Origin of the sequence: Collinsella aerofaciens (assembly GCF_015546965.1) — a bacterium.
GTDB classification, from domain to species: Bacteria; Actinomycetota; Coriobacteriia; order Coriobacteriales; family Coriobacteriaceae; genus Collinsella; species Collinsella aerofaciens_X.
The window spans coordinates 1-57,671 of the sequence record NZ_JADMUF010000004.1; the positions used below are offsets into that span (position 1 = coordinate 1).

A 57,671-nucleotide genomic window follows, 5' to 3' on the forward strand; every position below is an offset into this window, starting at 1 on the left:
GCGGTGTCCCCTCCCTTTCAAGAAAGAGAAGAGGCGGGGCATGCCCCGCCTCTTACACCACATCTCTGCGCGCTACCGTTCCACTCGTCCGCAGACGACGTTATTTCTCCTCATATGTTCAATAAAAGTAGCTCCTAATGGGAACAAATCTCATCAGGAGCTGCTATTAATAGCAAAATAAATGCAACAATAATGGCAACAGTACTCATATTTGCCCTTTTTTGACCACGACCCTCCAGAATAGTCGCTGAGAACGACACTAAATGACAAAATCCGACACTTGGACGTTCTTATATGAGTAGCCATTGAAGGACACCTAACGACTACTCCCATTCGCGACACACTGTGTCGCGAATTAAGCTGGTCCCATTACCGAAGACCAGTGAGAGTTCCTGCCCAGAATCTCGATAACTTAATAAAGCGCTCCCCTCCGGAAGTTCAATGAGCATCCAAATTCCAAGCTGAAAAGCAAAGGAGTAGCGAAGCCGTCAATGCTCATTTCCTATCGAACAGGCGGGTCAAAACAAGCTAATTAGCCCGATAAACTGCTTGTATTTTTGTCTACAAAATTGTATACAAAAAGAGAATCCGAGAACCGGCGCTCGACATTATGTCGATCGATAGGAGGCGCTATGGACGCTAAGCAGCTCGAAAAGATGATGGGGTTTGCTCCCGGAGAGTTGGAGAAAGCCGCGGAGGCATACGAAAAAGATGAGTGGCCGAAGGGCCGCACCATCAAGCTGGGAAGGCCGTCGATCTCCGATGAGCCAAGCGTTGTTTTATCGGCACGTGTGGGTGAATCGGTTCTTGAAGCGTTTGACGAGAAGGCAAAGCGCCATGGGCAAACACGCACAGAGCGACTCAGGGAGCTCATCACGCTCGATGCAATGATTGCCTAGTCCCCCGCCGACCCAAACATGTACGTCAGCATCCAAAGTCGACATTTTTCGACATCTTTGGATGCTGACGTACAGCTTTTTGTGGCTAGTCATTGGGGACGTTCTTAAATGACTAGTCGTTAAAGAACGTCCCCAACGACCAACTAGCCGTGGAAGCGAGCTATGAGTGCAAGTGGCTGCTCGCGAAAGACGCGATCGACGGCGGCGCGGTATTCGTCGACCTTTTTAGTCTTGCGTACGAGCTTGTGGACGGTAGCGGGGTCGGCGAAAGCGCACTTGGCGTAGAACCACCACTCCTTCATGCGAAAGACCGCGTTGCCGCCAATCTCTTCTGCATAGGCCGCAAACAGCGTGTCGTGGAAGCGCTGCAGCTCAGCAGCCGTTGCAGCAGGGCCGCCCTTGACCATGCGAGCCAGCGCGGGGTTCGCAAGCAAGCCACGCCCCAGCATCACATGGCGTGTACCGGGATAGGCCTCCACCAGCGCGTCCACGTCCTCAAGATCAAAGATGTCGCCGTTGTATGCCACCGGGAACGGCGCGCGCTCCAGCGTCTCGCCGTAAAACGCTTTGCGCGGCGAGCCCGTGTAACGATCCTTTTGCACGCGCGGATGCACGATTAGCTCGGCCAGCGGCATGCGGCAGTAAAGGTCGAGCACGCGCTCGTATTCGCCGTCGTCCTCGAGCCCCAACCTAGTCTTGACCGACACCGGCAGCGGAGAGCGTTCGCACACGTCGCTTAGAAACACCTCGAGCTCATCGAGATTGCGCAGGAAACCCGAGCCCTTGCCCTTAGCGACAACCGTTCCCGAAGGGCAACCCAGGTTGAGATTGACCTCCCGATAGCCCATGTCGGCGAGCACCTGCGCCGCCCACACAAACTCGTCCGCGTTCTTAGACATCAGCTGAGGCACTACGTTGAGCCCCTGGTTATTGGCAGGATCGATCTCCTTAAACGCCTTGCCGCCAAAGCGGTTTCCCACCCGCGGCGGCGGCAAAAACGGCGTGTAATAGCAATCGAGCGCACCGAAGCACTCCGCATGCACGCGACGGAACACATGCCCGGTAATCCCCTCCATAGGGGCAAGCGAAAGAATCATCTACTCTTCTCTCATATCAACGGATGTGACAAAGGAACCGCCCCCTTGTTACATGCATTATGCCTTGTGCTCCAGATGATTCACAAGGCAGAGGCAGCAGCTTGACGATAATCACCCTTCCATCCGGCGCCTCATGCAACGAAGGTGAATGGTTTTCCGCGAAGTGAACGAGTGAAATCGGACCCTCGATGCATCGACACTTTTGGAAGGCCAATTCCTGCGGTTTTATCACTCAAATCCTGCGGTTTTAGCGTCGAAAAATGTGGGTGCTTCAGGGGTCCAAATTAGGTCGTTCACTTCGCGGGAAACCATTCACCTTCGATTTGCTGTTTGTGGGCATCGGCAGCGGCTTCATGCTCCAAAAGACGACGTTCGCGATCAAACGATCACCAACAGCACGCTGTTGACCGCTATGCATGAACAACAGACATCCTCCACTCATCTATACTCAAGAGCGTGTGCACATCGCCCCCGAAAAACGATAAGAGTCGAGGCCCCATGCAGCAGCTCACCGAGCAAGAAAAGAAACGTATCCAGCGGTACTGCACATACCCCAAAATCGCAGCGACCGCACTCGTCATGTCGTTCGTAGCATGCCTGTTGATGTTGCCACTCCAAATGATCAACGATATCGCGTTTCACCAAAAAGAATTCCAACCCGCGGGCATATATACCGCCATCGCACTCACCGTTATCGAACTCGCCATCTTTTGCTATTGCGCTCTTGCGCCGCGCTTTGGAATGCAGGGCAAACAGTGGAAGGAGCTGCAGAGCAGGCTCGCGGTAGCCCAAACCAACAAGGACCGTTCCGCGGAGGTCGCCGGCGTGCTTGCCACGCAAGCTGCCGGCCGCCTGCTCAAGAACAGCGATAACGATCTCGCGCGCAACCTGGGCGGTGCCGCCGAGGTTGCCAGCGCCGTAGGGGCAGTCGCCACGGCGGCAGACGTGCTGGCCGAGACCTCGAGCAATGCCGAGGCCATGGCAAACGCATACGGCGTGACGATTCCAAACGTCAAGAAGCAGATCATAGCTCTCGCAGTGTTGCCCGCCATTGTGCTGCTTGGCGTCTACATCCCGCAGTTTGTCCAGGGAAATAACGAGCTTCAGACAAGAAAGGCTGCAGCCGCCGAGCAGCTCGCCATCGCGCAAGATGCCTTGGAGCCCGTGTGCGAACGCGTCGCGGCAGACGACCCATACGAGTCGTATCACGACTACGGCTATCGCATTATCGGCTATCTGCGCGATAATGACCTCGGCGCTCAAGCAGCCTATGTCTACCTTTCTTTCGATGCAGATGGCATGCTCACGGACGTCGCTTACACCAATCAGATCGACCCCGAGGCAAGCCTTGAAGACAACCTCGCCCGCACCGAGCAGGATATCGCGACGCTCTGCGCCCCGCTCAACGGGTTGGACATTTCCGTTGCCACGCCTGACCTCCTCGCGCCATGTAGCCTGTCGGATGAGTTTAAGCAGGCATTTTTGGCCGGATCCTTATACGAGGAGATCAGCATCAAGACGGAGGACGAATCCATCAAGTCGTACTACGCCTTTGACACCGAGCCCAAGGAAGAGTTCGACGAATACACCCATCCGGAAATTAGGCTCATGCTCTCTACAAAGAAGAGCTAGAAGCTTGCGTTCTGATTTCCGCTCGCAAACGCCGTCTATATCTCGAGGTCTAATACTTTCCCCAGAAGTGAATGGCTGTATTTGGACCCCCGAAGCATCGACATTTTCTGACGCCAAAACCGCAGGATTCAACGATCAAAACCGCAGGAAATTGCATCACAAAAGTGCCGATGCTTCGGGGGTCTATTTTGACTCGTTCACTTCTCGGAAAAGTATTAGACCCCGATTCCACAAGGCTCTCAATGTGACAAAGGGGCTGTCCCTTTGTCACATTATTCGGAGCGCAAGGCCTCCACGGGATCCTTCCTGGACGCGCTGCGGGCGGGCAGCAGGCCGGCAACAACCGTCAGCAGCACCGAAATCGCGATGAGCACCAGCGCATCCTGCACGGGCAGGCTCATCAGGTTGGGGACCTGTTTGGCCGCAAGCGCCCAGGCATTGACCGGAAAACTCACGAGCACCACGACGACAATGGCAAAGACACCGGCGATGAGGCCTTCGATAAAGGTCTCGGCATTGAATACGTTGGCCACGTTGCGCTTCGACGCGCCAATCGCGCGCAGGATGCCGATCTCCTTTTTACGCTCCAGCACGCTGATGTAGGTGATGATGCCGATCATGATGGAGCTCACCACCAGGCTGATGCTCACGAATGCGATGAGCACCAAGCTGATGGTGTTCACGATGTCGGTCACCGAACCCATGATGATGCCCATGTAGTCGGTGTACGAGATTGCCTGCTCGTCGTGGCCGGCGGCTTTGACCTGCTTGTTGTACGCGTCAATGTGATTGAGCACGCGCTCCTTGGCCTCAAAGTCGCGCGGGAAAACCTTAACCGAGATGGGGTCTGCCTCATCCGCATAGCCCAACGTGGTCAGATTGTTGTCGTAGGTGAGCTTCGAAGCCTTGGCATAGCTCATCATGAGCGAACTCAGGTCCTCGGCGTCCATGTTGAAGTGGATGGCATGAGCAAAGGCACTCGCATCCACGCGCATGGCGCTCGCCAGGTTGGCAAAACTCGAAGACATCTGCGTCGCCATCTGGTCCATGAGCCCCGCCGCGGCCGCCTTGAGCTGGGACGATACCGTCGACGCTATCTGCTCGCTGATTGCCTTCATCACCTGATCCATAGCCTGCTGCAGATACGGAGCCAGCTGCTTTTGCACGTAGTCGGTCATCGCCTGCTGTAGCCGCTCAGCCAGCGCATCTCCGCCCAGCGCCTTGAGCTGCGCCAGGCATTGCTGCGCCGTGGCATCATTCCCAAGATACGCCGAGAACGCAGCAGCGAGCTTCGATGCGTCCTTAAGGTCCTCGGGCGACAGCGCCCCAAACTGATCAGACTGCAAAAAGCCCTCAAAAAGTTGGTTGGCAAGCGTTCCCACCTGCTGCATTTGCTCGGGCGTGAGTTCCAGACCGTCAAAGATGCCCGAGAAATCTGGAGCCGGTGCTTTTGCCATGATGTCGCTGAAGTCGATGTCCTTGCCAACGTCCGAGAGGTCAATGTCCAACCCGGATAAGTCGATACCAGAAAGGTCCATACCGCCGGCCGCACCCGAGAGTGCAGACGCATCAAACGAGAACGCACTCTTGAGCGCCGCCTCGTCCACGCTGAACATGCTGCCCAGATCCACGCCTTGCTTGGCCTCGCCCTGCAGTTCATCGAAAGACTTGCCCGTAAAGACATCCGTCTCGGGATGGGCAAGTTGCTCCTTCACAATCTGCGAATCGGCAGCGCGCTCCATAAGCTGGCGAGTCAGCGCATGCATATAGGCAATGCCCGGGGACAACGCGCTCGCGTTGGCCGTCTCGTTGGGTCGCACCACGCCCACAATGTGCACGTCGATACCGTCGGCAACCTTGGCTGCCATAAAGTCGGCGTCGCCAGACATGTCAGTCCACATGCCGGTCTCTTCGTTTTTGCGATAGGCATCGGCCGGCGACAACACCTTAAACGTCGTGGACAAAGCATCATCGTAGGTAAAGTCGGTGCCGGTCTCGGGCGTTTCGACCCCACCGTCAGCCGTCATAGCACTGTTAACCAGGTCGTTGAGCTCATCGATATCCAGCGCGCCGATGCTATAGAGCGTGTAGTCGCCCACCGTACCGCGGCTCGAAAGCACCATCACGGCTTCGTTTGCGGACGTGGGCCAATGACCGGCGACGACATCGTACTGGCTGTCGAGCAGGCCCTGGTCGTCAATCATCTCGTTAAAGACCGAGGTTCCCATGGATTCCATGCTCACCGTTGCCGCCGAGCTCGCGCCGCCGCTCATGGCCTCGGTCATGGCGTTGGGCACCAGCCGGACAGGCTTCTCATCGCCCTTGCCGGCGCGATAGACAACCGGCGATACACCGTAGCCGTACTGAATGGCGTTGACCTCTTTATCGATGCCATCGCCACCGGCATCGAGCCATGCCTTGAAGCTCGTCATGTCGTTGGACTTAACGCTCGCAAACATATCCTTTACGGCCGTGACCACAGGAATCTTATCGGTTCCCTTAGCCTTGCCGCCGGCACTGTCGTCGGACGAATCCACGTTTTCAGGCGAGTCATCATCCGCAGCCCCCTGCCCGCCCATCATGGACGACAGGTCGTAATCCTGCTTGGAAATGGTGAGCGGGTAGCTCGAGAGCGTATCCTCCTCGACCTTTTTGATGTAGCCGTTTACGCCGTTGGAGAGCGCCAGAATCGCCGCGATACCGATAATGCCAATCGAGCCCGCAAAGGCCGTCATGGCCGTACGGCCCTTTTTGGTCATAAGGTTTCGGGCAGAAAGCCCCAGCGCTGTCACAAAGCTCATCGAGGTTTTGCGCGTAGGCTTAGCCTCGCGACGCGCGGCCTTGGCAACATCAAAGGGGTCGGAATCGTCGGTGATCTTGCCGTCCGCCAGATTGACGATACGCGTGGCGTACTGGTACGCCAGCTCGGGATTGTGCGTGACCATGATGACCAGACGGTCGCGCGCAACGTCTTTGAGCAAATCCATGACCTGCACGGATGTCGTTGAGTCCAGGGCGCCGGTCGGCTCGTCTGCCAGCACGATTTCGGGATCGTTGATCAGGGCGCGGGCGATGGCCACGCGCTGCATCTGTCCGCCCGAAAGCTGGCTCGGACGCTTGTTAACGTGCTCGCCCAGGCCAACTTTCTCCAACGCCTCGCGCGCACGTTGACGGCACTCGGCATGCCCCACGCCCGTGAGCGTGAGCGCCAGCTCCACGTTTTCCAAAATGGTCTGATGCGGAATGAGGTTATAGCTTTGGAACACAAAGCCGATGCGGTTGTTGCGGTAGGCATCCCAATCGCGATCGTGAAAGTCCTTGGTCGAAATACCGTCGATCAGCAGGTCGCCCGAGTCAAAGTGGTCGAGTCCGCCGATAACGTTGAGCATCGTGGTTTTGCCCGAGCCCGAGGGACCCAGAATGGCCACGAACTCGTTATCGCGAAAAGACAGGCTTACGTTGTCGAGCGCCACCTGCGTAAACGACTGCGTAACGTACCTTTTGCAAATACCTTTGAGCTCCAGCATGGACGGCAACCTCTCCTGCGCAGGCACCCTGCCCGCTCTCCTCCGCCGTTCGTATTCGACGCGTTTGTCCTACTCTATCCCCATTTTTTGCCGGCGCCAGTGAGGAATGTAACGAACCGCGCCAAAAAACGAACGGGATGACGCCTAAAAGAAGAGGTCCCGAGCGGGACCTCTGTATGGTGGAGATTATCTTGAAAGGCAGCGGACTACTCCGCACAGCGGCGCACGATCCTCGCCATGCTTTACGCGTTTTCTACTGCTCGCTATTCGCAATCGCCTGGTCGATAAGCTTGTCGAGTGCTGCGCGCTGCTCGGCGGAGCTGATGGCTCCCACGATTGGATCCCCTACGATGTTGCCATTCTGATCGATGACATACGTTGTCGGGAACGAGAACAAATTTGACGTAAACTTACCGGCCTCGCTATCCGACTTGAACCAGATGTTCTTGTATGTCACGCCCTTCTTGCTCAGCACGTCCTTGGCATCTGCAATCTCGCCCTTGTTGCCATCGAGCGTAAAGGAATTGACGCCCACGACCTGGCCGCCCTTCTCGGCAAGCCCCTGATTCAGCTTCTCAAGATCGCCCAGCTCGCCCACGCACGGCTTGCAAGTGGTGAACCAGAAGTTCATGACGGTGACTTTGTTCTTAGAGAACAGCTCGTCGCTGCTCACGTCGTTGCCATCCAGGTCTTTGCCCGTAAAGCTGGGGAACTTCGTCGCCTCGCTCGAAGCATTGGCACCAGCTGTCATGCCAGCGGCCGAAGCGTCGACGCTCTCGCCTGCGCTCGGCGTGCTTCCACAGCCGGGGAACTCCTTCTCCAAGCTCTCGAGCTTGTCCTCGATCTCCTTGATCTGCTGTGCACCGGTCTTGAGCGTCTTGAGCTCATCTGCTGTAAACTCATCCTTGGCACCGTCGATGGTCTTGAGTAGGAAGTCGCCGTAATTGCTGCCGTCCTCAATCATTGTCGACTCTTTATTTGCTGCGTTGAATACCTTTTCCCACAGCGCATTATCGCTCGAAAGGATATCGTTCTCCTTCTGCATGAGCTTCGCATACAGCTCGGCGGCCTCGTCGGCGTTGGCTGGATCTTGCGCAATGAGCTCCGCGATCTTAGGATCGGAGCCCGTAGATTCGCTCGCGTTGCCACCGGGCGCCGAACACGCCACAAGACACAAGGCCAATACCGGCACCATAAACAGGGCCGCAATCTTAGAAAGCTTCATGGTCATTCCTCCGTTTTGTCGAAGCTTGTTTTACTTTTTTTCGGCGGTCAGGGGGAGCTTTTCTGCCGACACATCCAGGCCATAGCGATAGCTGATGGCATCGACGGGACAGGCCCCGATGCACTTTCCGCACCGGATACATTCGGCATGATTGGGTGCGCGGACCACATCAACGTCCATCTGACAAACCTTTGAACACTTGCCGCACGAGACGCATTTGCATGTATCGACCCGAATCCCCAGTAAGGACACCTTATTCATGAGCGCACAGAATGCGCCGAGCGGACAAATCCATTTGCAGAAGGGGCGATAGAACAAAACGCTCAGCACTACCACGGCAATGAGAACGACGAGTTTCCAGGTAAAGAGCTGCCCCAGCGCAGATCGAATGCCGGCGTTGGCAATGGCCAGCGGAATGGCACCCTCGAGCACGCCCTGCGGACAGACGTATTTGCAAAAGAACGGATCGCCCATCCCCACATCGTTGACCACCAGCACAGGCAGCAATACCACAGCAAACAGCAGCACAACGTATTTGATATACGTAAGCGCCTTGAGCCTTTTTGTCGAAAGCTTTTTGCCGGGAATCTTGTGAAGCAGCTCCTGTAGCCAGCCAAACGGGCACAGAAAGCCGCATACAAATCGTCCCAGCAGCACGCCGAGCAGAATGAGCGTACCGGTGACGTAGTAAGAAAAGTTAAACTTGGATGAACCCACCACCGATTGGAACGACCCAATGGGGCATGCACCCGATGCCGCGGGGCACGAATAGCAGTTAAGCCCAGGAACGCAGACTGTTTTTCCCGCACCCTGATAGATACTGCCTTTGGCAAAGTTTGGCAGGTGAATGTTGGTGACGAGCGTCGCCGCCGCCTGAATGAATCCGCGAAATCGGGCCAAAACATGCGACGCAGTGTTTTCTCTTTTATCCAATTCCGATACACTCCAAGCACAGCCTAATCGCTTTGGCCAGCACGGCATCCGCCTCGCCACGCATAACGCCAAAGCACACCATGGCAATTCCGACGATCAACAAAGCGACCTGTACCACGGGTTTTACCGCTTTGAACAACCTGACCACTCCTTTCGTTACGCGACCATTGGACCATATCGACCATAAAATCCGTGTTAAGCGCGATTTGGAATGTGCAAGGAGACTGTTATGCGTATTTTGATCGTCGAAGACGAGCGAGCACTGTGCGACACCATCGCACGCAGCTTGCGAAACCTGGCATACAGCGTCGACTGCTGTCACGATGGACGGGAGGCGCTCGAGCTGCTGGGCGTCGAAGTCTTTGACCTCGTGGTGCTCGACCTCAATCTTCCCCGTATCGACGGCATGACCGTGCTCAGAGAACTTAGGAAAACCGATTGCGAGACCAAGGTACTGATTCTGTCCGCGCGTGGCGAAGTATCCGATAAAGTCGACGGGCTCGATGCCGGCGCCAACGATTACCTCACCAAGCCGTTTCATCTGGACGAACTTGCGGCAAGGATCCGCAGCCTTACCCTCAGGCGCTTCGCACAAAGCGACATAGTATTAACCTGCGGAAAGCTCAGCTTTGACACCAAGGCGCGCATCGCTTCCGTGGACAGCGAGGCTTTATCTCTTACGCGCAAGGAAACGGGAATCTTGGAATACCTGATGCTTAATCAGGGGCGTCCAGTAAGTCAAGAGGAGCTTATAGAGCACGTTTGGGATAGCACCGTGAACAGCTTTAGCAACGCAACCCGCGTCCATATCTCGTCACTCCGCAAAAAGCTACGCAGTACTTTGGGATACGACCCGATTCGCAATCGGATTGGAGAGGGCTACGTTATGGAGGATGGAGAATGAAAGGGCTTTCGCTGCAATGGCGCATAACGATTATGACGGCACTGCTCACGTGTGCGGCATGCGTGCTGACGAACTGCCTGGTCGGCTATACGGGCATGCGCTACATGGATGCCATCGGCAGTAACATCTCGGCCTTTAACGCTGCCGGTGTGGATTCGCCCCAGGCGTTTGACCCAACAAAAACAGCCCTCGATGACGAGGTCACGATCGTTGTAAACGACGCACAGGAATCTTTTGGCGCGACAGCCTGGTGCATCACGGCTGGAATCACACTCCTTGGCGGCGTGCTGGCATACTTTGTGAGCGGCCGCGCGCTCAAGCCGCTACGGGCTTTTGCCGCCCAGGTTGAGCGTGTGCAGCCTGACAACCTAAGCGAAATCAGACTCAGTGAAGATGTGCCCACCGAGCTACAACGATGCAGTGCCTCTTTCAACGACATGATCGCCCGTCTTGGCGAAGGGTTCTCTGCACAGCGTCAGTTTACCGGCAACGCCGCACACGAGCTGCGCACCCCGCTCGCCCTTATGCAAGCACAGATTGAACTATTCATTTCCGAGCGCTCCGGTTTGCAACCCGAAACGGCCGAGCTGCTCGGCCTGCTACAAGAACAAACTGAGCGAATGTCGCGGATGACCAAGGTGTTGCTCGAGATGAGTGAGCTCCGCAGCGTTCCTTGCGAGGACGATGTGGAACTTGGTCCCTTGTCCGAAGAGGTCCTCACCGACCTTGCGCCACTTGCCGAGAACAAGGGCATAGCCCTCAATTGTGCTGGAGACGCTTTAGTAATCGGGAACGATGCGCTCCTCTATCGGCTGGTGTTTAACTTGACCGAAAACGCCATCCGTTACAGCCGCCCCGGCTCGACTGTCAACGTCTCCATTAGCGACAGCGACAACCACGTGCTCCTGCGAGTCAAAGATGAGGGCCCGGGAATACCCAAGCAGTACCGAGAGAGCATCTTCCAGCCGTTCTTTCGCCTGGATAAATCCCGCAGCAGGACATACGGCGGCGCAGGACTCGGGCTAGCGCTTGTCTGGGAGATTGCAGCGCTTCACGGTGGCACGGTTGAGGTCGAAACAAGTTCCGAGAACGGAACCACCATGCTCGTAAGCCTTCCAAAACGATCCGCAGCGTTAACCGAACAGTAAAACGAAAGGGGTCCCGAGCAACAGGAGTACAATTGCTGCATTGTTGCCACCTGATGGGAGATGGAAGATGGACTGCAATGGCCACCCACGCGTTCCCATGCCGTTAATGTGCACCGCCTTTGCGCCGGGACATCTGGACACTGCGGTCGCCGGCATCGCCGACACCGATTCGCGCGCTATTGCCACGGCAGAAGCGCTGTACTTTCGCGGACAGGCTGCCCTCGCCGCCGAGACGGCACGCCCCTATCTTGACGTCACCGATCCCGCACTGCGCTATTCCGCATGTTTCATCTACGGATATGCCAGTCTGTCGCTCAACCATATCGCCGATGCTCGCCGGTGCCTTGCGGGCATTCTCGATGCGCCGGCCGAAGGGGAATCCCCCGCCACCCGCGCCGTCCACATATTGTTCGCCTCGGCGGCAAGCGTCCTACTTCACCTGCCGTCCCCCTATTCTGCCAATGAGTTCTATCCGTTCGCAGCGCATCTGCCCGAAGGTCTGCGCCTGTTCGCCAGCTACGTGATGGCGCACGCCCTGTATCTGCGCGGCGAATATGGCCGCAGCCTCGGCATGGCAGAAAACGCCTTGGTCATGAAGCAGGGAAGCTATCCCATATCGGAGCTGTTCCTGCACCTGTCGGCTTCTATGGCATGCATGAGCCTCAAGGACATCGACGCCGCAAAGGCGCATTTTGGAGCCGCTTGGGACATAGCGCGTCCCGACGGCCTTATTGAACTCATCGGCGAGCACCACGGCCTCTTGCAGGGGCTCATCGAATCATGCCTGAAAGCGCAATATCCCGATGATTTTGCGCGCATCATCGAGATCACCTATCGCTTCAGCTACGGCTGGCGACGTATTCACAACCCCGATTCGGGTGAGGACGTGGCCGACGACCTCACCACCACGGAGTTCACCATGGCCATGCTCGCCTGCCGCGGATGGACTAACGCCGAAATCGCACGCCATATGGGCGTATCGCCGGGCACCGTTAAAAACCGCCTGTCCGGCGTGTATGCAAAGCTTGGCATCGGAACTCGCGCCGAGCTGGTCGCGCATATGTTGCGCTAGCGACCAAACTGTCAAACGCATCAAACGTGCTCCGGCGTCCCCTCACATTCGCATGCTCAAATTGGACATTTTGCTCCTCGAACGGCACTACCGCGACAGGGCACCTTCTCGCATAATTTGATTATTTCCACCGATGTTCTCGGAATGGGAGCCAAAGATGCTTGATCGCCGTTCGTTACTTGTTGCCGGAGCGTCCTCGCTGGTGAGCATTATGTTGCCGCGCGTGCCGGGTACCTCAAACGCCTTCATACTGCCGTTCACGCCCACCGAAGCGTTTGCCGACGAAGAAGACCCCTTCAAGGTGCTCGTGCTCTCGCGCACCATGTTCGGCGTGGTGGTGGTCGATGTCGCCAACAAGATGAACCCCATCGCAGGCGCCCAGGTCACGCTGACGTCGCGCTATGCCGCGGGCAAACAGCTCACCGCCACCACCGATGACGAAGGTACGGCGATCTTTGAGATTGCCCCGCTTTCGGAAGGCTACGTGGACGAGGCGACGCTCCTTGACGCGTACGACTTCAACGGCGGCATCTCCATCAGCATGCCGGGCTACCGCGATGTCGAGATCCCCCTCGCGCGCATCCAGGGCGGCACCGCCATTACCGCGCCCACGCGTCCGCTCTCCGACGGGGAGCCGTACTTTCGCCAGCTTACGTTCGACGAGTGGGGCATCCAGTACGCCGACGCCACGTTCATGGCGATGCCCAAAGACGATGCAGCAAATGCGCAGCCCGATACGCATACCTTTGCCGTACAGGCCCACCTGCCGCAGGGCGGGCAGGCAACGCTGCACATCAATAAGGTAATGCCCGCCGTGGGCAGCTCACCCGAAACCGTCACGCAGATTGGCCAGGTCAAGGCCAGCGCAACGGGTGCGGATAATCTGGCGACGTTCACGCTCGAAGACAAGTTCCTCGATGCGGCGTCGGGCATTCTGGAAGAAGGATGCAAACTGCACTTTGTGCTCGACTATCAGGGCAAAACCTACACGCTCTCCTCCCCCATGGCCGTTGCCACCGCACCGGCTTCCAAGGCTGAATCGGGCTCGACCACCATCATCCCCACCACCATGGATCAAGAGATCACTCCGTTCGATTTCCCCGCGGCGTTTCCCGGCATCGGCGGTAACAAGTTCACCTGCTGGATGCCCACGTTTCCGATCCTCTTCGATTTCTCGTTTGCCGGGTACGTGTTGTTTGGCGGAGGATACAAACCGGCCAGCTACATAAACGATTCGGGCAACCCTGATCCGGAGTACTGGAAGAAGTCGCCGCGCGAATCGGGCGCCAAGCAGGCAAACCGCTACCTCGACGAGATGGAGGGGAAGTGGAACCAATACAAGAGCATGAGCGCCGGCTCGGGCACCGATCCAAGAAACACCAAGCTCCTTCGTCACCATTGCACGCCGCTGTTCACGATGGATATCGCAACACAGGTGTACGGATCGCTTGCCTACGACTGGGTAGGCAAAACTTGGGGCGATAACAACGATCCGGCGTTCGGCAATATTAAGGCCCTCTTCCAAGTAAAAACCGACCTCAACTGGACCGAGCAGTTCACCTTGGGCCCGGTGCCGTTTTTCCTAAACGTCAACCCTTGGGTGCTGGCGAAGCTGGCGCTCGCCGTAGGCGCCCACACGCACGGCAGCGGTGCGGCGTTCTTCAAAAACATTTCGCTCGACTATTCCAATACGTCGGGATCGTTCACCATCCAGATCGGGCTTGCCGTCACCTTTGGAGCCGGCGTTGCAGGCGTCGCTTCGTCCGCCGTGCGCGGTGCCGCATCCCTCACACTGTTCATTGGGTACGAGAAGGCGGACGGCCACCAGCTTCCGCGGCTGCGCGTGGGTGCAGACGTCGATGTCGACGTGATACTCCAGTTCATCATGTTCAAGTGGACCACCAAGGCCTGGTCGGGATCGTGGCCCACACTCGCCGATTCGTGGAATATGTCGGTGAACAACGGCGACCAGTATGTACTCCAGCGCTCTGAGCTGGCACTGGGAGGAGACACGCCCTATACGCTGAATGCCTGCTTTGGTGCAGCCGGCAATGCCGAGTCGGGCGGCGTAGCGCAATTTATCGCGTCGGCCACCATCGTCACCAATGCCGAGCTGCTCGCATGCGCCGAGGTTGCAGCCACCCCCGTAAACGTCGCGCCGGTCGTGCGCGATTGGGAGCAAACGGTCACGCATATTGAGCTCGACGCAGATGCAGAGAGCGATGACACGGGACAGGTTGAGCATTTCGTCCACGCTCTAATGGAGAATGTCGAAAACGCCGCGCTGATGTATGAGTACACCCACATCAGGCAGGTGACGAATGCCGTTGCGGACCCGAACGCCAATTCTGCCGGCGTGTCGGAGGACGAGAGGGGCGGCATAAAGCCCTCGAGCGACAGCGTACTCTTCACCGGCGTGCTCAGCGAAGCCCACATGAAGTTTGCGGAGATAGCCGGCGTGGAATGCCTGTTCCGCATCGCTTCGGTGCGCTACGGCGAGGATGGCCGCTCGCGCCTGGTAGTGCACACAAAGGCAAACGGCGCGTGGTCCGCGCCCATGCCGGTCGACTTCCCCCTGGGCTTTGGCGAGGGCGACGTGGAGCGTGGCGGCACGTTCGATTACGACTTCGACGTGGTGGAATATACGGACGGGAGAGGAAGCCAAGACGCCTACGTATTGCTGGTCTCGGGAGAGCGCCCCGAAGGCGATGCAACCCGGTTCGATACAGCAAGCACGGCCGGTATACTGTCCGTTTTGCGCCTACGCATAAGCAATAGCGAGGTTCGCGTGGTATCACACACGTCGTGGCGCAGCATCTCGCGCGGCCGCCTGCAGGAGGACGGCTACCATTGCCTGCAGTGTCCGCGCATCATGGTGGGTAAGACGCTTGTCGACGGACGTCTGTCGGGTGCCTATCTCCACCGTCGCGGAGCCACCGCAGAGAAGGCGCTGGGCAGCGAGGCAGAGGTCGCGCTCGAGTGCTTTACCCTGTGGTCGGATGTGTCGGGCGACAGCCTCACGTTCCGTCAGGTTCTCCGCTTTCCGCAAGCACCGTCGAGCATCGAGTTGGGCGCACCCGAGAACGTCAACGGCAAAATGGTGGTACCCGTTGCACACGAAACCGCAGAGGGCTGCGGTTGCGCATCATACGCCGTCATCGGTCAGTCTATTGCGGGCTGGGGCGTCATGTCGCCGGACGCCACGGTGCCGCGCGTGGTACCGTGGCCGCAGCATACGGGCTTTTTGGCCACCGTCAACGAGCAGCTGCAGCATGTTACGTGGACGCGAGGCGCATCGGCGTTTGCAACGACGCCCGTGGGCGCAGCTGGCTGCGGTCCGGCATCGTTTAGCATGAGCAACAACGGCAGGTGCGTGCTATACGTCGAGAACACCGACGGCAAAGTGGGGCAAACCTACGACGAAGAAGGCGAGCCGGTGGCGGTAATGGGCAAGCATTTCCGCATCTTCGCCAGCACCCTGATCGACGACCTGTTCACGGAGCCATTCGTGCTCTGCGAGTTGGAGCATCCCATCGATCAGATAACGACGTTTTTGACCTCGGACGGCATGCTCTCAGCGCTTGCCACGCACATCGTGAGCGCCGAGCAGAGCAAGGCAGAACTGCACGGTATCGAGGTGCCCCTGGTGGCATGCGCCACGCCGCTGGGCGCGATAGCAAACCTGGGTGCCGTGGTACCCGGGGCGGCAAGCGAGTCGTTTACGGTAACGGTGCGAAACGACGGCAACACCTTGCTGACCGCCGGTACGATTGATCTGTACCGAGAGGGCTCTAACCAGCCGTTCTCCAGCGCATCCATTGGGTTCGGAGCGAACGCACGCATGGCTTCAATCTACGACCCAGAGCTTGCCGAGGACGCATCGGAAAACGACATGGCTCACGTGAAGTACGCACTCGAAGCACTGGGCCAGCGCTTTGCCGCGCACCCGTTGGTTGCCGACAATGGCAACGCCGTGTTGGCACCGGGTTGCACGGCACAGTTCCGCATGAGCTTTGCCATCCCGGAAAGTTGGGGCGACGAGGTGGGCAAACGCGTCACGCTGTATGCGAAGGCGCGTGACCTGGTGGCACTCGATCCCGTAACGCTCGAGGAAATCCGACCGGGCGCAAACTCCGCGCTGGGCGCCGTATTGCACGAGCTCCACATCCCCGACGCGGCATGCGAACGCGCGGAGGTACTGGTGGGCGTATGCGGCAACGCGGATACGACGGGACTCCACGACGCACCGATGACCGTAGATGGCGATGGCGGCTCGAGCGGCGGCGGGTCCGGCACGGGAGGCAGCTCCGGCGTAAGCGGCTCTGGCAGCGGCAAGGACCGCAGCAACGGCAAGCGTTCTGGAAAAGCAGGCGCGCTTGCTGGAACGGGCGACAGCAACATCCCCCTGACGGCAGCCGCAGCAGCACTCGCCGCAGCCGGAGCCGGCCTCGTCGCCTACAGCGCCCGCCGCACGGCGCTCGAAACCGACACCGCCAATGAGGCCAATTCGGATGAGCCTCGCTAGCTCCTAGTTACTTTTGTGAGAGACGCCGACTCGGCTCATCGAGCACCAAAAAGGGCTGGCCCCGATAACTCGGAGCCAGCCCTGAGTCGCCTGACGTGGGGATCGCAGTCCGCTACTTGAGCTTTAGCGCCTCCATCATGGGCACGGCAGCGTCCCAATCGATCTTCCAGCCAATCGACACGCGGACGGTCTCGCCCGTCGCGGGAGCCGTCGCAAACAGCGTATAGCCGTTGTCGGGACCGGTAAAGCGCAACCACGTTATGCCGTTGTACTCGACCTGGTCGGTTGTTGTCTCCTTGCCTTCGTAGACCTGCTCCAGGCTTGCAACCTCTTCCTCCGGCGAACGCGGGAAGATGCTGATGTTCAGGCGTCCTCCAGTCTCATCGTGGAAGAAGTCTGCCTTTTCGCGCTCTTCGTTGGACGAATCCAGCGTGTACCCATCGGCGGCCTCGATACTGTACGATGCGCAATCGATGCCTGTTAAATCTGCCATCTCGCCAGAATCGGCCACGCCGCCGGCCGCCTTAAACTCCTTGGTCTCGCATCCCGTGGTGTCGAAGTGCATGGCCTCATGATTCTTGGCGGGGGCGTAAGCGTCTACGAACTCGACAGTGATGGGCCCGTAGTACGCCGTCTTGGGCGCCCAGAAATACACGTACTCAACGGTCTCGCCCGGACCGATATCTGGCCTCTCGGAAAGGTCGATGCCCTCGTGCAGCTCATCGGGAGCCTCGCTTGCAACGTAGTCGAGCACAGCCGCCTTACCGGAAGTAAACAACGGGTCGCCTGCCTCAAGATCGCCCTGGGCAGCATGCACGTTAAAGGAGCTAAACGTCCTGTTCTTTGCATTGTTGTTTGTGATCTTGACGTGCAGGTAAAAACCGTCCTGCAACTTAGCGTCGCCGCGATAGAACGTACCATGGGCTACCGACTCATAGGTTATGCCAGCCACCTCGACCGTCTGCGACTCATAGGCCTTGGCCTTCTTCTCTACGGGAGCACTGCCACCCGAACCGCCAGTCGAACCGCTCGGAGCGCTACCGCCGCAGCCGGCCACCGTACACGCCAGCACGGCCGAAAGCGTCACGGTGGGAATTCCTAACAGCAGCTTCTTCGTCATGGGCCTCATCATCCTCACCGCTCCTTTCGGCTTGTAGCTCATCCGTTGCCCGAGCACCAAGTCGTCCCCGTGGCATCGGCTTCCACTATGAGCGTATGACGGAACGCGGCACCAGCGAAGTGACCCGTGGCCCAAATAACGACCTGCCAGCATCCCCTATGGGCCAAAACGACACGCACACGCACGCCCGCGGCCCATAAAACGAGACGCCTGTCCCAATGTTCGATTCGATCCATCCGCAAACAAGATAGGGCGTCTTCAACCGCCTTCAAACTTACTCGGACAGAACCGAGTCGGTTTTGCCCGAGTAAGCGCCGTTCCACCAAATTCCGAACGATTGTTCGATGGATTTCGTGTTGGGTGGAATCGCCCACGGGCTGGGCTATGCTACCTTGACTATTTATACGACTTAAATGCACAAGAGGAAGCACCGAGAGAGCGAGTATGGCAAAAAACACCGCAAACTATGGTAACGACAGTATTCGTCAGCTCAAGGACGAGGAGCGCGTACGCCTGCGCCCCGCCGTCATCTTTGGCTCGGACGGGCTCGACGGCTGCGCGCATGCCGCCTTCGAGATCCTGTCCAACGCCGTTGACGAGGCGCGCCAGGGCTACGGCAAGCTCATCACCCTTACCGCCTTTCGCGATGGCTCCATTCAGGTAGAGGACAACGGCCGCGGCTGCCCGCTCGACTGGAACCCTTCCGAGAAGCGCTTTAACTGGGAGCTCGTCTTTTGCGAGCTCTACGCCGGCGGCAAGTACAACAACAACCAGGGCGGCGACTACGACTTCTCGCTCGGTACCAACGGCCTGGGCTCCTGCGCGACCCAGTACGCCTCCGAATACATGGACGTCACGGTTTGGCGTGACGGCAACAAGTACTCCCTGCACTTTAAGAAGGGCAAGGTCGTCGGCGCCAAAAAGAAGGCACTCGAGATTGAGCCCAGCGACGAGGACCGTACCGGCACCACCATCAAATGGCGCCCCGATCTTGAGGTCTTTACCTCCATCAGCATCCCCCACGATTGGTATCGCGAGACCATGCGCCGCCAGGCCGTGGTCAACGCCAACGTGACCTTCCGCCTGCGCATCGAAGGCGACGACGGCGAGTTCTCCGAAGAGGACTTCTGCTATCCCAAGGGCATCGAGGACTATGTGCTCGAGAAGGTCGGTACCGACTACCTTACCGAGCCCTTCTTTATCGAGGCCGACCGTCGTGGTCGCGACCGCGAGGACCTGCCCGACTACAACGTAAAAATCACCGCTTGCATGTGCTTCTCGCGCACTTTCATGATGCAGGAGTACTACCACAACTCATCGTGGCTCGAGAACGGCGGCTCACCCGAGAAGGCCGCCCGTAGCGCTCTGACCAGCGCCATCGATGCCTACATCAAGCAACAGGGCAAGTACAACAAAAACGAGAGCGGCATCAAATGGCAGGACGTCCAGGACTGCCTGGTGCTGGTGACCAACTGCTTCTCCACTCAGACGTCCTACGAGAACCAGACCAAGAAGGCCATCAATAACCGCTTTATCCAGCAGGCCATGACGGCATTCTTTAAGGAGCGCCTCTCGACCTACCTGATCGAGAACAAGGACGCCGCCAACAAGATCATGGAGCAGGTGCTCATCAATAAGCGCTCGCGCGAGAATGCCGAGAAGACGCGCCAGAGTATCAAGACCAACCTGCAGCAGAAGACCGACATGGCCAACCGCGTGCAGAAATTCATCGACTGCCGCTCCAAGGACAAGAGCCGCCGCGAGATCTACATCGTAGAGGGCGACTCGGCAGCAGGCGCCATTCGCACCTCGCGCGATGCCGAGTTCCAGGGCGTCATGCCCGTCCGCGGTAAGATCCTCAACTGCCTGAAGGAGGACTATCCGCGCATCTTTAAGTCAGACATCATCATGGACCTCATGCGCGTGCTGGGCTGCGGCGTGGAAATCAAGGACAAGCGCATCAAGAACCTTGGCGCCTTTGACCTGGACAACCTCAACTGGAACAAGGTCATCATCTGTACGGACGCCGACGTCGACGGTTATCACATCCGCACGCTCGTGCTCACCATGCTCTACCGCTTGGTGCCCACGCTTATCGACGAGGGCTACGTGTATATCGCTGAGTCGCCGCTCTACGAGATCAACTGCAAAGAAAAGACCTACTTTGCCTACACCGAGCTCGAGAAGAACGGCATCCTCAAAGAGATCGGCGACCAGAAGTGCTCCATCAACCGCTCCAAGGGTCTTGGTGAGAACGATCCGGACATGATGTGGCTCACCACCATGAACCCCGAGACGCGTCGCCTGATTAAGGTGGAGCCCGAGGACGTCACCAAGATGGAGACCATGTTCAACCTGTTGCTGGGCAACGACGAGGCAGGCCGCAAGCGCCATATCTCGGAGCACGGCAAAGAATACCTGGACCAGTTGGACCTGCAGTAGCAGCAAATCGATAACGACGGCCCATAAGAAGTTCAAGAGGAAATCGTGGCAAAGAAGAAGACGAAGAACCAGCCTAAGAAAAAGCAGGTCAACGCCGAGAACGTCATCGGCCTGCACTCCGAGGTCACCGACCAGCCGATCACGCAGACGCTCGAGGTCAACTACATGCCCTACGCCATGAGCGTCAACGTCTCGCGTGCGTTCCCCGAAATCGACGGCTTTAAGCCCTCGCACCGCAAGTTGCTCTACACCATGTACAAGATGGGCCTGCTCAAGGGTGAGCGTCAGAAGAGCGCCAACATCGTGGGCCAGACCATGAAGCTCAACCCGCACGGCGATGCCGCGATCTACGAGACAATGGTGCGCCTGGCCACCGGCAACGAGGCGCTGCTCGCCCCCTTCGTGGAGTCGAAGGGCAACTTTGGCAAGTACTATTCGGGCGACCTGAGCTACGCCGCCTCGCGTTATACCGAGGCCAAGCTCTCCCCCATCAGCGCCGAAATCTTTAAGGACATCGACAAGGACCCGGTGGACTTCGTTGACAGCTACGACGGCGCCATGAAGGAGCCGCGCCTGCTGCCCACCACGTTCCCCAACATCCTCGTCTCGGCCAACAAGGGCATCGGCGTCGCCATGGCATCCGACATCTGCGGTTTTAACCTCAACGAGGTCTGCACCGCCACCATGCACTACCTGCAGGATCCCGACTGCGACCTGCTCGAGTACATGCCCATGCCCGACTTCTCGACCGGCGGCGAGATTATCTATCGCCGCGAGGAGATGGAGAAAATCGTCGAGACCGGCCTGGGCAGCTTCCAGATCCGCTCCCGCTGGCGCTGGATCCCCGAGGAGCGCATCATCGAGGTCTACGAGATCCCCTACACCACCAAGACCGATGTCATCATCGAGCGCATCGTCAAGCTCTCCAAAGAGGGCAAGGTCAAGGAGATTGCTGACATCCGCGACGAAACCGACCTCTCGGGCTTGCGCATCGCCATCGACCTTAAGCGCGGCGTCGACCCCGACAAGCTCATGGCCAAGCTCTATCGCTCGACCACGCTGCAGGATTCGTTCTCGTGCAACTTTAACGTGCTCGTCGACGGCTACCCCCGCGTTATGGGCGTGCGCCAGATCCTGCACGAGTGGGTCAAGTGGCGTATTGAGTCCACGCGTCGCCGCATTAACTTTGACCTGGGCAAAAAGTCCGAGCGCCTGCACCTGCTGCACGGCCTCGAGGCGATCTTGCTCGATATCGACAAGGCCATCGCCATCATCCGCGGCACCAAGCTCGAAGCCGAGGTCGTGCCCAACCTTATGAAGGGTTTCGACATCGACGAGACCCAGGCCGAGTTTGTTGCCGAGCTTAAGCTCCGCAACATCAACGAGGAGTACATCCTCAACCGCACCAAGGACATTGCCAAGCTTGAGGGCGAGATTGCCGAGCTTGAGGAGATACTCTCCAGCGAGGAGAACATCAAGAAGGTCATCAGCGACGAGCTGGCCGCGGTCAACAAGAAGTACGTGATGCCGCGCCGCACGGGCAGGATCGAGCCCCATGAGGTTATCGAGGTAAGCTTGGAGCCCGAGGTTGAGGAGTACCCGGTCACCATCATGCTTTCGCGCGACGGCTACCTTAAGAAGATGACGGACCGTGTGCTGAAGAAGGCGACCACGCTCAAGTACAAGGACGGCGACAAACCCTTTATCGAGTTCCCGTCCTCAAACACCCACGAGCTGCTGGTCTTTACCAACAAGAGCCAGGTGTACAAGTGCAAGGTTGCGGCGTTTGAGGACACCAAGTCGGCCCAGCTGGGCTCGTACCTGCCGACCGATCTTGAGATGGAACCCGACGAGAGCGTCATCTGGGTCATCGACCCCGAGGACTACAAGGCCGACGTGCTGTTTGTCTTTGAGAACGGCCGCGTGGTGCGTGTCGCACTTGCCGGATACGTCACCAAGACCAACCGCAAGCGCCTTAAGAACGCCATCTACGGCGGCAGCAGGCTGCTGTATGCGCAGGTGCTCAAGGAAGACCGCGACATCGCACTGGTCTCGAGCGACTACCGCCTGATGAACTTCAACACGTCGCTGCTCAAGACCAAGACGACCACCAACACGCAGGGCGTCCAGGCCTTTACCGCCAAGAAGGGACGCTCGGTCACCACCGTCGGCACGACCGAAGAGATTCTTGGCGCCGGCGTCTCGGCCGAGAAGTTCACCGCGCAGAGCCTGCCCTCCGCCGGTGCCCTCATGAAAGAAAACGACATGCCGAGTTTGTTTGACTAGGACGACAGCAGAACCGCCATAAGCTCTCAAAACGGTGGGGCCCGGAGCGCAGTAAATGCTGCGCTCCGGGCCCCATGCATTTCAGCAGCATCATCCCTATAGACAAAATGCCGCATAAAGTGGAACAGACATAAGCCCATCATTCATTCCAAAGGGCTTAGTCGATAGCCTGATAAGGCGCACGCCCGGATGGGTCTTTTTAAGTGAGGACAGACTTCGAGATCTTGTGTTCTCCCCCGCCTTGACTTCAATCGCAGACAAGCATCCCTGTTTCTCTACTACAAAGTCGATTTCCGCACGATTGTCTCGCGCCCAATAATGCAGCGGATAGCCCATGGCTGAAAGCTGTTGGGCAACGTAGTTTTCGGTAAGTGCGCCCATGAATGTGCCACCGATGCCGGCAAGAATATCGGCGCGTTGAGCACCGGCCTTGGAGACGAGCAGCCCTGTATCCGCCTGATAGATTTTAAAAGCAGAAGGGTTAACGAAGGCCTCTAAAGGGCTTTCGATCTGCCCGACTAGGCTGCAGCGCGCCACCGTACCCGACAATACAAGCCAGTCGAGAGCATCCCCAAAGAGAGACGCATTGCCCCCCGCTCGCACTACCTTGTATTGAAATTTACGATTCTCTTTGGCAAGCTGCTGTGGAATGGAATCGAAGCACGCACGCGTCTTTGCGCTCAAGCGTTCATCAGCATATTTATTGGTGTCGGCGGAATATCCGTCGAGAATAATCCGATGCTTTTCGGCCACATCAATGATTGACTGATCATCGATGTACGTTTGGACCGCCTCGGGCATTCCGCCAACAACAAGATACTGTCGATAGAGCCCAAGCGCCTTTTCATGAAGGCTTGGCGCAAGAGGAGCCATTAACTCGAATGATGAGCGTATCTCGTCGACCAGCTGATCGTGCCCCATCGCCCAGAGAAACTCCTCGAAATCGAGTGGAGTCATCTCAATCAAGTCGGTCTTTCCAACGGGGAACGAATACGACTGATGGTTAATGGCAACCCCAAGAAGCGACCCAGCAGCCGCAACATAATACTCGGGAGCATCTTCGCAAAAGTATTTAAGGGAAGTGAGCGCTTCCTCGCATGCCTGGATCTCGTCAATGAACAGTAAAGTTTTGCCAGGCACGATACGCTGTCCCGTACGAGCCTCGATCGCGCGTACGATCGAATGAGGGTCAAGACCGCCCGAAAAATCCGCTCGCGCCGACCGGTCGTTCTCAAGATTAACGTAGACAACCGATTCGAAAAGATCTTGAGCGTACGTTCTGAGCAGATAGGTCTTGCCACACTGGCGCACGCCTTTGACCAGCAAAGGTTTTCTATCGGCCCTGTCTCGCCATTCCCTAAGGAGCTCGTCTGCCTTGCGACGCATACGCAACCTTCCCTCATGAACTTCTGTTTGACAATATTTTAACGCGGATTAATTTGTTTTCAGTTATTTTTCTGCGTTAAAAAATTGTTCTATACGGCACTTAAGGGAATTGCCCCTATCTCTCGGTAAGGACAGCAAGCATTTCCGCCAACGCTTATTGCCATGCGTTCTCCTTGCCCTTAGGCCAGCTTGCGAGCGAGCTCTCGCACCTCTTCCAACTTGGGCGAGGAGGCCATGCTGTCGCGCTCGGTCATGCCGCTAATGGTGACAATGCCCTGGTCCTCCCACTTGCAGTAGGCGCAGGCTGACTTGTACATAGCGATCGCCGCATCATAGACGCCCTCACTGTGGCTATCGAGCAAAAGGGCCGTCTTGGTGAACGGGAAGCCCGTAGCACCAAAGGCGTACAGGCGGTCGATAGCGGCCTTCTCCTGCGCGGTGATATCAAACCAGTAGATAGGCGAAGCGAAGACAACCATGTCGGCGTCTTTCAGCGACTCGATCACGTCGGCCATGTCGTCCTTCTGCACGCAGGTGCCCTCATGGGTAAAGCAGTACTGGCATCCCAAGCAGCCGGCGATCTTTTTGCCTGCAACGCGGATGACCTCGACCGTATGGCCGACCTCGCGCGCGGTCTCGGCAAACGCCTCGACCATAGTGTCGGTATTGGCGCCCTTACGCGGGCTGCCGCTCAATACAACGATATTCATAGGAATCTCCCTTCTTCATGCCGCAGGCGCGCGGCATATTAGTTTGTTTTAACCTAAACGTATGGAGTTATTCAATCGCCTCGTTTCAGCTACTCCCACTCTTTAGAAGAATCATTGCTGGAGACTTGGCATTAAATCAAGGCACGCCTTATTTCAAATACTCCTCGAAGAACGCTTTCAGCTTTTCAAACGGAATGACGTCCATCTGATCGTAGAGGTCGGTATGGCTGGCACCAGGGATAATGAGTAATTCTTTGTTGTCCCCCGTCAGCTTGCCGTACGCGGTTTCGCTGAAATAGCGGGAGTGCGCCTTCTCGCCGTGCACCAGCAGCACGGCAGAGCGGATCTCGCCGGCGTATTGCAGGATCGGCATATTCAAAAACGACAGCGAAGACGTCACATTCCAGCCGCCGTTGGAGTTCAGGCTGCGGGGATGATAGCCTCGCGGAGTTTTGTAGTAGGCGTAATAGTCCGCCACAAACTGCGGCGCGTCCTCCGGCAGCGGATCGACCACGCCGCCCGCCAGCGCATAGCTGTCGTTTTTATAGTCCTCGGTGCGCTGCACGTTCAACGCTTTCCGCTTTTCAAAGCGCGCCTGCTCGGAATCCTCGGCATCAAAATAGCCGTTTGCGGTCACGCGGGTCATATCGTACATGGTCATAGCCGCGGTAGCTTTGATACGGGTGTCGATAGCCGCCGCATTGATTGCCATGCCGCCCCAACCGCAGATGCCGATGATGCCGATGCGCTCCGGATCGACGTTTTCCTGTACCGAGAGGAAGTCCACCGCTGCGCAGAAGTCCTCGGTGTTGATGTCCGGCGATGCCACATAGCGGGGCGTACCGCCGCTCTCGCCGGTATAGGACGGGTCAAAGGCTATTGCGAAAAAGCCCAGCTCCGCCATTTTCTGCGCGTACAAACCGGAGGACTGCTCCTTCACCGCGCCAAACGGGCCGCTGACGGCGATGGCGGGCAGCTTGCCTTCCGCGTTCTTCGGCACGTACACGTCGGCCGCCAGCGTGATGCCGTATCGGTTGCGGAAGGTCGCCTTGCTGTGCTCAACCTTCTCGTTTTTGGGGAACACCTTGTCCCATTCCTGCGTCAGCTTCAACTGCTCCATGCCTAAGCCTTCTTGTCAGTCGCTTTAAGGTATTGCTCGTCGACCACGGGCTCCAACCACTCGTTGGAGGCCTCCTCGCCCGGAACCTCCACCGCGAGATGGGAGAACCAGCTGTCTGGCGCCGCACCGTGCCAGTGCTTTACGCCCGCGGGAATATTTACCACGTCGCCAGGGCACAGCTCCTGTGCCGGTTTTCCCCATTCCTGGTAAAGCCCTCGACCAGCCACGCAAACAAGGATCTGTCCCCCACCGCTTTTGGCGTGATGGATGTGCCAGTTGTTGCGGCAGCCGGACTCGAACGTAACGTTGTAGACGCCAACCTGCTCGGTAGAAAGGGGCGCGAGGTAGCTTTGCCCGATAAAGTACTTCGCAAATGCGTCGTTGGGGGCGCCAATGGGAAAGACCATCTCGTTTTGGTGGTCGACCCTCGCATCGGCGCCGTCACCCTCGTCCGCCCAGACTTCCTTCGCCATGCGGAAGGCCGCCCACGCCTTGGGCCATCCCGCATAAAACGCAGCATGTGTCAGGATTTCCGCTATCTCCGTCCTGGTCACGCCGTTGTTCTTTGCGGACATCAGATGATATTGGAACGAAGAGTCCGTCAGCCCCTGTGCCATCAAGGCAACCACCGTCACCACGCTGCGGTCTCGAAGGGAAAGCCTGTCTTCTCGGCTCCACACCTCGCCGAACAGCACATCGTCATTGAGCTGTGCAAATTTGGGGGCAAAGTCCCCCAGGGCATCCCTGCCCGCTGTCTGCTTAATCGTCATGTTTGATTCCTCCTGTCGATGGTTTTGAGTACAAACTGCTTTCGCGCAGCTAAGACGCGCCTAGATTTCCATGCCCATTCGTTGCGCCTGCTCCAGAGCAGGATGCCCGGCGATTTCGCCCACGCCGTTCATGCCGCCGGCGAAAACCGTTCCGACAAGCGTGCGCCTTTGGCGAAAATCCCTTGCGCTCCCGATTTGTATTGACGAGAATGAAGGTAATACCTAAACCTAACTTTAGGTCAAGAAGTAAATCCTAGATTTGTCCGGAGGGACCATGTACACAATCGGACAGGTGGCGGATATGTTCGGTCTGCCCGTTTCCACGCTGCGCTATTACGACAAGCAGGGATTGTTCCCGGGGCTGGAGCGGACGTCCGGCATTCGCCGATTCGGCGATACGGAACTCGAGGCGCTTCGGGTCATCGAATGCTTAAAGAAGGCCGGAATGGAGATCAAGGACATCCGGCTGTTCATGGAATGGTGCGCGGAGGGCCCATCGACATATCCCAAGCGCAAGGCCATGTTCGAGGAGCGAAAGGCCCACATGGAGTCGGAGATTGCGAAGATGAACCGCGCGCTGGACATGTTGAAGTTCAAATGCTGGTACTACGAGCAGGCGATTCAGGATGGCAACGAGGATAGACTGAAGGCGCTGATTCCCGACAATTTGCCGGAAGAAATCAAAGATATCTACGATAACGCCCACACTCAATAATGCCACCCAATCTCAAGGGGCTTTGGCGAGGAGTCCATTTCAGACAAGAATACAAAAGAAAGCCTCCGAGCCAAAAGGTCCGGAGGCTGTTATTTCCGCTATTCCCACTCGATGGCTTCAGTTCTGCCGTCACGTCATTCCAGTCGCACCCAGTTTTCGGCACCGTCTCAAGCCGAGTGCCGCCAAGTAACACCGTGTCGTATTTCGTCGGCCTCGGGGACAAAAGTCGGGACAACTTCAAAAACTTTTTCAAACTCAAGGCTTTGAGTTTTTGTTTTTGTCCCAAAGCGCGCGGCGGACCGCCTTTGGAAGCTCGATAGCGCCGAAAACGCCCGTTTTGAAACTCGACCGCCCTTTAGTCTGCAAGCCGCCAGCTGCAATCGCAAGTGAATCAACACAGATGGCTTGCAGGCGTTTCGCAAACCGCGGGTCACTGACACTCGCTATCAGTGAACAAAGTGAGTAGTCTCGGGTTGCTTCCTCATGAGTTGACTGGCGGCAAGCGGCATACGAAAAATAGCGACCGCGGCAAACGAGCAAACATCACACGAAGGACCTCAATGGATCGTGCTATTGGGGTCTCTATCAGGATTGTTGTAGCTTAGCATGTCTGGAGGACGTTCTTCTAATCGCCCAGGGTGATCCTGCAAGAACTTATTTAGCACGCGAGAAGGATCAAACCCCCAGTAATAATCACTATCCTTCTGAAGCGATTCATTTCTTGCAAGCCGATAAAGCTCCCTTAAACACATGGCAATCTTGTCATCATCATCGTCGGGAAGGAGCTCTCTTCGTGCTTTTGGGTTACCTCCTAGGATTTGTAAGGCAACATTAGAGATACGCTTTTCGGAATAGAAGCAACAGGCGGGATATGCGAGACCAGTGCCCACGCCGGCAACAAATACGCATAAGCAGTAAAGGAAATCAAAGGAGCATAGGAGGTCGAGGTATCTCTCATGCGCCGAAGTGTCGCTGCTCATTTTTAGTCCGCAATCCGGTGCCACAATTGGATGATTCGTGGCGTTGTCTAAGGCAACTGTAATCATCATCCCCGAGCCGGCTTCGTTGAAAAGCCCGGCGTTCACGGCCCTAACCTGGCAGTCTCGTATCCAGGATGCATATATGAAGTGCGAGGGAGATGGAGATTGACGGTTGACGAAGGGGGCAATTAGGTCCCATCTTTTCATGCGAACCAGCTGTGCACCCAATTCGTAACAAGCAACCGCCACAGCTAGGCTCTTCGAAGCGGAACCCGCTTTACTGTCATCAATTGCAGCGTAGCAGTCGTAGAGAGCATCTGCTGCCTTCTCAAATAACGCGTCGTTGCAATAGCTAAGGGCATAGGCTCCAACGCCCGCAAGGCTGTTGATTGCATCCGCATCATCTTGAAACTCTGCGGCGACCTGAAAAATGAAGCGAGAAAGCTTCTCATTCTCCTTTTGCTCGAAGCAAGCTTCGAGCGAGCGTACAAGCGCTTCTTCATCCATGCCGTAAACGAGAGGAGGCGTTTTACCCTTCTCTCCAAGAACGGCGATTATATTGTCCACGAGAGTATCCATTCGTTTACTCTCGTCTTTCCTTACGCAAGCATCGTGCTGCTTCAATATTTCTGCCCACTGTGAATACTCAATGGGCCGATTCTGAGCTCCGTCGCGCCTAGCTATTTCGCCCTCGCGAAACACGACAATTTGACGGCCTTTGCCATCTACTGTTTGTCCGAGCTTTGAAAAAGGAACGAGAAGCCCGTCTTCGAGGCTTAACAGGCAAACCAAACAGTATGTGTGTCCATCAACCTCATGCAATTGGGAAATGGCGGTCAAAGGCGCCTGAACATATTTTCTTATCTTGTCCGTTAAGACCGCGCCGTCAAACTGCGCCCAGTTGGTATCCTCGCTTCTAGCCGATGGATTTCCGTCATCGTCCACCCCAATGACGATGTAACCACCGGGATAACGGTTGCACATCGAAACAGCGTCTTTTACAAAATCGAGCTCATCGATCTTCTTGGAAAAATCTAGCGTCTCCTTAAAATCGAGCTCGTTGCATTCACCGCCAGATTTCAATAGCTCGAAAAGTTTTTCTCTATCGGTTCGTCCGTCTACTACGATCATCTATGCGCCAACCTGTCGATTCCCTATGCCCGACAAACAATCTTTCATTTCGTTCATGCGGGTGGCACCAATCGACTGATACGTAGAGAACGCTTTCATCAACGCATCAGCCAAAAGACGTCCTCCCATCTAAATTAATACCGGACATTATCCCATCGTTTTGGCTACTGAGAGAACCGTCGCTATGCTATCCGGTCAAATTAAGTAATAATCATTACCACTTTCATTTGGTTGCTATGGTGAACACAAGCAAACTATCAGCTCAAACAACGAAAACCAGCTGTAGCGTTGCGAAAGAAAACACACTGATTGACAAACCGATGCCCGCTCGTCCGTTCTAGTTTGCCCAGACGCCCCTCCTGCGCTGCCCATGTCTCAACGGATGGGTACCATTTATCCGGGTGCACCTGGAGCAACGGGCCGTCAGGCCCGCGCAAGGTCGCTCGCAGAACACGCAACATCAAACACGACAGAAGAGGCGAACGACAGATGCCGGACCCCGAACGACAGCACCGCGGAAAACGAGCATTCCGACCACAACCGAACAAACCTTGTTCCTAGGCAGGCGCCCGCATGGGCGCCTTTTACTTTTCGGGGACTTAGCTGCCAGCTAAGGCACGCGGCTCATGGCCGTTTCGTGAAGGCTCGACCAGCTCGACCCAGCTCGACCCGTCTCCGCTCCCGTCGTGCGCGCCAACCGCAATCAGGCGGTTCAATCGTCGTGCAGACGAAAACGCACGCGGGACCGCGCAGGCGCATCGCGCGGAAAGATTGGAGGAACCATAGCGCACACTACGAAATGCGCGGCATCCGAGAGCAACCGGGACCGCGACGAGTGGATGACGGCGATCGAGATGCAGGAGTACATGGGGGTGAGCCGGAGCAAGACGTACGACCTCGTCTGGTCGGGAGAAATCGACTCGTACAGACTCGGAAGGAAGCTCCTGGTTTCGAGGGCGGCAGTGGACGCCTACATCGAGTCGAGGAGCGGGAGGCGGGCGGTGACATCGACTGGGACGCCCTTCCCGCCTCCGTCGTCGCATGGGTGCGCGTGCCGGGCACGACCGTCGATTACCTGATCGTCCAGGGCTGGCCAGAATCGCCCGACTTCTACCTCACGCACGACGCCGGTGGCGAAAGATCCGCGTGGGGAGCACCCTGCATCGACGCCGGGTGCGCGCAGGGCGTCGATAGCCCGCTCGTCATCGTCTACGGGCGCCACATGTCCGACGGCACCATGTTCGCACCGCTCGCGCAGTACTCTTCGCGTGCCTTCGCCGAGGCGCACCACACCATCTGTGCCTACACCCGCGACAAGGAAATCGAGCTCGAGGTCTTCGCGGTAGACGTGGTGGACGCGAGCTCGGAGGACAAGCGAACCGACTTCGCAGACATGGCGGCGCTCGGCTCCTACCTCGGGGACAAATTGTCCCGATGCGAGATCATCCTGGAAGAACCGAAAGACGTCGCCCAAGCCTGGGCCTTCGTCACCTGCAGCTACCAGACGAGCAACTCGCGCACCGTGGTCTACGCGAAGGAGGTGAAGGGATGGGATTCGCGTCCTTCGGAATAGGGCTCCTCATGGGGTTCCTCACGCTCACGGCCTACGCCTGCTGCGCAGCCGGCGACGATGAACGAGATTAGGAGTTGCTGATCGAAACTACAACCGAATATGGCCCTTCGACCCCTTGCCGGTATATCTCGGCAAGGGGTCTTGCATGTGGTGAGATAATTTACGCACTTGATAGAAACAAGGCGCTGCCGGCTGCTTCTCGATAAGCTTCCGGTTGTCCATGAACAGAGGTGCGCAATTGGGAAAGATAAAGCTGCAAGACGTCAAAAAGGTTATCGACATCGGAAAGGACGTCCTGCCCTTCGTTGAACCCGCCGTGGACAAATACGGGCCTGCTCTGATTGACTGGGGACAGCAGAGGGGAAAGCAGGCAGCGAATAGCCTCGGAGAAGCCAGGGACTCATTCCTTTCAAAAGGCCAGGCAATCAAAGATAAGAAGGAGCAGCAAAAGTCACTCGAGGAAGCCCGCAAGAAGGCCGTGGCAAGCTCGCTTCCGCCGATCTCCGCAAAAGAGTTCTTCGAGAACTTTGAGAGCAACGTCTCCAGCGAAGCCGACCTCAGCGATGGGTACATGGCAATCGCCGGCTGCTACGCTGTCGTCACGATGAAATCGGCACGAGAGAAAGATCCTTCCGCCTACGAGGACGTCTATGTCGGTTGCGGCAAATCCATGGGCTTCAGCATATACACCCAGCTTTGCGGTTTCGGCAACGTCGACGTCTACGCCGACTTCAAGTTCAAAAGACCCATGATGATCCTGCTCTTTCCGTGTGAGGAGAAAGACCTCGAGAGCCGCTATGAGGCCCTCGTCAGGGATCTTCAGGCCGAGAACTCGTACAACAAATGGGACGTCCTGGCACGCTCCGATGAGGCGAGATAGGCACTAAGAGCATGAGCGATAAAGAACTTGCGCCGATTAGCGTCGAAGTTGTTGCGATCGATGACCTCGACAGTATCAAGGTCATCGCGAACACCAATGCGAGCAAAGAGAACAACGGCGGTGTCGGAGAGCGGGCGGACACCTTTCTCGGCCTCGCCTCGGACGTCATAGACCTCGTCGAGGGAAAGCAACTCTACAAAGTCGAGGTCCCCGAAGGCTACAGCCTCAAGGACCTCGTCGCCTCGAAAAAGGATCCGGAAGCGGTGAGAGCCCTCGTCCGAGACCCAAAGGGTCGTCTGAGCAGCGACGTCTCTCTCAAAGCCACCGGGGTCAGCCCTGCGCAGATCGCCAGCGTCGGCCTTGCCGCAGCGGCGATGGTTGTCGGCCAGGCGTACATGACCGAAATCAGCGACAGCCTCCAGCGCATCGACGCCAAGCTGGAATCGATCGTCTCCATGATCGCCGGCGATCAGAAGGCGAAGGTCAAAAACGCCCTGGACATCGCCAGAACCTACGCAGCCTTACACGACGATTACCTCCAAAAGCCCGCCGAGGCGCGCCAGGCGGCAAGAAACGAGATCGAGAGCAGGTACAACGATGTCGGTCAGGTAATCGATTGGATTACCGAGCAGCTCGCCGGCGTCGAAGACGAGGTCAGGGGCACCGCCGAACGCGAGAAGAACCTCGAACCGTTGCTTAAAGAGATCCAATCCTACGAGGCCCAGTTCGGCATGTGCCTCCAGGCCCTGTCGGCGCTCGCAATGACGCGCATGTACTACGACGGCAGCATGGACGACCACAGCGCCCTCATCGAAGAGCAGCGGATACTCGACAAATCTCAGGGATTCCTGAAAAAGAGGCAGACCCTCGCGGCTCTCATGGAGATGAAGATCGGGGGCATGAAAGGGGCGCCCATCGCGCTTCCTCGCGGCGCCCGGGGGAACGTCCTCAAAAGGCTGGTCTCCCAGACGCCAAGAGCCGCCGCAAAGGAGCAGATCCTCGAGGCCAAGGTCGAGATGTGCGCGAGCCTACGCTCGGGAGAGTCGAAACTGAGGTCCGAAGCCGAAGATCGAAAAGGCGAGATCGAACGCATCGCAGCGGCATCCCGTACAGCCAGGACGCTGCTCACGGACGGAACCGACTGCTGGCTCATCGACGATCAGGAAGATTAGAAACCAAGAAAAAGAGGCGGGCAATTGCCCGTCTCTTACCACATCACCCACTTGAACACGGCGTGGAACAGCCAGACGAATAAGCCCAGCGTGACCTTCAGCACCGCCTTGAGGAACCTGCCAAGCCTCCTCATCGACGTCACCCCAATCTTCCTTGACCTTGCGGTCGCTGTCTTCGGTGCCCTCTTCCTTCTCTTCCGCGAGCAGCCTCGTCAGCTCCTCCGGCACGCCCGGAACCTCCGCGCGGCCGGAATGCCGTCCGCGGGCGCGTCGGCGCGCCAGCCATCGCACACCTGGCGCCAGTTCGCCGTGAGCCAGAGCCGCTCCTCGGGCTCTTCGCGCATCTCAAGCTCAAACTCCGTGAGGCAGATATCCCACCCGCCACGTGCGCGAATGCTGTCACTTGCCATCTCGAAGCCCTCGCGCAACTGTACCTCGTCGATGAAGAGACGGCTCTGGGCGCCCTCGAGCGCCCAGAGCCGCTCCATGTACGTAGCGCGGTCCACCCATGTCATCATCCGCCCCCTCTCGGTTTCGAAACTCGAGTATTTCTAAAGTTTCGAAACCGAGGAGGCAATATGTGCAAGGATGCATCGAGGAGCGAATCCCAGTCGCGCCATGTCGGCAGCGATGAAGGGCGCGTCCGCACGTGCTACAATCCAACCACCAGAGATGAAAACACAGTCCCCGTCGGGTAGTCGTGGGCGTGCGGGAGTCCGCATCAGTAACCTGCCTCCTTGGTTGTCCCTTCTCTGCATGGTCAACTACATAAAGGAGGAACCAACCATGCAGATCAGTGTGTCGTCCACCCTGACCGTATATCACGACGGCCAATTCTGGGTCGGGCTGGCGGAGCACGTCGAGGGCGGAAGGTATGGCATCGCCCGCATCGTCTTCGGCGCGGAGCCGTCCGATGAGGAGATTCTGCAATTCGTTGTCGGCAAATGGGAGAAGCTCTCGTTCTTCGGTAGCAAACCGGCTGAGGCAAGCAAGCCCGCAAAGAGCCCCAAGCGACGCGCTCGCGAGGCGGCGAAAACCCTTAAGCGGCCCGCTGTGAGCACCAAGGCACAACAGGCGCTCGCGGCACAGCGGGAAGCGATGAAGCGGGAGTCGGCTCAAGCAAGAAGTCAGCGTCGCGCGGATGAGGCGGAGGCGCGCTTCGAGCAGCGGAAGTTGAAGCGCAAGCAGAAGCATCGTGGGCATTGATCGCCATTTGCAGCAAGGCAAACCATATACAGCAGCGGCGCCAGTTCCACTTGAAGCCGACGCCGCGTAGACGCTGATGGTGACGGCTATGCACGGGCACGGGCGCACCACTGCACTTCACAGCTTGTTTCTCAAGTATTTGGGACGTACATGCGGCGTTCAATAATGCGGAGCGACTCCGCATGGCTCGGGATTGAGCTGAGGCGCCCTACTTCTCGCCCTCCAGCAGGCCCACGATGCGGTCGATGTCGACGGCGAAGCGGGGCCTTCCCTCGCGCTCGTAGCGGTCGAGGTATGCCTGGCACTCGGAGACAATGCGCTTGGTGTTGCCGTCGATGATGCGCTGGAGCGTCTCGTAGTAGGCCGAGCCCTCGGTCCTGAAGCGGCGCTGGTAGGCCTTGGTTATGGGGAACATCTTGATGTAGTGGATGCCGTGGCGGCAGCCGGGGCGCGTCGTGGGGCGGGGTGGTAACGCAAAGTACTGGTCTTTGGGCACGTTAGGGGCGATGTTGGAACGCAGCGGCACGGCGAAGTCCCTGCGCTTCCCGCGGAAACGCAGCCTCACCACCACGATGCAGGGGCGATTGTGCTTAAGCATGAGCTCGCGGTCGCCCTCGACGAGGTCGAAGAAGTCCTGGGAGATGGATACGATCTTCATCGGTTACGCCCCCTTCATACGAAGCGGGGCCCGCATCGCTGCAGGCCCCTACAGGTGGGCGATATTCTACGCCTTGCGGCACCCCGTCGCCCACGGAGGTTAAACGTACACGTAAGCCGTACTCTGAAAGCCGCGGCTTCCGGCAAGTAGTTTATACCACGAAAGGTCACTTTCAATGCGCATAGCTCGCAAAATAACACTAGCTGGGCCGTCACCCCTGGCAGTTACCCTCCAATCTTCATTGGAGTCAGCAGGTCAATTCATATAGTTATGGGGGTGTATCCTAAAGGGAATCAAATTTATACCCCCATAACTAAGGAATTTTCTATTCCCACTCAATGACTAGAGCCCTGGTGTAATTGGCTGGATCACCGTTCCGGGAACCGGTATCGACCTACCTGCCCGCCAAGCTCCTTCTTCAGCTCCAGCCTAGTATCTGACTCGCGCTGTTATAAGCGAAAACCGAAGAGATGCATCTTAGCCAAGAAAAAAGGTTAGCCTTAACTTACTGTATGATTCGTGTGCTATAGTTAGATGGCTCTAACTGTTTGGGGGCGATGGCCATGCACGAACGCAAGGGCTTCTGGGACAAGAATGCCAGTCGGTACGACCGTTTCATGCGAAAGGACCGGGCGGCGTATGAGAAGATGTATGAGCTGATCAGGCCGGTGGTGAAAGCAAAAACCGTGCTGGAGGTTGCCACCGGCACGGGGCTTATCGCAAAGAGCATCGTGAATGCGGCGGCGCACATCGAGGCTACGGACGCTTCTGCAAAGATGATCCTTGAAGCAAAACGGGACAATCAATCCGCAAAGTTACACTTTTCCGTACAAGATATGTTCTGCCTGCCCTATGCACAGAAGTCCTTCGAAGTGGTGATCGCGTCCAACGCACTTCACATAGTGCCGCATCCGGAAAAGGCCCTGCAAGAAATCAGGCGGGTGCTGAAGGACGACGGCGTGCTCATCGCGCCAACCTTCACTCACGCGGGGAGCTCGGTTTCCGGCAAGGCAAAAGCCTTTTTCATGAGTATGGCGGGATTCCCCCTCCACAGCAGATGGACAAGCGAGGAATATCTACGTTTCCTGCGTCAAAACGGCTGGGCGGTGCAGAAAAGCGCGGTGCTGAAGGCCTCGTTCCCGTTGACCTATGCGGAATGCACGAAATCGGAGGGGCCAGATGTCGTTCTTTGAAAACACCCGCAAGCCCGTGGGCCTCGGCGGAAAACTTATGGTTGCCATGATGAATCTGGGCCACAGCCCTGTGGCGCGGTGGGGACTTCGATTTCTACGACTTGCGCCAAATGCCGAGGTGCTGGATTGCGGCTGCGGCGGCGGGGCGAACATAAAACGGCTGCTGAAAAATGCCCGCATGGCGTCGCCAAGGGCATCGACTATTCGCCCGTCAGCGTGGAAAAGGCCAGAAAGCTCAACCGAATTGCAATTCAGGAGGGGCGTTGCGCCGTTCTGCAAGGCAGCGTGGCGGATATGACGTTTGAGAACGCCAAGCGGGCATTTTTGCATCCATCCTGCACATGGCGATAGGCATGACGGTCATAGCGGCTGTGCTGGCGGCAATTATGACAGTTCTTATTCACTGAGGAAGAAACCTATGAAATATAAAATTGAGAAAAACACCGTGCAGGAGACGCTGATCCTCCCGCTGTATTCCCGGAAGCTGTGTACGGAGCTGTACCCGAACCTTTACAGGGATGAAACAGCGGTTCGCCTGCTCGACCAGATCGACTACGACTTTTCAGAGGCAGAGAAAAACTCCCGCAGCCTGATGCAGCGCTTTGGTGCGCTGGAGGTGGCCATGCGGCAGAGTGATCTTGCTTTCGAGGTGCGGGATTACCTGAAAGGCCACCCCAATGCGGCGGTGGTCAATCTGGGCTGTGGGCTGGACAACACCGGCAGAACCTGCGACAACGGTAAATGCAAGATCTACAATCTGGACTTCCCGGATGTGATTGCCTTGCGGCAGCAGCTACTGCCCGCCGGGGATCGAGAACAAAATATCCCCTGCGATCTGAAAGATACCGCATGGTTTGGCAAAATCGATGCCTCCGGCGGGGCGGTGCTCTTTGCCTCCGGGGTGTTCTATTACTTTCTAACCCAGCAGGTCCGGGAACTGGTCCAGGGGATGGCGGACGCTTTCCCCGGCGGTGTGCTGGTCTTTGATGCTGCCAATCGAACGGCAGTAAAGATGATCGCAAAAACATGGCTTAAGACTGCAAAAATCAAGGATGTGGGGGCATATTTTGCGGTTTCGGATGCCGCCAAGGAAATCGGCACGTGGAACAGCCGTCTGCAGGTCACAAGTCGCGGCTATATGCTGGGTTACAACGATTTGAGAGACCCTTCTGTCAGCGGCTTTTTCCGGTTTCTCGCAAGGGTCGGTGACAACGGGATGAAAATGCAAATCGTGAAAATAAGATTTTGAGAGGCAAAAATGCAAAAGACGAGCGCTTCTTGCCGCCCAATTGGCAAGAAGCGCTCGTCTTTCCTTAACGCGTTGTATGGCGGAGAGAGCGCAAGTTACGCGAGCGCCCTTCTTGCCAGCTCGGCCGCGCCGAGGATTCCTTGGTCGCCGCCGCAGCCCGGGGCGCAGATGTAGCTCTCCATGTCCTTAAGCTCGGCGGTCTGGATGTAGCCACCCAGATATTCGAGGGTCTTCTTGCGGACGATGCCGTAGAGCTGCTCCTGGTGCATCACGCCGCCGCCGAGGACGATGCGGCGAGGCGAGTACATGAGCACGAGGTTCGCGCACATCTGCCCCAGATAATCCCCCTCGAGCATCCACACCTCATCGTTGTCCGCGAGCTCGGCCGCGGGCTTTCCCCAGCGCGCGGCGATGGCGGGGCCGGAGGCGAGGCCCTCGAGGCAGCTCGCGTGGCTCGGGCAGACGCAGCGTCCTTCCTCGGTGGGACGGGTCCTTACCAGCATGTGGCCGGCCTCGGGGTGCAGCATGCCGTGAAGGAGCCTGCCCGCGCACATGACGCCCGCGCCCACGCCGGTGCCGATGGTCACGTAGACGGCGTCCTTGAGCCCCTTGCAGCAGCCGAAGACCGCTTCGCCGAGGCAGGCAACGTTCACGTCCGTATCGTAGGCCACCGGAATCCCGAGGGCGTCGGCGAACGCGGCGCGAAGACCATAGCCTCGCCACGCGAGCTTGGGCGTTTGGAGGATGGAGCCGTAGCGCTCGTCGGCGGGGTCGACGCAGGTCGGGCCGAAGGCGCCGATGCCCAACGCGTCCACATCGCGAGCGGCGAACCACTCGATCATCTGCGGGACGGTCTCGGCGGGCGCAAGCGTCGGGGTCTCCATACGGTCGAGGACCTCGCCGTCGCCGGACACCACGGCACAGACCATCTTGGTCCCGCCGGCCTCGAGGGCGCCGAGCCTCATTTGCTTTTCGCTCATGTGATCCTCCTTGCAAAGGGACGCCCGCAGTCATGGTCAACCGCGGGCGCCCATAACGTTGGCTTGTTTCGAGGCGACCCTACCTGGGCACGCGGTCCTGCCTTGCGGCAAACGGGGCGAGCACGGCGTGCGGCTCGCTTTGGTACCAGTAGGCGACGGTGGAGATGTCGTCCTCGCGCTCGTAGAGCTTGATGTCGTCGTTGCCGAGGTCCTGGAACGTCACGCGCAGGTCCTCCTTGAACGAGATCGGATCGGGAAGGTGCCACCTGTAGAGGCCGTGCCTGGGAAGCGCGTCGTCGTTGGTCGCGAGCATCGGGTTCGGGTTCGGCTTGCCCGCGCTGAAGCGGTCGCGCGTGGCGTCGCGCGTCGAGCGGTACGGGTAGCCGGCGAACAGCGTGTTGAAGCACTGCGCCTCGGGCAGCGCGTGGGGCGGCCTGTCGAGGAAGGCCCAGGCACCGCCGAAGTAGTCCTCGGCTCCCGTCGAGGTGACCGTGGGGAACTCCTCGTCGCCGTCGAGGAAGAACTTCATCTCGCCCTCGCCCCACCAATAGCGCTCCAGGGCGCACAGGGCCATGTAGGTGCCGACGTAGTAGCCCTTGCCACGCACGCCGTCGAGCACGGTGTAGTCAACGCCCCTGCGAGTGCTGCGCTCGCGGTTAAAGCGGGCGTGGAAGTACATGGCGTCGTCCGGCACGTCGGTGAGCGCGTAGTTGAACGTGTAGAAGATGTACTTAATGAACCCGGGGTGCTCGCTCGTAAGCGTGACCTTGGCGTGCTTCCTGAAGGGCATCTCGAAGTAGCAGTTCATGCCGCCCGTCGGGTTCACGCAGATGGGCATCGAGTTGACGATGGCGCGCTCACCGAAGCCGTTGCAGAAGAAGTCGCCGACAGGGCACTCGACCGAGGGGGTCTCCTCGTCGTCCCAGTAGAAGCGCAGCACGAGGTCGCGCATGACGAAGCTGCCGGCGGCGGTCTTGTCGGGGACGGTCATCCAGATGTGGCGGATGATGCCGGGGCCCTCGATGTCCGCGAGCGTGATGGTCTCGCCGGACTCAAGGGGCACGCAGCACGAGCCCTTGCGGCCGACGCCGAGGTGGCTGGCCGACATGGCGGCACGGCCCTTCTCGCCCGTGATGTTCTCGGGGGTGATGGCGCGGCTTTCCTCACCGCCGTGCATCCACACGTCCTTAAGGAACTCTCTCATCGTCGACCTCCTCTATTCGTCGTCTTCGCACTCGGCGGAACTGGCACCGTTCACGTAGACGATCTGCTGGCGCGCCTCGTCGACGAGGGCGTCGAAGTCGAGTTTCTCGTCGGGGCGCGCGAGCGCGACCGTCATGGCGAGCGGGAGGTTGACACCCGCGATCACGTGGATTCGGTCGGAGGCGAAGCGGGAGAAGCGCTGGTTCACGCTGCCGCCGAGCGCGTCGGTGAGGACGACGACCTCGTCAGTGCCCGAAAGAGCCGCCTCGACCGCCGCGTCGAGCCCCTCGCCGTTGTCGTTCACGTAGGCGCACACGGCGTTGACGGCGTCGCTCTTACCCGTAAGGAACTCGAGGGTGTCCTTGAAGCCCTGGGCGAGAAGGGAATGGCTCGCCACAACTATCTTTCTCATTGATTCACCAATCTCTTGGGTCGAAGCTAGGCGAGGATGCCAGCGGCGGAGGCGACCATCGCGAGGACGATCACCACGAGGATGAGGACCGTCATGCTCGCGTTCTTCTTGGTAAGAAGGTAATACGCGCTTCCCGTGATGGCGGCGGGGATCATGGCAGGCAGGATCTTGTCGAGCAGCGGCTGAATCTCCATCGAGACGTCGCCGAAGCTGAAGCTAATCGGGCAGGTGACGCCGATGACCGAGGCGATGAGGCAGCCGACCACGGTGAGGCCGAGCACGGAGGCGGCGGCAGTGAGGTTGGGAAGCTTCTCGCTGAAGTCGGTGACGAGCTTCACGCCCTGCTTGTAGCCGAACTCGAGGGCGTGCATGCGGACCCAGAAGATGGCCAGGATGAGCGCGAACCAGATGCCGGCTCCCACGGGGTTGCCCTCGATGGCCATGTAGGCGGCGATGGAGCCCATGATGGTCGGGATCATGGTCATGAGCAGGGAGTCGCCGACGCCGGCGAGCGGTCCCATGGTGCCGATCTTCAGGTCTTGGACGGCGTCCGCCGCCGCTAGGCCGTCGCGTTCCTCCATGGCCACGCAGGCGCCAAGGATGATGGCGGCGAGCCAAGGCTGGGTATTGTAGTAGCGGAAGTGGTTGTTGAGCGCTTGCTTATAGTCCTCGTCGTTCGTGTAGATCTTCCTCAGGACCGGCGAGAGGGCGTAGGCGACTGAGGCGCCCTGCTGGGTCTGGTAGTTGAAGGTACACACGCTCATGAGCCAGCGCCAGTTCGCGTTGCGCAGATCCTTCTTGGTGACCTTGTAGCCGGAGGGCTTGCCCTCGGCGACGGCGGTGATGTTCTCGTTTTCCATGGTTACTCATCCTCTCCGATGAAGGCGTCTGCGGAAGCGTGGGCGGCGAGCTCGGTGTCCCTCTCGGCACGCTGGTAGAACGCGATCGCGAGGGCAACGCCGACGATGGCGGCGCCGATGATGGGCACGTTCAGGAAGGCCGAGAGGAAGAAGCCGGCGAGCAGGTACTGGAAGTACTTGCCAGTGGGCATGTAACGCAGCAGCATCGCGATGCCGACGGCCGGGAGCATCTTGCCGGCGAGGGTGAGGCCGGAGAGGAACCACTGGGGCATAACCTCGAGGAGCCAGTTGACGGCGGGCTGGCCGAGGGTCACGGAGACAAAGACGGGCAGGGCGGCGCACAGGCCGAAGAGCACGGGGCAGACCCACAGGATGGCGTTCATCTGCTTGAACTTGCCCTCGTCGCAGAACTTCTGGGACTTCTCGACGACGAAGCCGTTGAGGATCTTGACGATGACGTCGAGCTGGATGCCGAGCATGCCGACCGGCAGGCCGATGGCGAGGCCCGTGTCCGCGCCCAGGGTCACGCCGTAGGCGGTGGCGATGATGGCCATCGTGCCGTAGTCGGGAATCGACGAGCCGCCGAAGCCCGCGACGCCGAGCTGCATGAGCTGGATGGTGCCGCCGATGACGAGGCCGGTCTGCCAGTCGCCCATGACGACGCCGGTGATAAGGCCCCAGAAGACGGCATAGTTGACGAAGATCATCGGGATGCCGTAGTAGTCCACGTGCTTGATGAAGGCCAGCAGGGTCAAAAGGACGACCTGCAAGATAGTGAAGTTGACCATGATCCCTCCTTAGATGAGGTCGGCGACGGAGACGGGCTTGTCGGCGGGCACGAACTGTGCCGTCACCTTGACGCCGCGGGCGATGAGCGCCTTGTAGCTCTGGACGTTCTCGGCGGAGGCATAGGCGCGCTGGGTGAGCTGGACGCCGCCCTCCTTGACGAGCGAGCCGCCGACGATCAGCGACGGGAGCTCGATGCCCGACTCGACCAGGTGAAGGATCGTCTCGGGCTCCTTGGCGATGACAAAGACCTTCTCGCGGTCGTACTTGCCCGCCGCGAAGTTCTTGAGCGCGGTCTCCTCGGAGATGATCGAGACGGCCATGCCCGCGGGGCGCGCCATCCTCATAGTGGACTTCAGGACCTCATCGCCGGCGACCTTGTCGTCGATGACCATGACTCGGGTCGCGCCCGACACCGGGGCCCACTGCGTCACGATGATGCCGTGAAGCAGGCGATTGTCGATTCGTGCCATAACAACACTCATGTTTGCTCCTATCAAATGAAGTTTTACGTTCGGTACTGCCTCGGCGCTATCCGGATTCGCGCCGGGCAAGGGGTTATCGGATTATTGAGGACGCGCAGTCAGCTTGCGGCGGCGCGGGGAAGGTCACTCGTCGAGCAGGAGGTCCGAGGAGCCGAGGCGCTCTTCTCGCGCCGGGGCGGCGCTCACGCTTATGTAGTCGAAGACATATGCGATCTCGCTTACGGGAACCTCTACGCGATAGCGCGTCGAGATGCTCGAGAAGCTCTGCCTGAAGGACTCGATGAAATCGGCACGCTCCTCCTCGAAGCGGTCCTGGCCAACGTAGGTCTCAATGGGGTTTCTGGTAACAAGGCGCTCGACGAGACAGCAGAGGTGGACGTAGAGCCCAATGATGGCGTTGCTGCCGATCTTCTCGCCTGTCCTGCGCTGAAGCTCGTGCACGGCACTCTCGATCTCGTGGAATAGCCGCTCCGGGTCGAGGATGGTGATGGAGCGGATGACGTTCTGCAGCGTCATGTTCGAGAGCAGCTTCTCGTGGAAAGAAGAGAGCTCGGAAGCGTCAAGCCACCTGCCGAACACGGCATCGACCTTAGAGGCAGACGCCGTCGACATGATGTCCTCGAGGGCGACGAAGGGGATGGAGGCGACCCCGGGGTCTCCCGTGCCGATGACGGCGCAGACGCGGTGCTCGGAGAAAACGGCGTCGTTCGACCCGTTCGCGACGAGCTGCTTGAAGGGCCTCGTGAGCAGGCGCGCGCCTATGGTGCGCGGGAGGCTCTGCGAGACGAGCTGGCGTATCCTCTCCGCGGCGTCGACCCCGGACTCGGAGCAGAAGACGATGGCGTCCTCACGGTTGATGCGCTCGATCACCTTGCAGTGCGTCACGCACGCGGCGGTCGCATCGCCAAGAACCTCGGCGATGGACTTGCCGCCGAGCAGCCCGACCCCGATCTCGAGCGCAAGACCGGTAGAGACGTTGTTCACCACGCCGATAGTGGAGTCGGTAACGTTCTCGAGGGCCTTATAGGCCTCCTCCAAGGAGCCCATGTCGACGAGGAACACGACCCCGGTGCAGTAGGAATGGCGGTCGACGAGGCGCTGGAGCGGACCGACGATGTCCTTCAGCTGCTGGTCGTAGGGCATGTCGACCGCCTCGTACACATGCATGCCGAGCATACGGTTCGCCGCGTCGGCGATGCTCGTCGCCGTTGAGTAGCCGTGGGACAAGATGACGCAGAGCGTCCGAAGGGCCTTCGCGTCGCGAGACTCCGATGCGACGCACAGCGTCAGAAGCGTCTTCGTGAAGTGATCGAGCGAGATTCCCAGCGTCCCTTCCACGTCTGCGGCGACCTGATCGGAGACGCTCGAGGCAAACGGTAATTCGGAGGTCGCGGCACCGAGGAGATGGGAGATTTGCTCCGCACAGGCAGACTTTCGCTTAGCCAGGCCGATGCCCGGCCACAACTGCAGGCAAATCTCCTGGGCCAGCAGAAAAGCGACCTTCCTCGAAAGCTCGATGCCATAAGAAGAGCCTGCGTCGGCAAGGACCGCGCCCACGATGCGCTCGAAGGCGCGCGACCTCGAGGAGGTAACGCCGCGGCCGAAGATCAAGTGATCCTCAACGCCGCGCACAGCGGAGACAGCTTGCGAGACGAGCTCGGAGACAGAGAGCTCCCCGGCGCAGAATCGCTCATCGAGAGAGCACAGGGCATCGAGCGCCTGCTCGACCGGCCCTGTGCTCTCGGCGGCATCCAGGGACGCGTCGATCAGAACGCCATCGTCGGGCTGTTGATCGATCTGCGCGGAGGAGAGGAGCCCGCTGGGAAGAAGATACGGGCGAACGACGACGTAGTCGCCCTCGCGATTGAGGAACGCTTTGGCGCAGCAGTTCGTCACGCAGGCGCGCAAGCCGGCGATGTTATCGGAAAAGTCCGCGTTCACGAGGCAACGGTATGCGCCGCGGCTGATCTTCACATCAGAACCGATTCGGCACCCCTCGCTGCGCAGGAAGCTCAAGATGAGATCCTCGCGCTCCTCGGGGGTCCGCTCCTTGAGTGAGGGGACACGGGCACAGATGGGCATTTTGCTGTAGGCCGAGGAAACCTTCAGATCATCGGCGGAAAGCGTCGTCGAAAGAACGAGGCGAGCGCGCGGCGCATCCTGGGAGGCATCGAGCCCGAGGGCCGTCGCAAGGCAGTGCTCCATCGCAGAGGGAGAGAGTGCCTCGATGCCGTTGACAAAAACCACACCCCCGCGCGATTTCGCGATCGACTCGTCAAGAAGCCCGTTGAACGAGGCGGCGTCCGGAACCCCGGCGCAGTCGATGCGCACATAGGAGGAGTCGCGGGACAGCAAGCCCTGGTTCTTGCCGTACTCGTACACAAGACGAGAAAGGAAAGACTTGCCGACACCCACGCCGCCGCTCAAGAGGATGGGCAGGCCGAACGGAGGGTACTGAACCGCAGCCTTGCACTGCTCGACAACGGAACTGAGGCTCAGGTCAAAGCCCACGGCACGCGCGAAGTCACGGTGATCGGCGATTCCCGTCGCCTGGATGAGGTCGGCGAGCGAGGCGTACTCGCTTGCAGAGAGCTTTACCTGAAAACGCTTCTGGAACGCGCGGCGATGAAAATAACGGACAGGCCTGCCCGCCACCTTAACCACAAGGCCGGCGCGAACAAGGTCGTTGAGGTACTGGCTCGCCAGACTCCTGGAGATGATGAGCGTCTCGGCGATGTCGGAGGTGGACAGACGGGCAAGGTCGTCGAGCGAGACGGCAGAGGTGAGGGCCTCGAGATGCTCGAGAATCCTGTCCCTCATGTCGACGGGCTTCTTTGCCAAGCTGTCCTGTGCGGTCTTGTCCATGACTTCTTACCTCCTTGTACAAGGAGTATAAGGGGAACACAGAGAACGGAAGGGGGCGCGTGGGGGAATCAACAGCCCCGAGGAGAAGTTCACCACTTGAGGGGCAGAAAACAACGGCCATTGAACATTCAGGGCCGACGCTCAACACTTCGGCTCGACACTTCGCTTTGGAAAGGGCCCTGCGCGATGGTGCAGCCCTCCATCTCGCAGCACAGGTCGCCGAAGGTCGCGAGGATGCGCTCCTTCTATTCCGTGGGCGAGACGGCTCGGTGGGCAAGGTCCTCTCAAAAGGGGTCGTCCGACGCCGCAAGACCTCGATGACCGACTACCGCCTCGAGCAAGTGGCGGATTACCTCTGCACCATCGAACTTGCCTTGGTCAAGTGCGAGGCAAAGGAGAACGGTGAGACGTACAACAAGTTCTTCGGAGGTATAGGCTCTTTCAAGAGGAACTGGCTCAAGCAAGCCCGCAGCAAGCGGATATAGCTGGTCTCGCGGTTTCGCAAGGAACGGTCAGTTCTCCTCTGGCGAGGAATCCCGGGCGACGTGCTTCGAGCAGCGGAAGCTGAAGCGCAAGCAGAAGCAGCGCGGGCATTGATCGGTGCCGACATGGGCCCAGACGTGAACAGTGCTACGTCCCCTGTTCACGGGGCGCGAAACCGCAAAGGTTGCACAGAGGTTGCAAAATAAGAAGCCCCCGACCTGTTTTCGCAGGTCAGAGGCTTGAAATCAACGAATATCGTTTATTCCCACTCGATGGTCGCGGGCGGCTTAGATGTAATGTCGTAGCACACGCGGTTGGCGCCGGGAACCTCGGCAACGATGCGGCCAGAGATGCGGGCCAGCACGTCGTAGGGCAGCTTGGCCCAGTCGGCGGTCATGGCATCACTGGACTCGACGGCACGCAGGATGATCGGGCGCTGGTAGGTGCGCTCGTCACCCATAACGCCGACGGACTTGATGTCGGGCAGGACCGCAAAGTACTGCCAGCAGCTGTGCTCGGAGTTGCGCTCACCGGTCTGCTCAAACAGGCGCTGGTTGTAGGCGTCGAGCTCCTCGCGCACGATAGCGTCGGCGTTCTTGAGGATCTCGAGCTTCTCCTTGTCGACCGCGCCGATGATGCGGATGGCCAGACCCGGACCCGGGAAAGGCTGGCGGAACACGATGTGACCCGGCAGGCCCAGCGCCAGACCAAGCGCGCGGACCTCGTCCTTAAAGAAGTGGTCGAGCGGTTCAATGAGGTCGAAGTGCACGCCCTCGGGGAACGGAATCAGGTTGTGATGGCTCTTGATGGTGGCCGTCTTGCCACCCGTCTTGCGAGCGCCGGACTCGATGATGTCGGGGTAGATGGTGCCCTGAGCCAGGTACTTGACCGGCTTGCCATCGGTCTCGAGCTGCTGCGCCACGGCAAAGAACTCTTTCCAGAACTGCGTACCGATGATGCGGCGCTTCTCCTCGGGCTCGGTCACGCCGGCCAGAAGCTCGGCATAACGGTCCTCGGCGTGGACGTGGATAAAGTCGACGTCAAACTGCTTGGTGAAGACCTCCTCCACCTGCTCGGGCTCACCCTTGCGCAGCAGACCGTGGTTGATGAACACGCAGGTCATCTGCTTGCCCACGGCGCGGGCACCCAGCGCAGCCACGACGGAGGAGTCGACGCCGCCGGACAGGGCCAGAATCACGCGGTCGTCACCGACCTTCTCGCGGAACTCGGCCGTCATGGTCTCGACCAGGTTGTCCATGCTCCAGTTGGGCTCCAGGCCGCAGATCTCAAACAGGAAGTTGCTCAGCAGCTGCTGGCCATACTCGGAGTGCTTGACCTCGGGGTGGAACTGCGTGGTGAAAATCTTGCGCTCAACGCACTCCATGGCGGCAACCGGGCATACGTCGGTGCTGGCGGTAACGGTAAAGCCCTCGGGCACCTCGGACACGGCGTCGCGGTGGCTCATCCACACGGTCTGCTCCATGGGCGTGGAGTTAAAGAGTTTGGCGCCGGCCGTACGCGTGATGGTGGCGCGGCCGTACTCGCCTACCTCTGAGTGGCCGACCTTGCCGCCGAGCGTCACGGCCGTGATCTGATGGCCGTAGCAAAAGCCCAGGACGGGAAGGCCCAGGTCAAAGATGGCAGGATCGATGGACGGAGCGTCCTCGGCGTACACGGAGGCCGGGCCGCCGGAAAGGATGAGCGCAGAGGCGTTCATCTCGCGAATCTCGTCGGCCGAGATGTCGCAGGGGACGATCTCGGAATACACGTTGAGGTCGCGGACGCGACGGGCAATGAGCTGACCGTACTGCGCACCAAAGTCGAGTACGAGGACCTTTGCGGAAGCCTTTTGATCCATGGTTCCCCCTCTTGTTGGCGGGGAGCCGGTGCCCACCCGCGTGAATGAACGAAAATAACCTCCATAGTGTACACGTAAGCAGCGGTTCTGCGCCCGTCATAGCCATCAGCGCACGGCAAACGCACGACCTGCACCCCTTTTGGTGGCGATTGAAGTGTTTCCAAACGTTACAGATGATGTAATACGTTTGAACATTCGACGCCCTGTGCCACAATACTGTCGAACGATTCCGCCCTCGCGGCGACAAAATTGATAGGAATACCAGCATGAAGCGCATCCTTCTCATCGCCACGGGTGGCACCATCGCATCGACCGAGGACGGCAACGGCCTCTCCCCCGCCCTGACCGGTAAGGAGCTCGCCCAGAGCGTTCCCGAGATCTTGGGGCTTTGTGAACTCGACGTCGTGCAGCCCATGAACATCGATAGCACCAACATGCGCCCCAGCGACTGGATGCGCATCCGCGATGTCATCGTCGAGGGCTACGCCGACCACGACGGCTTCGTGGTCCTGCATGGCACCGACACCATGAGCTATACCGCCGCGGCGCTTTCCTATCTGATTCAGGACAGTCCCAAGCCCATCGTGCTCACCGGTTCGCAAAAGCCCATGGGCAACCCCTTTACCGACGCCAAGCTCAACCTGTATCAGAGCCTGCTCTATGCGCTCGATGAGCATTCGCACGATGTCTCAATCGTGTTTGGCGGCGTGGCCATTGCCGGCACCCGCGCCCGCAAGCAGCGCACCATGAGCTTTAACGCATTTATTAGCGTCAACTATCCGCCCATCGCCTATATCCGCAACGACCGTATTGTGCGCAACGGACTCCACGGCACGCATCAGGGTGAAAACCCGGTGCATTTCTACGACAGCATCGATCCGCGCGTGTTCGTACTTAAGCTCACGCCCGGCGTAAACCCGGGCATTCTGGACGCTCTGGCCGACAGCTACGACGCCGTGATTCTGGAGACCTTTGGCATTGGCGGCATCCCGGAGTTTGGCGAGTCGGGTGAGTCGTTCCAGGAGGCAATTTTCCGCTGGGTCGATTCGGGCCGCACCGTTGTTATGACCACGCAGGTACCCGAAGAGGGTCTGGACTTGGGCGTCTACGAGGTCGGCCGCGCTTACGCCGATCATCCGGGCATTTTACGCGGCGACGACATGACCACCGAGACGCTCGTGGCCAAAACCATGTGGGCACTCGGCCAGTCGCGCGACGCCGCCGAGATCCAGCGCCTGTTCTACAGCCAAGTCAACCACGACCGCATCCCGATGGCGTAACCCCAAGGGCAGGCCTACGTATCGCAGCCCTAAACGGCAGGTGGTCCCCCTCGGGCCGTGCAAAAAACGGAGTATTCTGCAATTTCCCCGCCGGAAACACCATATTGGCTGTCTTTCAGACGGGCTTTTAGCGTGAAAAGGCCGTGCTATAAATATTTATTCCTCATTATTATTTAATCTGTGGATTAAATATTGCCAAAAACACGAAGTAAGCTGTTCGAACTGCCATCTGGCGACGGACAGGTGCTGAATACTCGCGATTTTGCACATCGCAGCCAGGGGGACCTGCCCAAAGGGCGCCAAATAGCATCGAAAACGTCCTATTCGATGCCTTCGAGAAGCTCTGACACCGTCATGCCGAGGGCGGGCGCGATCTTAAATAGAACCTTGAGTGTGAAGTTTGCCGTTCCGCCCTCGATCTGATCGAGATAGGGACGGCTAATTCCTGCCGCCACGCAAAAATCGACCTTGGAGATACCAAGGCCTTCACGCTTTTGCTCGACTCGCTCGCCAAGAATCTGTTTCACACGTTCATCCATGCAAACGAGTTTGAAATGGCGCAAAACAAAAACGTAAACTATAGTTTACGTTTTGCCGAATACACAGGAGTTTTCTATGTCGGGTTCTTCGATTTACGTACGGCGTGCAGATTGTCGTCGGCGCAACACACCGATTGCTCTTGTCGTTATCGAAGCCGACCAGCTTACGCCCGACGAACGCACCGCCTTCACGCTGCTATTAAGTCGCGTCCACGCGGCGCTACTTCCCAACCCAAAGCAGGGCGAACTTGCGGCCCTCTGTCAACAGCACGGCTGCGCATTCGACCAGACCGCCGTTATCGCCACCACGCAGCGCGGCCTTCCCTTGTTGCTGGAAGCTGCCGTCGCCCTCACGCTGCGCGACGCGGGATACGAAAACGAGGCCGCCGCCGATGTGGTCTTTCAACCGCGATCGAGCGGCGGCCTCGCAGCAGCCATCGAATATGCTTGTAGGCTCGTTGCCTAAAGGAACAAGCTAGAATCCCAGTCCAAAGCCCGTGCCAGTAATTGCCGAATACATAAAGTAGACGTTAATCACATTGAGGAACACGCCCGTGACGCAGCCGTTGCGCAAATAACGCTCGCATGTAAGACGGGCCATCACGGCGGAGTCTTCGTTGTTCTTCGCCTGGCGCCCTGCCGTAAAGTACGTCACCACACTCAGCAGCAGGTTGAGCACCGGCAGCGCCAGCAGCTCGTAGCTCTTGCCCCAGCGCGTTGCCTCGCCGGCGGCATTGAACTTTGTTGCCACCTCGGGCCCAATGTTGGGAAGGACACACACCGCAACCACGAGCGGAAGCACCGCGAGCACCAGCAGCGCGATGCTCATGTAGCCGGCTTTTTTACCATATTTGAACATGCACGTCGTCCTTACACGTTAAAGCGGAAGTGCACGACGTCGCCGTCGGCCATGACGTACTCTTTGCCCTCGATGCGCAGCTTGCCGGCAGCCTTGGCGCCCTGCTCGCCGCCGAGCTCGATGTAGTCGTCGTAGCCAATGACCTCGGCCTTAATAAAGCCGCGCTCAAAGTCGGTGTGGATGACACCGGCTGCCTGCGGGGCAGTTGCGCCCTGGCGCACCGTCCAGGCCTTGACCTCCATCTCGCCGGCCGTAAAGAACGACTGCAGACCGAGCAGTTTGTAGGCAGCCTGGGCGAGCACGTCCAGGCCGGGCTGCTCCAGGCCCAGGCTCTCCAGGTAGTCGGCGGCGTCCTCGGGATCGAGCTCGGAAAGCTCGGCCTCGATCTTGGCGCAGATGGGCAGCGGCTTGACGCCGTCGATGGGCGCCAGGTCGTCGTTGAGCATATCCTCGTCCACGTTGGCCACATACAGAATGGGCTTCATGGTAAGCAGGAACAGGCCCTTGGCGGCGGCACGTTCCTCATCAGTCATCTCCATGGACGCGGCTCGCTTGCCCTCGTTGAGCCAGGCAAGCAGACGCTTGGCAACCTCAAACTTGGGCATGAGCTCCTTGTCGCGCTTGGCCTCCTTCTCGAGCTTGGGCAGCTGCTTCTCGAGCGTACCCATGTCGGCCAGGATGAGCTCGGTCATGATGGTGTCGGCGTCGCCAGCGGGGTCGACGAACTCGCCCGTACGGCCCACCTCGCGCATGACGTTGGGGTCCTTAAAGTAGCGCACGACCTCGCAGATGGCGTCGGTCTCGCGGATGTTGGCCAAGAACTGGTTGCCCAGGCCCTCGCCCTCGTTGGCGCCCTTCACCAGGCCTGCGATGTCGACGAACTCGACCGTTGCCGGCACAATGCGGCCCGGGTTGACGATGTCGGCGAGCTTTTGCAGGCGGCTATCAGGCACGTCGACGATACCCACGTTGGGGTCGATCGTGGCAAACGGGTAGTTGGCGGCAAGGCCGGTCTTTTTGGTAAGCGCGGTGAACAGCGTCGACTTACCCACGTTGGGCAGGCCCACGATACCGATGGAAAGGGACACGACAGCTCCTTTTGGTACAAGTATTTCAAACTGCATAAGTATAGCGCCGCCGCAGCATCCGGGCTAATCCGGACACCACGGCGGCGCAAATGAAGCAGAGATTAGGGTCGCTGGCTAGTCCGCGAGCTTCTCCACTTGGTCGAGCATCTTGTCGAGCTTGGCCTTTGCCTCGGCCTTGACCTTCTGGGCTTCTTCGTGGGCCTTGGCCTTCTGGGCGGCCTTTTCCTCGGCCTCGGGATCGACGACGACCAGGTTGGACGCATCGTGCTCAACGAGCTTGAGCGCATGCTCGGGGCACACCTTGACGCAGGCGCCGCAGCCCAGGCAATACGTTGACTCCAACGCAAAGCGGCCGCTTCCCACCAGATCGCAGGCAAACGTTGGGCACACGTTGACGCACTCGCCGCACGACGTGCACTTGTCAAAATCGCACTCCGGCGTGCTCACCTGCATATTCTGGGCAAGTTCGGGGTGATTCTGCAGCGTCGAGAGCACCAGCTGACGGCCATGCGTCAGCGTGCGGCGGCGCTTGGTCGTCGTGGTGCCGCACATGGTGTTGAGCGTGCGCTCGAGCTGCGTGATCTGGTGACGGTGGGCCTTCAGCTTCTGCGTCACCGAGGCAAGTGCCGCCGTCGCCGGATTGAGCTTGGTCACGGTTAGGCCCGTGGTGCGGGCAATCTTATCCATGTACTCCTTGCGCTCGTACTCGCGGCGCTTATGGCATTTGAGGCTCTTGGGGTCGACCTCCAGGCCCATGCCCGTACCGGCCCACTCCTCGGCAGTAGCAATAGCCTCGCCCAGGATATCCTCGCCACCGGTGTTGCGGCACTTATCGCACACGCCCAGCGGCAGGTAGACGCTCACGTTGGGATAGTCTGCCAGCACCGAGAACCAGGTCTCGGCCGTAATGTCACCCACGCAGGCGACGACGACCTCGTTTTCGCGCGGCATGCGCTTCAACGCACGTGTGCAGGTAACGTAGGCAGTCTCGTGGCTCGTAGCCGCCGAGACAATATCGTCGTAGAGGTTTTTGGGCGCCAGGCGCGGCGAGATAATCGCCTCAGTCGGGCAGGCAGTAGCGCACAGGCCGCACTTGCGACAGGTATCGAGAATCTCGATGGCGTCCTCTTCGACCTCGATGGCGTTGACCGGGCACACATCCATGCACGCGGTGCAGCCACTCTTCTCGTTTTTGCAGGCTAGGCACGGAATGGTGTTTCCGCGCGGACGCTCCTTATAGTCGGCAGGATTCCACTGCGGCGCCGACGGATCGAGCGCATCGGTCACGCCGCCAAGCGGGTTTTTAAGAAAATCGAAACCCTTGCTGATCTCGATAATGTCATCAAACAGATCGTGTTCCTGCGCCATGCGCGGCCCCTCCCTGAGCAGTGCAAACAAGCGATAGATAATGATACGCTATCGGCCCACGCCTCGGGCAAATTACACGCGGAGCATCTTTGCGGCAAATAGCCCATGGCCTATCGCCGCCTCGATCGCACAAGGTCGATCGAGCGCCAAGCTATGCCTCGCACATGAGTTGCACGAGCTTTTGTTCGGTCACCTTGACCTGCTCGTTGGCCATATTACGCTCGTTTCTAAAGGCCGCATCCGCAACGCTCATCAGGTCAGCATCGGAAATCCCGCCAAGGCCCAGCTCCGCGAGCGTCGTCGGCAGACCGACGCGCTGACAAAACTCGAGCACCTGTTCAAGCTCGGGCGCACGCTCCAGGCGAAGCTGGACCACCAGACCAAATGCCACGGCCTCGCCATGCATGGCCTTGCACTCGGGCAGGATCGTCAGACCGTTGGCAATGGCATGGGCAAGTGCCAGGCCGCCGCTCTCAAAGCCAACGCCCGAAAGCAGAATATTGCACTCGATCAGACGCTCAACGGCTGGTGATATGCGGCCCTTCTTGAGGTCACGCTTAGCAGCGACACCACACTCCATAAGCGTGTCGTAGCAAGCGCGGGCTGCAACCAGAGCCAAGTGCCCCGGCGTACCACCGTGTTCGTTGGTGCCCCGCACCGCAACGCACGAGCGTGCCTCAAAGTACGTTGCCAGCGCATCGCCCATGCCGGCAACCGTCATGCGCAACGGCGCTGCGGCGATCACGTCGGTATCAACCACGACCAAGTCAGGATTCTTCGCAAGCGCCAGGTAGTAGTCGAACGATCCATCTTCGTGATACAACACCGAAATCGCGCTGCACGGACCGTCCATCGATGCCGCCGTGGGGCACACGCACAGCGGAAGTTCGGCAAAGTGCGCAACGGCTTTGGCGATGTCGAGCATCTTGCCACCGCCGATACCGACCACCATGTCGCAATACTCTGCCTGGGCCTCCTTGGCCATTTCGACAACAGCCGCCTCCGTGCATGGACCGTTATAGATCTTAAAGAACGGCTCACTCATGCCATCGTCTAGGAATCCATCGACGATCTGCTTGCACAGCCGGTCCTCGGTGCCCTGGTCAAACAAGACATAGGCGGCGCAGCCCAACCACGACAAATACCTGCCCTGGCGCGAAAGCTCCCCCGGCCCCTGAACATACCGACCGGGACCGCCGTAAACCATAGGCAGCGACATACAAGACCCCACCCTTTCACTCACTCAACATTGGTGCAAACTAACCTGACCCCCTTGCACCAACTTGGTACATTAGGGTCAGGTTACTTTGCACCATAGCAAAAAGGGGCAAAGCCATCTGTCGGCTTTGCCCCTTCCTTACCTTAGTTTACTCATCCATAAGGTAGTAGTGACCCAGCGCGTCGGCACCCAGGATAGCGTTGGCGACCATCTCAGGCGTCACCTCAAACGGCATGTTGCACATGGTGTCCTCGGGCGCGCACGCGGCCTCGGCAACAATCATAGCCTGCTCGCGCGTAACCTCGGCAACGCCAAGTTCCTTCATCGTGACCGGCAGGCCCAGCTCAATGCAGAAGCCCAAGACTTCCTCGAGCTTCTCGGTCGGAGCGTCCTCGAGTACCAGCTGGACGATGGTGCCGAAGGCGACCTTCTCGCCGTGATACATGCCATGGCACTCGGGCAGCATCGTCAAACCGTTGTGGATGGCATGAGCAGCAGCAAGGCCCGAGCTCTCAAAGCCAATGCCCGAAAGCAGCGTGTTGGCCTCAATGATGTGCTCGACGGCAGGCGTGAGCGCACCCTTCTCCAGCGCGACCTTGGCCTTGACGCCATCGGCCATGAGCGTCTCATAGCAGAGCTTGGCGAGCGCCAGACCAGCCATACCGCCCTTGCCGCCGGCGCAGGTGCCGCCGTCGGCATCATGCGTCGCCTGGGCCTCGAAATAGGTTGCGAGCGCATCGCCCATACCGGAAACCGTCAGGCGCACCGGACTCGCCGCGATAACCGTCGTATCCATAAGGACAATGTTGGGGTTTGCCTTAAGGAAGAGATATTTATCGAACTGGCCGTCGTCGGTGTAGAGCACCGAAAGTGCCGAGCACGGTGCATCGGTCGAGGCGATGGTGGGGCAAATGATAACCGGGGACTCCAGGTAATAGGCGACGGCCTTCGCGGTGTCGAGGATCTTGCCGCCACCGACGCCGACAATGATGTCGCAACCGTTGTCGCGGGCGAGCGCAACCAGGCGATCGACCTCGCCTTTGGAGCACTCGCCGTTAAAGTCCTCAAACAGCAGCTCGGCCTTAGCCTCGGCAAAGCCGCCCTCGATCTTGGCGCCGACGCGCTTCTTGCCCGAAGGCGTCACGATAACGAGAGCCTTAGCGCCGAGCGGCTCGACATAGGAACCGAGCTTGGCCAGCTCGTCCGGGCCCTGGATGTACTTGCTGGGGCTATTGAAAATTGCAGCCATTTTTATCCCGTTCTCTAATTAAAAAGAAAGGGGCTCCGTACGGATACGTGCGGAGCCCCTCGTTACGATAACAAGAGTCGATTAGAAATCGATGTCGGTGTCGTAGTAGCAGGCCTTGAGAATCTTCTCGAAGTCGGCAGCCTTGGTCTCACGCGGGTTCTCCGGCGTGCAGGCGTCCTGCTCGGCGTTCGCGGCGATCTCGGGCAGCTTGGCGAGGAACTCCTCCTCGGAAACCATCTGCGGGTTCTCGGCGTCGACCTTCACGCCGCCATTCGCGTAATCCTTGATGGACTGCGGAATGTTGAGCTGGTCGTTGAGGTCGCGGATCTTCTGGACAAGCGCAGCGATGAGCTCCTCGTTGGTCTCGCCGGGAAGGTGCAGGATCTCCTTGGCCACGTAAGCGTAACGCTCGGCAGCACGGGGATCCTTGGAGTTCCACTGGATGACCTTGCCCAGGTACATGGCGTTAGCAGCACCGTGGATGATGTGACCGTTCTCGAAGGCAGCACCGGTCTTGTGAGCCATGGAGTGAACGATGCCGAGCAGGCCCGAGGAGAAGGCGATACCGGCGATGCACTGAGCCTCGTGCATGTGCTGACGGGCCTCATGGTCACCAGCATAGGACTTGGGCAGCCACTCGACGATCTCGCGGATGCCGTGCAGAGCGTTGGCGTCGGTGAACATAGAGGCGAAGGTAGAAACGTAGGCCTCCATGCAGTGGGTCAGAGCATCCATGCCGGTGTGAGCGCACAGCTTGGCGGGCATGGTGTAGGTGAGCTCGGGGTCGACGATGGCGACATCAGGGGTGATGTTGAAGTCGGCCAGCGGGTACTTGATGCCCTTGGCGTAGTCGGTAATGACGGAGAACGCGGTGACCTCGGTAGCGGTGCCGGAGGTAGAGGAGATGGCGCAGAAATGAGCCTTCTGACGCAGCTCGGGGAAGCTGAACGGCTGGATGATGTTGTCGAAGGACTCCTCGGGATACTCGTAGAAGACCCACATGGCCTTAGCGGCATCGATAGGCGAGCCGCCGCCGATGGCGATAATCCAGTCGGGCTCGAACTCGCGCATGGCCTCGGCGCCCTTCATGACCGTCTCGATGGACGGGTCGGACTCGACGCCCTCGAACAGCTTGACCTCGAAGCCGCCTTCCTTAAGGTCGGCCTCAACGTCCTGCAGGAATCCGCCGCGGCGCATAGAGCTGCCGCCAGAAACGATGATGGCCTTCTTGCCCTTGAGGTTCTTCACCTCGTGGCGAGCGCCCTCACCAAAGTACAGATCGCGAGGATTGGTAAAACGTCCCATACTGTGCCTCCTAAACAAGCCCCTCTTAGACTTGCGTATATAACGGAGCACCCGATTGGCTCCGTTAGGACCATTTTGTGCGTCGCCGGCGATAGCGACGCAATGTCTAAACGTCTCAACGCTCAGACAAACACTATTTTACCGTTCTGGTTGGTCAGTTATTCACCTAAAGCCAACAATGATGAAACGTTTTTTCTATCCCTGAAGACCCTTGTGGGGCATGCATACTCCCAAGCTGGGCAAACGTTTTATCAGGGTTGACCACATATCCCGGGTAGGACTGTGCCCCTCCAAAATGTGCCCCGTTCGCCGCCAAAAATCGACCGTTTACGGCACTGTGATACCACCCGCGCAACCGAGGTGCCGACATTTGTGCGACATCCGTCTTCGTGGTGCAAAGGTGCAAGTCCAAGTGCGGCACCCCCGGTGTGCCACATGCGGGTAAACTAGACCTTTATATAGAGACATTTGAACCCTAACCGCAGCAAAGGAGGCCCCATGGCATTCGATCCCATTCAAGAGGATTGCCATCGCCTCGTTCTTGAGGCCTTGCGCCGCGACAATATCCCGCTCACCGACGGTGCCGCCGTAGAGCGTCTGATGGAACAATTCACCCGTAACCCCGCGCCGCTCATCGTGCACGACCGCGACCGCGCCGGGCATCTCATTGCCAAGGTGGTCGAGGCTGTCGACTACCGCATCCCCTTTATCCCCGACGACGCCCAGGCAGAGCAAGAAGAGGCCGCTGCCGAGAACATGCTCCGCGAGGCAGCCGCGCTCGACCCGAGCAACTGGGATGCCCAGCGCATGCTGACGGCGCTCACCGCCGAATCCAACGAGGAATACGTGCAGTATCTGGTGTCCAAGTGCGACGAGGTGGAGCACGATCTGGCGCTCAAGATCGCCTCGGCACAGGACCCCTACGAGCGTGAGGCCGCAGGCGACCTGACCCGCCGTCCCTACCTGCGCTGGCTTGCCGCCTTGGCATCGCGCGCGCTCATTAGCGGCCGCTACCGCATGTCGCTCGAAGCCGCAAACCGCAGCCTGGACTTTGCGCCCAACGACCCCGCCGGCGTCCGCCATACCGCGATGCTTGCCATGGCAAAGCTCGAATACCCTGCCGAGGAGCTCAAGCGTTTTCGCTCCGCCCACTCCGTGCCTTATCTTGCCAACACGCCGCTGCGCCGCCGTCCCAAGGACGCAGAGCGCGACTTGGACCCGTGGACGCTCATCGCACTGATGAGCGCAGCCTGGCGCGAGCTGGACTACGAAGGCGCCG

At 58.8% G+C, this 57,671-nt stretch carries 49 protein-coding genes (1 of these 49 running past the window's edge); 21 read left to right on the forward strand and 28 right to left on the reverse strand.

Going from position 1 to position 57,671, the window contains the following annotated elements:
- The first annotated feature begins 632 nt into the window (after window positions 1-632).
- Window positions 633-899 (forward strand): ribbon-helix-helix protein, CopG family, encoded by a 267-nt coding sequence (locus I1M21_RS04075; RefSeq protein WP_195192539.1) that lies wholly within the window; start codon window positions 633-635, stop codon window positions 897-899.
- Window positions 900-1,042: 143 nt separating this feature from the next.
- On the opposite strand, the gene I1M21_RS04080 is transcribed toward I1M21_RS04075, so the two are convergent.
- Entirely contained in the window at window positions 1,043-1,996 is a 954-nt protein-coding gene (locus tag I1M21_RS04080; RefSeq protein WP_195192540.1) for a tRNA dihydrouridine synthase, read from the reverse strand.
- A 603-nt stretch (window positions 1,997-2,599) separates the two neighbouring features.
- On the opposite strand from I1M21_RS04080, the gene I1M21_RS04085 reads away from it, so the two are divergent.
- A complete protein-coding gene (locus tag I1M21_RS04085) occupies window positions 2,600-3,628 on the forward strand; it encodes a hypothetical protein (RefSeq protein WP_229025583.1) in 1,029 nt (342 codons plus the stop codon).
- Window positions 3,629-3,900: 272 nt separating this feature from the next.
- Here I1M21_RS04085 and I1M21_RS04090 read toward each other — a convergent pair whose 3' ends face one another.
- From I1M21_RS04090 to I1M21_RS10035, 4 genes are all read right to left on the reverse strand, one after another.
- Window positions 3,901-7,155, reverse strand: a complete 3,255-nt coding sequence (locus tag I1M21_RS04090) for an ABC transporter ATP-binding protein/permease (protein WP_195192542.1) — start codon at window positions 7,153-7,155, stop codon at window positions 3,901-3,903.
- 253 nt (window positions 7,156-7,408) lie between these two features.
- On the reverse strand, window positions 7,409-8,380 hold the full coding sequence (locus tag I1M21_RS04095) for a TlpA family protein disulfide reductase (RefSeq protein ID WP_195192543.1): 972 nt from the start codon (window positions 8,378-8,380) through the stop codon (window positions 7,409-7,411).
- Window positions 8,381-8,410: 30 nt separating this feature from the next.
- The gene (locus I1M21_RS04100; protein ID WP_229025584.1) at window positions 8,411-9,385 is read right to left on the reverse strand and encodes a 4Fe-4S binding protein; all 975 of its coding nucleotides are present in this window, start codon (window positions 9,383-9,385) and stop codon (window positions 8,411-8,413) included.
- Window positions 9,306-9,635, reverse strand: a complete 330-nt coding sequence (locus tag I1M21_RS10035) for a CD1871A family CXXC motif-containing protein (protein WP_442872248.1) — start codon at window positions 9,633-9,635, stop codon at window positions 9,306-9,308. Before I1M21_RS10035 ends, I1M21_RS04100 begins: the two co-directional genes overlap by 80 nt.
- Here I1M21_RS10035 and I1M21_RS04105 point away from each other — a divergent pair.
- The 4 genes from I1M21_RS04105 to I1M21_RS04120 all read left to right on the forward strand — a co-directional run bounded on the left by I1M21_RS04105 (window position 9,525) and on the right by I1M21_RS04120 (window position 16,962).
- Window positions 9,525-10,217 (forward strand): response regulator transcription factor, encoded by a 693-nt coding sequence (locus I1M21_RS04105; RefSeq protein WP_229025585.1) that lies wholly within the window; start codon window positions 9,525-9,527, stop codon window positions 10,215-10,217. The two genes, I1M21_RS10035 and I1M21_RS04105, sit on opposite strands and share 111 nt — an antisense overlap.
- Complete coding sequence (locus tag I1M21_RS04110; protein ID WP_195192545.1) at window positions 10,214-11,365, forward strand: HAMP domain-containing sensor histidine kinase; 1,152 nt, start codon at window positions 10,214-10,216, stop codon at window positions 11,363-11,365. The genes I1M21_RS04105 and I1M21_RS04110 overlap by 4 nt, the downstream gene beginning before the upstream one ends.
- A 67-nt stretch (window positions 11,366-11,432) precedes the next feature.
- Window positions 11,433-12,437, forward strand: a complete 1,005-nt coding sequence (locus I1M21_RS09775) for a helix-turn-helix domain-containing protein (protein WP_229025586.1) — start codon at window positions 11,433-11,435, stop codon at window positions 12,435-12,437.
- A gap of 157 nt (window positions 12,438-12,594) precedes the next feature.
- Complete coding sequence (locus I1M21_RS04120; protein WP_195192546.1) at window positions 12,595-16,962, forward strand: carboxypeptidase-like regulatory domain-containing protein; 4,368 nt, start codon at window positions 12,595-12,597, stop codon at window positions 16,960-16,962.
- A 112-nt stretch (window positions 16,963-17,074) separates the two neighbouring features.
- Here I1M21_RS04120 and I1M21_RS04125 read toward each other — a convergent pair whose 3' ends face one another.
- Entirely contained in the window at window positions 17,075-18,094 is a 1,020-nt protein-coding gene (locus I1M21_RS04125) for a DUF4352 domain-containing protein (RefSeq protein ID WP_195192547.1), read from the reverse strand.
- A 432-nt stretch (window positions 18,095-18,526) separates the two neighbouring features.
- On the opposite strand from I1M21_RS04125, the gene I1M21_RS04130 reads away from it, so the two are divergent.
- A complete protein-coding gene (locus tag I1M21_RS04130) occupies window positions 18,527-20,524 on the forward strand; it encodes a DNA gyrase/topoisomerase IV subunit B (RefSeq protein ID WP_117820832.1) in 1,998 nt (665 codons plus the stop codon).
- A gap of 45 nt (window positions 20,525-20,569) precedes the next feature.
- Window positions 20,570-22,810 (forward strand): DNA gyrase subunit A, encoded by a 2,241-nt coding sequence (locus I1M21_RS04135; RefSeq protein WP_195192548.1) that lies wholly within the window; start codon window positions 20,570-20,572, stop codon window positions 22,808-22,810.
- Window positions 22,811-22,906: 96 nt separating this feature from the next.
- Here the strand turns inward: I1M21_RS04135 and I1M21_RS04140 are convergent, their stop codons facing one another.
- From I1M21_RS04140 to I1M21_RS04155, 4 genes are all read right to left on the reverse strand, one after another.
- Entirely contained in the window at window positions 22,907-24,196 is a 1,290-nt protein-coding gene (locus I1M21_RS04140; RefSeq protein WP_195192549.1) for an ATP-binding protein, read from the reverse strand.
- Between the two features lie 179 nt (window positions 24,197-24,375).
- Window positions 24,376-24,906, reverse strand: a complete 531-nt coding sequence (locus I1M21_RS04145) for a flavodoxin family protein (RefSeq protein ID WP_195192550.1) — start codon at window positions 24,904-24,906, stop codon at window positions 24,376-24,378.
- Window positions 24,907-25,054: 148 nt separating this feature from the next.
- The gene (locus I1M21_RS04150) at window positions 25,055-26,026 is read right to left on the reverse strand and encodes an alpha/beta hydrolase (protein WP_195192551.1); all 972 of its coding nucleotides are present in this window, start codon (window positions 26,024-26,026) and stop codon (window positions 25,055-25,057) included.
- A 2-nt stretch (window positions 26,027-26,028) separates the two neighbouring features.
- Entirely contained in the window at window positions 26,029-26,796 is a 768-nt protein-coding gene (locus I1M21_RS04155; protein ID WP_195192552.1) for a carboxymuconolactone decarboxylase family protein, read from the reverse strand.
- 274 nt (window positions 26,797-27,070) lie between these two features.
- Between I1M21_RS04155 and I1M21_RS04160 the strand changes: the two genes are divergently transcribed.
- On the forward strand, window positions 27,071-27,511 hold the full coding sequence (locus I1M21_RS04160; RefSeq protein WP_195192553.1) for a MerR family transcriptional regulator: 441 nt from the start codon (window positions 27,071-27,073) through the stop codon (window positions 27,509-27,511).
- A gap of 557 nt (window positions 27,512-28,068) precedes the next feature.
- On the opposite strand, the gene I1M21_RS04165 is transcribed toward I1M21_RS04160, so the two are convergent.
- Window positions 28,069-29,622, reverse strand: a complete 1,554-nt coding sequence (locus I1M21_RS04165; protein WP_195192554.1) for an AlbA family DNA-binding domain-containing protein — start codon at window positions 29,620-29,622, stop codon at window positions 28,069-28,071.
- A gap of 866 nt (window positions 29,623-30,488) precedes the next feature.
- On the opposite strand from I1M21_RS04165, the gene I1M21_RS04170 reads away from it, so the two are divergent.
- From I1M21_RS04170 to I1M21_RS04185, 4 genes are all read left to right on the forward strand, one after another.
- On the forward strand, window positions 30,489-30,701 hold the full coding sequence (locus I1M21_RS04170; protein WP_229025602.1) for a helix-turn-helix domain-containing protein: 213 nt from the start codon (window positions 30,489-30,491) through the stop codon (window positions 30,699-30,701).
- Window positions 30,674-31,195 (forward strand): class B sortase, encoded by a 522-nt coding sequence (locus I1M21_RS04175; RefSeq protein ID WP_271762778.1) that lies wholly within the window; start codon window positions 30,674-30,676, stop codon window positions 31,193-31,195. The genes I1M21_RS04170 and I1M21_RS04175 overlap by 28 nt, the downstream gene beginning before the upstream one ends.
- Before the next feature lie 238 nt (window positions 31,196-31,433).
- The gene (locus I1M21_RS04180; protein ID WP_229025587.1) at window positions 31,434-32,075 is read left to right on the forward strand and encodes a hypothetical protein; all 642 of its coding nucleotides are present in this window, start codon (window positions 31,434-31,436) and stop codon (window positions 32,073-32,075) included.
- An 11-nt stretch (window positions 32,076-32,086) separates the two neighbouring features.
- Window positions 32,087-33,247, forward strand: a complete 1,161-nt coding sequence (locus I1M21_RS04185) for a hypothetical protein (protein WP_195192556.1) — start codon at window positions 32,087-32,089, stop codon at window positions 33,245-33,247.
- A 212-nt stretch (window positions 33,248-33,459) separates the two neighbouring features.
- Here I1M21_RS04185 and I1M21_RS09780 read toward each other — a convergent pair whose 3' ends face one another.
- Window positions 33,460-33,765 carry a hypothetical protein gene (locus tag I1M21_RS09780; RefSeq protein ID WP_229025588.1) on the reverse strand — a complete coding sequence of 102 codons (306 nt, stop codon included), beginning with the start codon at window positions 33,763-33,765 and terminating at the stop codon, window positions 33,460-33,462.
- Window positions 33,766-34,033: 268 nt separating this feature from the next.
- Here I1M21_RS09780 and I1M21_RS04195 point away from each other — a divergent pair, with 268 nt between their 5' ends.
- A complete protein-coding gene (locus I1M21_RS04195) occupies window positions 34,034-34,453 on the forward strand; it encodes a YjdF family protein (protein ID WP_195192557.1) in 420 nt (139 codons plus the stop codon).
- A gap of 208 nt (window positions 34,454-34,661) precedes the next feature.
- Here the strand turns inward: I1M21_RS04195 and I1M21_RS04200 are convergent, their stop codons facing one another.
- Window positions 34,662-35,111 (reverse strand): hypothetical protein, encoded by a 450-nt coding sequence (locus I1M21_RS04200; RefSeq protein ID WP_117848167.1) that lies wholly within the window; start codon window positions 35,109-35,111, stop codon window positions 34,662-34,664.
- A gap of 563 nt (window positions 35,112-35,674) precedes the next feature.
- Here I1M21_RS04200 and I1M21_RS04205 point away from each other — a divergent pair.
- The 3 genes from I1M21_RS04205 to I1M21_RS04215 all read left to right on the forward strand — a co-directional run bounded on the left by I1M21_RS04205 (window position 35,675) and on the right by I1M21_RS04215 (window position 37,553).
- Entirely contained in the window at window positions 35,675-36,304 is a 630-nt protein-coding gene (locus I1M21_RS04205; protein ID WP_195192558.1) for a class I SAM-dependent methyltransferase, read from the forward strand.
- Window positions 36,291-36,602, forward strand: coding sequence for a hypothetical protein (locus tag I1M21_RS04210; RefSeq protein WP_229025589.1), 312 nt, complete (start codon window positions 36,291-36,293; stop codon window positions 36,600-36,602). Before I1M21_RS04205 ends, I1M21_RS04210 begins: the two co-directional genes overlap by 14 nt.
- A 120-nt stretch (window positions 36,603-36,722) precedes the next feature.
- Entirely contained in the window at window positions 36,723-37,553 is an 831-nt protein-coding gene (locus tag I1M21_RS04215; protein ID WP_195192559.1) for a class I SAM-dependent methyltransferase, read from the forward strand.
- A gap of 95 nt (window positions 37,554-37,648) precedes the next feature.
- On the opposite strand, the gene I1M21_RS04220 is transcribed toward I1M21_RS04215, so the two are convergent.
- From I1M21_RS04220 to I1M21_RS04250, 7 genes are all read right to left on the reverse strand, one after another.
- On the reverse strand, window positions 37,649-38,533 hold the full coding sequence (locus I1M21_RS04220; protein WP_229025590.1) for an ROK family protein: 885 nt from the start codon (window positions 38,531-38,533) through the stop codon (window positions 37,649-37,651).
- Between the two features lie 79 nt (window positions 38,534-38,612).
- Window positions 38,613-39,737, reverse strand: a complete 1,125-nt coding sequence (locus I1M21_RS04225) for a glycoside hydrolase family 172 protein (RefSeq protein ID WP_172676343.1) — start codon at window positions 39,735-39,737, stop codon at window positions 38,613-38,615.
- 12 nt (window positions 39,738-39,749) lie between these two features.
- Entirely contained in the window at window positions 39,750-40,148 is a 399-nt protein-coding gene (locus tag I1M21_RS04230) for a PTS sugar transporter subunit IIA (RefSeq protein ID WP_055287011.1), read from the reverse strand.
- Window positions 40,149-40,174: 26 nt separating this feature from the next.
- Window positions 40,175-41,008: a PTS system mannose/fructose/sorbose family transporter subunit IID gene (locus tag I1M21_RS04235; protein ID WP_055287013.1), complete on the reverse strand. Its 834-nt coding sequence runs from the start codon at window positions 41,006-41,008 to the stop codon at window positions 40,175-40,177.
- Between the two features lie 2 nt (window positions 41,009-41,010).
- Window positions 41,011-41,796 carry a PTS mannose/fructose/sorbose/N-acetylgalactosamine transporter subunit IIC gene (locus I1M21_RS04240; RefSeq protein WP_195192560.1) on the reverse strand — a complete coding sequence of 262 codons (786 nt, stop codon included), beginning with the start codon at window positions 41,794-41,796 and terminating at the stop codon, window positions 41,011-41,013.
- Window positions 41,797-41,805: 9 nt separating this feature from the next.
- Window positions 41,806-42,279 (reverse strand): PTS sugar transporter subunit IIB, encoded by a 474-nt coding sequence (locus tag I1M21_RS04245; protein ID WP_117736586.1) that lies wholly within the window; start codon window positions 42,277-42,279, stop codon window positions 41,806-41,808.
- Between the two features lie 123 nt (window positions 42,280-42,402).
- Window positions 42,403-45,144, reverse strand: a complete 2,742-nt coding sequence (locus I1M21_RS04250) for a PRD domain-containing protein (RefSeq protein WP_195192561.1) — start codon at window positions 45,142-45,144, stop codon at window positions 42,403-42,405.
- A gap of 59 nt (window positions 45,145-45,203) precedes the next feature.
- On the opposite strand from I1M21_RS04250, the gene I1M21_RS04255 reads away from it, so the two are divergent.
- On the forward strand, window positions 45,204-45,629 hold the full coding sequence (locus I1M21_RS04255) for a hypothetical protein (protein ID WP_195192562.1): 426 nt from the start codon (window positions 45,204-45,206) through the stop codon (window positions 45,627-45,629).
- Window positions 45,630-45,886: 257 nt separating this feature from the next.
- On the opposite strand, the gene guaA is transcribed toward I1M21_RS04255, so the two are convergent.
- On the reverse strand, window positions 45,887-47,485 hold the full coding sequence (gene guaA, locus I1M21_RS04260; RefSeq protein WP_035136929.1) for a glutamine-hydrolyzing GMP synthase: 1,599 nt from the start codon (window positions 47,483-47,485) through the stop codon (window positions 45,887-45,889).
- 266 nt (window positions 47,486-47,751) lie between these two features.
- Between guaA and I1M21_RS04265 the strand changes: the two genes are divergently transcribed.
- Window positions 47,752-48,765: an asparaginase gene (locus I1M21_RS04265; RefSeq protein ID WP_195192563.1), complete on the forward strand. Its 1,014-nt coding sequence runs from the start codon at window positions 47,752-47,754 to the stop codon at window positions 48,763-48,765.
- A 320-nt stretch (window positions 48,766-49,085) separates the two neighbouring features.
- Here the strand turns inward: I1M21_RS04265 and I1M21_RS04270 are convergent, their stop codons facing one another.
- Complete coding sequence (locus I1M21_RS04270) at window positions 49,086-49,292, reverse strand: helix-turn-helix domain-containing protein (protein ID WP_195192564.1); 207 nt, start codon at window positions 49,290-49,292, stop codon at window positions 49,086-49,088.
- Window positions 49,293-49,380: 88 nt separating this feature from the next.
- Here I1M21_RS04270 and I1M21_RS04275 point away from each other — a divergent pair, with 88 nt between their 5' ends.
- Entirely contained in the window at window positions 49,381-49,770 is a 390-nt protein-coding gene (locus I1M21_RS04275) for a hypothetical protein (protein ID WP_195192565.1), read from the forward strand.
- A 9-nt stretch (window positions 49,771-49,779) separates the two neighbouring features.
- On the opposite strand, the gene I1M21_RS04280 is transcribed toward I1M21_RS04275, so the two are convergent.
- The 6 genes from I1M21_RS04280 to I1M21_RS04305 all read right to left on the reverse strand — a co-directional run bounded on the left by I1M21_RS04280 (window position 49,780) and on the right by I1M21_RS04305 (window position 56,392).
- Window positions 49,780-50,163 carry a DUF1648 domain-containing protein gene (locus tag I1M21_RS04280; protein WP_195192566.1) on the reverse strand — a complete coding sequence of 128 codons (384 nt, stop codon included), beginning with the start codon at window positions 50,161-50,163 and terminating at the stop codon, window positions 49,780-49,782.
- Window positions 50,164-50,174: 11 nt separating this feature from the next.
- On the reverse strand, window positions 50,175-51,251 hold the full coding sequence (ychF, locus tag I1M21_RS04285) for a redox-regulated ATPase YchF (RefSeq protein WP_117655222.1): 1,077 nt from the start codon (window positions 51,249-51,251) through the stop codon (window positions 50,175-50,177).
- 114 nt (window positions 51,252-51,365) lie between these two features.
- Window positions 51,366-52,619, reverse strand: a complete 1,254-nt coding sequence (locus tag I1M21_RS04290) for a 4Fe-4S binding protein (protein ID WP_195192567.1) — start codon at window positions 52,617-52,619, stop codon at window positions 51,366-51,368.
- A gap of 151 nt (window positions 52,620-52,770) precedes the next feature.
- Entirely contained in the window at window positions 52,771-53,838 is a 1,068-nt protein-coding gene (locus I1M21_RS04295) for a glycerol dehydrogenase (protein ID WP_195192568.1), read from the reverse strand.
- A gap of 148 nt (window positions 53,839-53,986) precedes the next feature.
- A complete protein-coding gene (locus I1M21_RS04300; protein WP_118328342.1) occupies window positions 53,987-55,087 on the reverse strand; it encodes a glycerol dehydrogenase in 1,101 nt (366 codons plus the stop codon).
- Window positions 55,088-55,168: 81 nt separating this feature from the next.
- Window positions 55,169-56,392, reverse strand: coding sequence for an iron-containing alcohol dehydrogenase (locus I1M21_RS04305; protein WP_055251037.1), 1,224 nt, complete (start codon window positions 56,390-56,392; stop codon window positions 55,169-55,171).
- Window positions 56,393-56,890: 498 nt separating this feature from the next.
- Between I1M21_RS04305 and I1M21_RS04310 the strand changes: the two genes are divergently transcribed.
- A protein-coding gene (locus I1M21_RS04310; RefSeq protein ID WP_195192569.1) for a hypothetical protein crosses the window boundary here: on the forward strand, window positions 56,891-57,671 show its 5' portion. 296 nt of this gene lie beyond the right edge of the window; 781 of the gene's 1,077 nt are visible here — the first part of the coding sequence; it begins with the start codon at window positions 56,891-56,893; its stop codon lies beyond the right edge, outside the window.

What these genes read in the sequence shown, in the direction of transcription:
- I1M21_RS04215 (WP_195192559.1), top strand. Translation starts at nt 36,723, where the DNA reads ATGAAATATAAAATTGAGAAAAACACCGTGCAGGAGACGCTGATCCTC.
- I1M21_RS04235 (WP_055287013.1), bottom strand. Translation starts at nt 41,008, where the DNA reads ATGGAAAACGAGAACATCACCGCCGTCGCCGAGGGCAAGCCCTCCGGC.
- I1M21_RS04195 (WP_195192557.1), top strand. Translation starts at nt 34,034, where the DNA reads ATGCAGATCAGTGTGTCGTCCACCCTGACCGTATATCACGACGGCCAA.
- I1M21_RS04075 (WP_195192539.1), top strand. Translation starts at nt 633, where the DNA reads ATGGACGCTAAGCAGCTCGAAAAGATGATGGGGTTTGCTCCCGGAGAG.
- I1M21_RS04300 (WP_118328342.1), bottom strand. Translation starts at nt 55,087, where the DNA reads ATGGCTGCAATTTTCAATAGCCCCAGCAAGTACATCCAGGGCCCGGAC.
- I1M21_RS04240 (WP_195192560.1), bottom strand. Translation starts at nt 41,796, where the DNA reads ATGGTCAACTTCACTATCTTGCAGGTCGTCCTTTTGACCCTGCTGGCC.
- I1M21_RS04230 (WP_055287011.1), bottom strand. Translation starts at nt 40,148, where the DNA reads ATGAGAAAGATAGTTGTGGCGAGCCATTCCCTTCTCGCCCAGGGCTTC.
- I1M21_RS09780 (WP_229025588.1), bottom strand. Translation starts at nt 33,765, where the DNA reads ATGATGACATGGGTGGACCGCGCTACGTACATGGAGCGGCTCTGGGCG.
- I1M21_RS04275 (WP_195192565.1), top strand. Translation starts at nt 49,381, where the DNA reads ATGTCGGGTTCTTCGATTTACGTACGGCGTGCAGATTGTCGTCGGCGC.
- I1M21_RS04170 (WP_229025602.1), top strand. Translation starts at nt 30,489, where the DNA reads ATGGGGGTGAGCCGGAGCAAGACGTACGACCTCGTCTGGTCGGGAGAA.
- I1M21_RS04140 (WP_195192549.1), bottom strand. Translation starts at nt 24,196, where the DNA reads ATGCGTCGCAAGGCAGACGAGCTCCTTAGGGAATGGCGAGACAGGGCC.
- I1M21_RS04145 (WP_195192550.1), bottom strand. Translation starts at nt 24,906, where the DNA reads ATGAATATCGTTGTATTGAGCGGCAGCCCGCGTAAGGGCGCCAATACC.
- I1M21_RS04210 (WP_229025589.1), top strand. Translation starts at nt 36,291, where the DNA reads ATGTCGTTCTTTGAAAACACCCGCAAGCCCGTGGGCCTCGGCGGAAAA.
- I1M21_RS09775 (WP_229025586.1), top strand. Translation starts at nt 11,433, where the DNA reads ATGGACTGCAATGGCCACCCACGCGTTCCCATGCCGTTAATGTGCACC.
- I1M21_RS04205 (WP_195192558.1), top strand. Translation starts at nt 35,675, where the DNA reads ATGCACGAACGCAAGGGCTTCTGGGACAAGAATGCCAGTCGGTACGAC.
- I1M21_RS04290 (WP_195192567.1), bottom strand. Translation starts at nt 52,619, where the DNA reads ATGGCGCAGGAACACGATCTGTTTGATGACATTATCGAGATCAGCAAG.
- I1M21_RS04090 (WP_195192542.1), bottom strand. Translation starts at nt 7,155, where the DNA reads ATGCTGGAGCTCAAAGGTATTTGCAAAAGGTACGTTACGCAGTCGTTT.
- I1M21_RS04150 (WP_195192551.1), bottom strand. Translation starts at nt 26,026, where the DNA reads ATGGAGCAGTTGAAGCTGACGCAGGAATGGGACAAGGTGTTCCCCAAA.
- I1M21_RS04095 (WP_195192543.1), bottom strand. Translation starts at nt 8,380, where the DNA reads ATGAAGCTTTCTAAGATTGCGGCCCTGTTTATGGTGCCGGTATTGGCC.
- I1M21_RS04185 (WP_195192556.1), top strand. Translation starts at nt 32,087, where the DNA reads ATGAGCGATAAAGAACTTGCGCCGATTAGCGTCGAAGTTGTTGCGATC.
- I1M21_RS04155 (WP_195192552.1), bottom strand. Translation starts at nt 26,796, where the DNA reads ATGACGATTAAGCAGACAGCGGGCAGGGATGCCCTGGGGGACTTTGCC.
- I1M21_RS04080 (WP_195192540.1), bottom strand. Translation starts at nt 1,996, where the DNA reads ATGATTCTTTCGCTTGCCCCTATGGAGGGGATTACCGGGCATGTGTTC.
- I1M21_RS04160 (WP_195192553.1), top strand. Translation starts at nt 27,071, where the DNA reads ATGTACACAATCGGACAGGTGGCGGATATGTTCGGTCTGCCCGTTTCC.
- I1M21_RS04280 (WP_195192566.1), bottom strand. Translation starts at nt 50,163, where the DNA reads ATGTTCAAATATGGTAAAAAAGCCGGCTACATGAGCATCGCGCTGCTG.
- I1M21_RS04225 (WP_172676343.1), bottom strand. Translation starts at nt 39,737, where the DNA reads ATGAGAGAGTTCCTTAAGGACGTGTGGATGCACGGCGGTGAGGAAAGC.
- I1M21_RS04265 (WP_195192563.1), top strand. Translation starts at nt 47,752, where the DNA reads ATGAAGCGCATCCTTCTCATCGCCACGGGTGGCACCATCGCATCGACC.
- I1M21_RS04120 (WP_195192546.1), top strand. Translation starts at nt 12,595, where the DNA reads ATGCTTGATCGCCGTTCGTTACTTGTTGCCGGAGCGTCCTCGCTGGTG.
- I1M21_RS04130 (WP_117820832.1), top strand. Translation starts at nt 18,527, where the DNA reads ATGGCAAAAAACACCGCAAACTATGGTAACGACAGTATTCGTCAGCTC.
- I1M21_RS04295 (WP_195192568.1), bottom strand. Translation starts at nt 53,838, where the DNA reads ATGTCGCTGCCTATGGTTTACGGCGGTCCCGGTCGGTATGTTCAGGGG.
- I1M21_RS04250 (WP_195192561.1), bottom strand. Translation starts at nt 45,144, where the DNA reads ATGGACAAGACCGCACAGGACAGCTTGGCAAAGAAGCCCGTCGACATG.
- I1M21_RS04165 (WP_195192554.1), bottom strand. Translation starts at nt 29,622, where the DNA reads ATGATCGTAGTAGACGGACGAACCGATAGAGAAAAACTTTTCGAGCTA.
- I1M21_RS04200 (WP_117848167.1), bottom strand. Translation starts at nt 35,111, where the DNA reads ATGAAGATCGTATCCATCTCCCAGGACTTCTTCGACCTCGTCGAGGGC.
- I1M21_RS04125 (WP_195192547.1), bottom strand. Translation starts at nt 18,094, where the DNA reads ATGATGAGGCCCATGACGAAGAAGCTGCTGTTAGGAATTCCCACCGTG.
- I1M21_RS04085 (WP_229025583.1), top strand. Translation starts at nt 2,600, where the DNA reads ATGTTGCCACTCCAAATGATCAACGATATCGCGTTTCACCAAAAAGAA.
- I1M21_RS04105 (WP_229025585.1), top strand. Translation starts at nt 9,525, where the DNA reads ATGTGCAAGGAGACTGTTATGCGTATTTTGATCGTCGAAGACGAGCGA.
- I1M21_RS04305 (WP_055251037.1), bottom strand. Translation starts at nt 56,392, where the DNA reads ATGGGACGTTTTACCAATCCTCGCGATCTGTACTTTGGTGAGGGCGCT.
- guaA (WP_035136929.1), bottom strand. Translation starts at nt 47,485, where the DNA reads ATGGATCAAAAGGCTTCCGCAAAGGTCCTCGTACTCGACTTTGGTGCG.
- I1M21_RS04220 (WP_229025590.1), bottom strand. Translation starts at nt 38,533, where the DNA reads ATGAGCGAAAAGCAAATGAGGCTCGGCGCCCTCGAGGCCGGCGGGACC.
- I1M21_RS04110 (WP_195192545.1), top strand. Translation starts at nt 10,214, where the DNA reads ATGAAAGGGCTTTCGCTGCAATGGCGCATAACGATTATGACGGCACTG.
- I1M21_RS04245 (WP_117736586.1), bottom strand. Translation starts at nt 42,279, where the DNA reads ATGAGTGTTGTTATGGCACGAATCGACAATCGCCTGCTTCACGGCATC.